The sequence below is a fragment of the Roseateles sp. P2_H4 genome, from assembly GCF_056403315.1.
Map to the genome: position 1 here is coordinate 1 of NZ_JBFUFR010000009.1, position 57671 is coordinate 57671.

Annotated in this window: 40 protein-coding genes (1 of these 40 running past the window's edge); 37 read left to right on the forward strand and 3 right to left on the reverse strand. The window is 67.8% G+C overall.

Features of this window, described 5'->3' with window-relative positions; translation table 11 throughout:
- Together yicI and AC1DW3_RS08955 are read right to left on the reverse strand one after the other, a co-directional pair.
- Positions 1-1429: alpha-xylosidase (gene yicI, locus AC1DW3_RS08950; RefSeq protein WP_477930606.1), on the reverse strand; the 1429-nt coding region annotated here is incomplete at its 3' end.
- Between the two features lie 24 nt (positions 1430-1453).
- Positions 1454-2980 carry a tryptophan halogenase family protein gene (locus AC1DW3_RS08955; RefSeq protein WP_477930608.1) on the reverse strand — a complete coding sequence of 509 codons (1527 nt, stop codon included), beginning with the start codon at positions 2978-2980 and terminating at the stop codon, positions 1454-1456.
- A 171-nt stretch (positions 2981-3151) separates the two neighbouring features.
- Between AC1DW3_RS08955 and AC1DW3_RS08960 the strand changes: the two genes are divergently transcribed.
- The 21 genes from AC1DW3_RS08960 (at position 3152) to AC1DW3_RS09060 (ending at position 28170) form a co-directional block, all read left to right on the forward strand.
- Positions 3152-4384: an ROK family protein gene (locus AC1DW3_RS08960; RefSeq protein WP_477930610.1), complete on the forward strand. Its 1233-nt coding sequence runs from the start codon at positions 3152-3154 to the stop codon at positions 4382-4384.
- Entirely contained in the window at positions 4384-5832 is a 1449-nt protein-coding gene (xylB, locus tag AC1DW3_RS08965; protein WP_477930612.1) for a xylulokinase, read from the forward strand. The genes AC1DW3_RS08960 and xylB overlap by 1 nt, the downstream gene beginning before the upstream one ends.
- A gap of 9 nt (positions 5833-5841) precedes the next feature.
- Entirely contained in the window at positions 5842-7158 is a 1317-nt protein-coding gene (gene xylA, locus AC1DW3_RS08970) for a xylose isomerase (RefSeq protein ID WP_477930614.1), read from the forward strand.
- Positions 7159-7168: 10 nt separating this feature from the next.
- The gene (locus AC1DW3_RS08975; RefSeq protein WP_477930616.1) at positions 7169-8593 is read left to right on the forward strand and encodes a GH1 family beta-glucosidase; all 1425 of its coding nucleotides are present in this window, start codon (positions 7169-7171) and stop codon (positions 8591-8593) included.
- Entirely contained in the window at positions 8590-10029 is a 1440-nt protein-coding gene (locus AC1DW3_RS08980) for an MFS transporter (RefSeq protein WP_477930618.1), read from the forward strand. The genes AC1DW3_RS08975 and AC1DW3_RS08980 overlap by 4 nt, the downstream gene beginning before the upstream one ends.
- On the forward strand, positions 10026-11147 hold the full coding sequence (locus AC1DW3_RS08985) for a glycoside hydrolase family 62 protein (RefSeq protein ID WP_477930620.1): 1122 nt from the start codon (positions 10026-10028) through the stop codon (positions 11145-11147). The genes AC1DW3_RS08980 and AC1DW3_RS08985 overlap by 4 nt, the downstream gene beginning before the upstream one ends.
- 79 nt (positions 11148-11226) lie before the next feature.
- Positions 11227-12819 (forward strand): GH39 family glycosyl hydrolase, encoded by a 1593-nt coding sequence (locus AC1DW3_RS08990; protein ID WP_477930621.1) that lies wholly within the window; start codon positions 11227-11229, stop codon positions 12817-12819.
- Entirely contained in the window at positions 12816-13763 is a 948-nt protein-coding gene (locus tag AC1DW3_RS08995; protein WP_477930623.1) for an alpha/beta hydrolase, read from the forward strand. Before AC1DW3_RS08990 ends, AC1DW3_RS08995 begins: the two co-directional genes overlap by 4 nt.
- Before the next feature lie 36 nt (positions 13764-13799).
- The gene (gene chvE, locus AC1DW3_RS09000) at positions 13800-14861 is read left to right on the forward strand and encodes a multiple monosaccharide ABC transporter substrate-binding protein (RefSeq protein WP_477903873.1); all 1062 of its coding nucleotides are present in this window, start codon (positions 13800-13802) and stop codon (positions 14859-14861) included.
- Positions 14862-15065: 204 nt separating this feature from the next.
- Positions 15066-16571, forward strand: a complete 1506-nt coding sequence (locus AC1DW3_RS09005; RefSeq protein WP_477930823.1) for an ATP-binding cassette domain-containing protein — start codon at positions 15066-15068, stop codon at positions 16569-16571.
- 11 nt (positions 16572-16582) lie between these two features.
- Positions 16583-17752, forward strand: coding sequence for a multiple monosaccharide ABC transporter permease (gene mmsB, locus AC1DW3_RS09010; RefSeq protein ID WP_477930625.1), 1170 nt, complete (start codon positions 16583-16585; stop codon positions 17750-17752).
- Between the two features lie 22 nt (positions 17753-17774).
- Complete coding sequence (locus AC1DW3_RS09015; RefSeq protein ID WP_477930627.1) at positions 17775-18542, forward strand: substrate-binding periplasmic protein; 768 nt, start codon at positions 17775-17777, stop codon at positions 18540-18542.
- A gap of 198 nt (positions 18543-18740) precedes the next feature.
- Positions 18741-20303, forward strand: coding sequence for a sugar ABC transporter ATP-binding protein (locus tag AC1DW3_RS09020; protein WP_477930629.1), 1563 nt, complete (start codon positions 18741-18743; stop codon positions 20301-20303).
- On the forward strand, positions 20300-21283 hold the full coding sequence (locus AC1DW3_RS09025) for an ABC transporter permease (RefSeq protein ID WP_477930630.1): 984 nt from the start codon (positions 20300-20302) through the stop codon (positions 21281-21283). Before AC1DW3_RS09020 ends, AC1DW3_RS09025 begins: the two co-directional genes overlap by 4 nt.
- 29 nt (positions 21284-21312) lie before the next feature.
- On the forward strand, positions 21313-22254 hold the full coding sequence (locus AC1DW3_RS09030; protein ID WP_477903883.1) for a substrate-binding domain-containing protein: 942 nt from the start codon (positions 21313-21315) through the stop codon (positions 22252-22254).
- Between the two features lie 31 nt (positions 22255-22285).
- Entirely contained in the window at positions 22286-23308 is a 1023-nt protein-coding gene (locus tag AC1DW3_RS09035; protein WP_477930632.1) for an aldo/keto reductase, read from the forward strand.
- Entirely contained in the window at positions 23308-24156 is an 849-nt protein-coding gene (locus tag AC1DW3_RS09040) for an amidohydrolase family protein (protein ID WP_477930634.1), read from the forward strand. The genes AC1DW3_RS09035 and AC1DW3_RS09040 overlap by 1 nt, the downstream gene beginning before the upstream one ends.
- A 4-nt stretch (positions 24157-24160) precedes the next feature.
- A complete protein-coding gene (locus AC1DW3_RS09045) occupies positions 24161-25171 on the forward strand; it encodes a zinc-binding alcohol dehydrogenase family protein (RefSeq protein WP_477903889.1) in 1011 nt (336 codons plus the stop codon).
- Complete coding sequence (locus AC1DW3_RS09050) at positions 25165-26310, forward strand: mannitol dehydrogenase family protein (protein WP_477930636.1); 1146 nt, start codon at positions 25165-25167, stop codon at positions 26308-26310. Before AC1DW3_RS09045 ends, AC1DW3_RS09050 begins: the two co-directional genes overlap by 7 nt.
- A gap of 14 nt (positions 26311-26324) precedes the next feature.
- Positions 26325-26654, forward strand: a complete 330-nt coding sequence (locus AC1DW3_RS09055; RefSeq protein WP_477903893.1) for an L-rhamnose mutarotase — start codon at positions 26325-26327, stop codon at positions 26652-26654.
- The gene (locus AC1DW3_RS09060) at positions 26644-28170 is read left to right on the forward strand and encodes a UxaA family hydrolase (RefSeq protein WP_477930638.1); all 1527 of its coding nucleotides are present in this window, start codon (positions 26644-26646) and stop codon (positions 28168-28170) included. The genes AC1DW3_RS09055 and AC1DW3_RS09060 overlap by 11 nt, the downstream gene beginning before the upstream one ends.
- 91 nt (positions 28171-28261) lie before the next feature.
- Here the strand turns inward: AC1DW3_RS09060 and AC1DW3_RS09065 are convergent, their stop codons facing one another.
- Complete coding sequence (locus AC1DW3_RS09065) at positions 28262-28969, reverse strand: FadR/GntR family transcriptional regulator (protein ID WP_477930640.1); 708 nt, start codon at positions 28967-28969, stop codon at positions 28262-28264.
- A gap of 428 nt (positions 28970-29397) precedes the next feature.
- On the opposite strand from AC1DW3_RS09065, the gene AC1DW3_RS09070 reads away from it, so the two are divergent.
- The 16 genes from AC1DW3_RS09070 to AC1DW3_RS09145 form a co-directional block, all read left to right on the forward strand.
- Positions 29398-29577 (forward strand): hypothetical protein, encoded by a 180-nt coding sequence (locus AC1DW3_RS09070; protein ID WP_477930642.1) that lies wholly within the window; start codon positions 29398-29400, stop codon positions 29575-29577.
- The gene (locus AC1DW3_RS09075; protein WP_477930644.1) at positions 29574-30896 is read left to right on the forward strand and encodes a GDSL-type esterase/lipase family protein; all 1323 of its coding nucleotides are present in this window, start codon (positions 29574-29576) and stop codon (positions 30894-30896) included. Before AC1DW3_RS09070 ends, AC1DW3_RS09075 begins: the two co-directional genes overlap by 4 nt.
- A 4-nt stretch (positions 30897-30900) precedes the next feature.
- Complete coding sequence (locus tag AC1DW3_RS09080; RefSeq protein WP_477930646.1) at positions 30901-33381, forward strand: glycoside hydrolase family 95 protein; 2481 nt, start codon at positions 30901-30903, stop codon at positions 33379-33381.
- 2 nt (positions 33382-33383) lie between these two features.
- The gene (locus tag AC1DW3_RS09085; protein WP_477930648.1) at positions 33384-34901 is read left to right on the forward strand and encodes a family 43 glycosylhydrolase; all 1518 of its coding nucleotides are present in this window, start codon (positions 33384-33386) and stop codon (positions 34899-34901) included.
- A gap of 135 nt (positions 34902-35036) precedes the next feature.
- Positions 35037-37832, forward strand: coding sequence for a WD40/YVTN/BNR-like repeat-containing protein (locus AC1DW3_RS09090; protein WP_477930650.1), 2796 nt, complete (start codon positions 35037-35039; stop codon positions 37830-37832).
- A 161-nt stretch (positions 37833-37993) separates the two neighbouring features.
- Entirely contained in the window at positions 37994-39652 is a 1659-nt protein-coding gene (locus tag AC1DW3_RS09095) for a glycoside hydrolase family 5 protein (protein ID WP_477930651.1), read from the forward strand.
- Positions 39653-39730: 78 nt separating this feature from the next.
- Positions 39731-41941, forward strand: coding sequence for an exo-alpha-sialidase (locus AC1DW3_RS09100; protein ID WP_477930653.1), 2211 nt, complete (start codon positions 39731-39733; stop codon positions 41939-41941).
- 5 nt (positions 41942-41946) lie between these two features.
- Entirely contained in the window at positions 41947-43587 is a 1641-nt protein-coding gene (locus AC1DW3_RS09105; protein WP_477930655.1) for an alpha-L-fucosidase, read from the forward strand.
- Positions 43588-43616: 29 nt separating this feature from the next.
- Positions 43617-45257, forward strand: a complete 1641-nt coding sequence (locus AC1DW3_RS09110; protein WP_477930657.1) for an alpha-L-fucosidase — start codon at positions 43617-43619, stop codon at positions 45255-45257.
- Positions 45258-45286: 29 nt separating this feature from the next.
- Positions 45287-46930, forward strand: a complete 1644-nt coding sequence (locus tag AC1DW3_RS09115; protein ID WP_477930658.1) for an alpha-L-fucosidase — start codon at positions 45287-45289, stop codon at positions 46928-46930.
- Positions 46927-49650 (forward strand): glycoside hydrolase family 31 protein, encoded by a 2724-nt coding sequence (locus tag AC1DW3_RS09120; RefSeq protein ID WP_477930660.1) that lies wholly within the window; start codon positions 46927-46929, stop codon positions 49648-49650. The genes AC1DW3_RS09115 and AC1DW3_RS09120 overlap by 4 nt, the downstream gene beginning before the upstream one ends.
- A 49-nt stretch (positions 49651-49699) precedes the next feature.
- Positions 49700-51610: a glycoside hydrolase family 97 protein gene (locus tag AC1DW3_RS09125; RefSeq protein WP_477930662.1), complete on the forward strand. Its 1911-nt coding sequence runs from the start codon at positions 49700-49702 to the stop codon at positions 51608-51610.
- A gap of 49 nt (positions 51611-51659) precedes the next feature.
- On the forward strand, positions 51660-52763 hold the full coding sequence (locus AC1DW3_RS09130) for a glycoside hydrolase family 62 protein (protein ID WP_477930664.1): 1104 nt from the start codon (positions 51660-51662) through the stop codon (positions 52761-52763).
- 69 nt (positions 52764-52832) lie between these two features.
- Complete coding sequence (locus AC1DW3_RS09135; RefSeq protein WP_477930666.1) at positions 52833-55238, forward strand: dockerin; 2406 nt, start codon at positions 52833-52835, stop codon at positions 55236-55238.
- Positions 55239-55274: 36 nt separating this feature from the next.
- Entirely contained in the window at positions 55275-56687 is a 1413-nt protein-coding gene (locus tag AC1DW3_RS09140; protein ID WP_477930668.1) for a hypothetical protein, read from the forward strand.
- A gap of 20 nt (positions 56688-56707) precedes the next feature.
- Positions 56708-57671, forward strand: the 5' end (the start) of a protein-coding gene (locus AC1DW3_RS09145; protein WP_477930670.1) for a glycoside hydrolase family 31 protein. Its footprint extends 1997 nt past the window's final position; 964 of the gene's 2961 nt are visible here — the first part of the coding sequence; it begins with the start codon at positions 56708-56710; its stop codon lies beyond the right edge, outside the window.

The following is a 57671-nucleotide window of genomic DNA, read 5'->3' on the forward strand; positions in this document are numbered from 1 at the left end:
GCACCGGGAAGCGCTGGCCCGAGGCATAGGTCGAGCGGGCAAAGACGATGGCATCGCTGCCCTGCACTTCCTGCAGCAGCTCAAACACCGCCTGGTTGTACTGCAGCGCGTAGAGGTTGTGCATCTCGACGGGGTCGGAGCCGTCGAAATAGGTCACGCCCTCGCTCGGGATGCGCTCGCCGAAGTCGGTCTTGAAGCAGTCGGCGCCGGTGGCCAGCAGGCGGCGCAGATGGCCCTGGTACCAGGCCTTGGCGGCCGGGTTCGTGAAGTCCACGATGGCCATGCCGGGCTGCCATTGGTCGGTCTGGAAGGTCAGGCCGTTGCTTCTCTTGATGAAGTAGCCGTGCTTCACGCCTTCGGCAAACAGCGGCGACTTCTGCGCGACGTAGGGGTTGATCCACAAGCTGATCTTCAGGCCCTTGGCGTGCAGGCGCTCCAGCATCGCCTCGGGCTCGGGGAAGCCGCGACGGTCCCACTCGAAGTCGCACCACTGGAATTCGCGCATCCAGAAGCAGTCGAAGTGGAAGACCGACAGCGGCAGCTCGCGCCGCTTCATCTCGTCGATGAAATGCGTGGCCGTCGCCTCGTCGTACTGGGTCGTGAACGAGGTCGTCAACCACAGGCCGAAGCTCCAGGCCGGGGGCAGCGGGGCGCGGCCTGTCAGCGCTGTCAATCGGCCAAGAACCTGCTTGGGTGTGGGGCCGGCGATGACGCAGTAGTCCAGGCTCTCGCCCTCGCGGCTGAACTGCACGCGCGCGACCTTCTCCGAGCCGACCTCGAAGGACACCGGGCCGGCCTCGTTGACAAGCACGCCGTAGCCGCGGTTGGTCAGGTAGAAGGGCACGTTCTTGTAGGCCTGCTCGCAGGCCGTGCCGCCATCCTTGTTGGTGTTCTCGACGATCTGGCCGTTCTTGACCCAGGGCGTGAAGCGCTCGCCCAGGCCGTAGACGTTCTCGCCGACGGCCAGGCTCAGCTGCTCGTGCACATGGTTGCCCTTGGGGTCCCACTGGACATAGCCCAGGCCGCGCCAGTCGCTCTTCGTGAGGATGCGCTCGCCTTCGCGGAAGGTCAGGCTCCAGCCCTCGCCCTTCTTCACGTCGACCGAGATCGGGCCGGATGTGAGCGTGGCCTTTGTCTCGCCATCGACGATCTGCACGGCGGGCTTGCCGGCACCGACCATGGGGATGTGCAGGCGCGGCGTGCTGGACGCCGCGAAGTGCTCGAYGCTGACGCGGATGACGCCTTCGAGCGGCGAGCTCAGCGTGACGGTCAGCGTGGGGCCTTGCAGCGTGTCGCCACGGTGCTTGATGGGGCGCGTCGTGGCGAGCACGACGAGGCGGTCTTCGTGGACTTCAATGGCGTAGGCCTCGGCCGCGTAGTGCGCGGCGACGCCTGGCTGAAGCATCCACTGTCCGTCAGTGAACTTCATGGTGGTCGGGGTCTTTGCTGGGGGTCAGGGGTGGGAAGGCGCCTGCACGTGGCGGCGGATGTAGTCAGCGTGGTCCGGCATGCCGGACGCGGTCTGGGCGATGGCCTGGCGCAGGCGCGCGAAGTGCTGCAGCAGGGCCTGGGGTTCGATGTGGTCGACGAAGGGGTCGTAGCTTTCCGGCTGCAGTCCCAGGCCGAGGAAGAGGGACACCCAGGACGGCTCAGAGAAGCCGTCGGGGTCGTAGATGGCGACGCGGGCGGCGCTGCGGAAGAGCTCGATCTGGTGGGCCAACGAGTCCGGGATGGGCATGGCGGCGCAGTAGCGCCACAGCTCCGAGTCGCGGCGCTCCGTCAGCTTGTAGTGCAGAGCGATGAAGTCGCGGATGGACTCGTACTGGCGTGCCATCAGGCGATTGAACTCGGCGGCCAGATGCGGCTTGAACTGCTTGTCCGGGAAGAACTGGATGAGGCGGCCAACGCCGTCCATGATGAGCTGGATGCTGGTGGACTCCAGCGGCTCCAGGAAGCCCGAGGCCAGGCCGATGGCGACGACGTTCTTCACCCAGCCCTCTTTGCGCCGGCCGGTCGTGAAGCGCAACTGGCGCGGCGTGTCCAGGGCCTTGCTGTCCAGGCCGGCGAGCAGCGTGCTGGCGGCTTCGTCGTCGCTGATGAAGTGGCTGCAGTAGACATGGCCATTGCCGGTGCGGTGCTGCAGCGGGATACGCCATTGCCAGCCGGCCGCCTTGGCCGTCGACGTCGTGTAGGGCGTCAGCGGCTCGACGCGCTCGCTGGGCACGGCCTGGGCGCTGTTGCAGGGCAGGAGCGCGCTCCAGTCCTCGAAGGGCGACTGCATGGCGCCGCCGATGAGCAGGGCGCGGAAACCCGAGCAGTCGATGAAAAGGTCGCCGTCAATGCGGCGGCCGTCGGCCAGCTTGACGGCCGCGACGAAGCCGTCCTCAGGCCGCAGCTCCACATCGACGATCAGCCCTTCGACGCGCTGGGTGCCGCGCGCCATCGCGTACTCACGCAGGTAGGCGGCGTAGAGGCCGGCATCGAAGTGATAGGCGAAGGAATAGGCATTGGCCGCCGACGCCGCGCCGCCTTCGGGTGGCGTGAAGCGGTTTTGCCGCGCCATAACGGTGGACGTCGACCAGTCCTCGTAGCCGGGCAGCCCGTCGGTGATGCGGGACAGGCGCAGCCAGTGCTGCCAGGCCGAGCGGTTCTCGATGGCCGGGCCGAAGTCGCCGAAGCCATGGAAGAAGCGGTGGCCGACGCAGCCCCAGTCGCGGAACTCGATGCCAAGCTTGAAGCTGCCCTGGGTCTTCTTGACGAAGTCGGCACCGTCCAGGCCCAACGTGCGGTTGTAGGCGCGAATGGGCGGCAGCGTGGCCTCACCGACGCCGATGGTGCCGATGTCGGGCGACTCCACCAGAGCTATCTCGCACGCACCCCGGCCGGCCTGCGCAAAGCGCTGGGCCAGCGGCGCGGCGGCCATCCAGCCGGCGGTGCCGCCGCCGACGATGACGATCTTGCGGATGGGGGAATCAGGCATTGGCTGTCTCGGGCCAGTTTTTATGGAGCCTCACCGCGCAACCGGTGGGCGGCGCGATCTTCGGCGAGGTGGGACCGATCGCGATAGGGGTCAACACCGTATTTACTTCGTTCGATGGCCGAACTAATATGGCCTCAAGCCCGTCAAAGCATGGGTATCTCTAGGAGACAAATGCAGGCCGAAGCCGCAGGCAGCCAACAGCTGCTCAAGGTCATCAATCGCATGGCGCTGGTCAGGCACCTCTGTGCCCACCCGGGGCTGTCGCGCGCCGACCTGGCCGGGGCCGTCGGCCTGACCAAGTCCACCGTCAGCATGCTGGCGCGCGAGCTGATCAGTGAGGGCTGGTTCATCGAACGCGAGGTCGTCGCCACCGGCGACCTGGGCCGCCGCCCCACGCCCCTCTTCATCGACCCGACCCGCCTGCTGCTGCTCGGCGCCGAGGTCGGCATCGAATCCGTGCGCGTCGTCGCCACCTCGCTGACCGGCGACGTGCAAGCCTGGACGGTGGCCAACTACGGTGCCAGCCGCACGGCCAAGGCCTGCATCACCAGCCTCGCCACGGCCCTGCTCAAGCTGCGCAGGCAGCTCGATGCCAGACAGCAGATCCTGGGCATAGGCGTCGGCCTGCCGGGCGGCGTCAACGAGGCCCGCGGCGTGCTGCACTTCGCCCCCAACCTCGGCTGGCGCGATATCCCCTTCGGCGCCCTGCTCGGCGAAAAGCTGCAAGACACTTCGCTCGCCGGCGTGCCCCTCTTCATACAGAACGAAGCCGATGTGGCGGCCCTGGGCGAGATGGAGTTCAACCCCGCGCCCGCGTCGGATCCGCTGCTCTACGTCTCCATCAACCAGGGCCTGGGCGCCGGCGTCATCGTCGGCGACCGCCTGCTGACCGGCAACCGCGGCTTCGCCGGCGAGGTCGGCCACATGGTGCTGCAGCTCAACGGCCCGCGCTGTTCCTGCGGCCGCCGTGGTTGCGCCGAAGCACTGATTGCGACGCGCGCCATGCTGCACGGCAGTGGCGACGAGGCGGCCCTGCGGTCGCTGGCCGAGGTGCGCGCCCATCTCGTCGACGCAGACGCCGAGACGATGAAGGCCGTCCACTCGGCCGGCCGCTATCTCGGCGTGCTGCTGCAGAACCTGGCCACCGCCTACGACCCCGCCTGCATCGTGCTGGGCGGCAGCGTCGTCGAGCTGGGCGAGCCCTTCCTGAAGCCGGCGCTGGACACGCTGCTGGACTACGCCGCGGCGGCCAGCCTGCCGCCGCCGACGGTGCGCACGTCGATGTTCGGCGCCAATGCCGTCGCCGTCGGTGCTGCGGCGCTGGCGCGCTACCGCCTGACCCGCCCCGCCCTGCCGCTGTCCGACAGCGGCGCGGTGATGGCGGACGCCGAGGAGGCCATCTGATGTTCCTCGGCATCGATCTCGGCACCTCCGAAGTCAAGCTGCTGCTGCTTGACGACAGCGGCCACATCGTCGGCACGGCGGGCAGCGCGCTGACCTTGTCTTCGCCCGAGCCGCTGTGGTCCGAACAAGACCCGACCGCCTGGTGGCAGGCGACGGAGGCCGCAGTCGCCAAGCTGCGCGCGGCACATCCCGCCGAGTTTGCCGCCGTGCGCGGCATCGGCCTTTCCGGCCAGATGCATGGCGCAGTCCTGCTCGACGAGGCCGACGCCGTGCTGCGCCCCGCCATCCTCTGGAATGACGGCCGCAGCCATGCCGAGTGCGAGGAGCTGACGGCCGCCGCGCCGCGCCTGCACGACATCGCCGGCAACCTCGCCATGCCCGGCTTCACGGCGCCCAAATTGCTGTGGGTGCGCAAGCACGAGCCCGAGGTGTTCGCCCGCGTGAAGAGCGTGCTGCTGCCCAAGGATTGGCTGCGCCTGCAGCTCAGCGGCGACAAGGTGTCCGACCCGTCCGACGCGGCCGGCACGTTGTGGCTGGACGTGGCGCGGCGCGACTGGTCCGACGAGCTGCTGGCCGCCTGCGGCCTGACGCGCGCGCAGATGCCGCGCCTGGTCGAAAGCAATCAGGCGAGCGGCGTGCTCAAGCCCGAACTGACCAAGGCCTGGGGCCTCGGCCCCGAGGTCGTCATCGCCGGGGGTGCGGGTGACAACGCCGCCAGCGCCATCGGCATTGGCGCCACGCGGCCGGGCGACGGCTTCATCTCCCTCGGCACCTCGGGCGTGCTCTTCGTCGTCAACGACCGCTACCGTCCCAACCCGGCGTCAGCTGTGCACGCCTTCTGCCATGCCCTGCCCGAGCGCTGGCACCAGATGAGCGTGATGCTGTCGGCGGCGAGCTGCCTGCGCTGGTTCTGCCAACTCGTCGGCGCCGACGAGGCCACATTGCTGGCCGAACTTTCGCAAAATGACAGCGCAGTCAATGCGCCCATCTTCCTGCCCTATCTGGCTGGCGAGCGCACACCTCACAACGACCCGTTTGCCCCTGGCGTCTTCCACGGCCTGAAGGCGCAGACCACGCGCGCCGACTGCAGCTATGCCGTGCTGGAAGGCGTGGCCTTCGGCCTGGCCGACGGACTGGCCGCGCTGCGCGAGGCGGGCACGGAGGTGCACCAGCTGTCTCTCGTTGGCGGTGGCTCGCGCAGCTTCTTCTGGGCCCAGCTGATCGCCGACGCCCTTCAGGTCGACATCGTGCTGCATACCGGCAGCGAAGCCGGCGGCGCCCTCGGCGCGGCGCGCCTGGGCTGGCTCTCGGCAGGCGGCGACGTCAACGCCGTCTGCACCCGGCCGCCCGTTGCGGCCCTCTTCTCTCCCGACCCCCAACGCCATGCCCGCCTGGCTCCTCGCCTGGCGCGCTTCCGTGACCTCTACCGCCGCCTGCGCGGTGCCTGACTTCTGACCATGACGAGCTATTTCCACGACATCGCCCCCATCCGCTACGAGGGCGCCGACAGCCAGAGCGACCTGTCCTTCAAGCACTACGACAAGGACCGCATCGTGCTGGGCAAGCGCATGGAAGAGCAGCTGCGCTTCGCCGCCTGCTACTGGCACAACTTCGTCTGGACCGGCCTCGATCCTTTCGGCGGCGCGACCTTCGAGCGCCCCTGGTTCCAAGGCGGCAGCCCGATGGAGCTGGCCAAGCTGAAGGCCGACGCGGCCTTCGAGTTCTTCGCCAAACTCGGTGTTCCCTACTACTGCTTCCACGACCGCGACGTCGCCCCCGAAGGCGCAACGCCGCGCGAGAGCCACGACAACTTCCTGCGCATGGTCGACGTGCTCGGCGAGAAGCAGCAGGCCACCGGCTTGAAGCTGCTGTGGGGCACGGCCAACCTGTTCAGCCACCGCCGCTTCATGAGCGGTGCGGCCAGCAACCCCAACCCTGAGCTGTTCGCCATGGCCGCCCTGCAGGTGCGCGACGCGATGGACGCSACSMWMAAGCTCGGCGGCGARAACTACGTGCTGTGGGGCGGCCGCGAAGGGTACGAAACGCTGCTGAACACGCGCCTGGGCCAGGAGATGGATCAGCTCGGCCGCTTCCTGAACATGGTGGTTGAGTACAAGCACAAGATCGGCTTCAAGGGCGCCATCCTCATCGAGCCCAAGCCGCGCGAGCCGTCCAAGCACCAGTACGACTTCGACACCGCCACCGTCTACGGCTTCCTGGTGCGCTATGGCCTGGAGAAAGAGGTCAAGGTCAACATCGAGGCCAACCACGCCACGCTGTCGGGCCACAGCTTCGAGCATGAGATCGCCACCGCCGGCTCTCTCGGCATCCTCGGCAGCCTGGACATGAACCGCGGCGATCCGCAGCTGGGCTGGGACACCGACCAGTTCCCCAACAACGTGCCCGAGACGGCCGTGGCCCTATACCACGTGCTGCAGGCTGGTGGCCTCGGCAGCGGAGGCCTCAACTTCGACGCCAAGGTGCGCCGCCAGTCCATCGATGCGGCCGACCTCTTCCACGGCCACATCGGCGGCATGGACGTCTGCGCCCAGGCCCTGCTGATCGCCGAGAAGATGATCAACGACGGCCGCCTGAAGGCCGCCGTCGACAGCCGCTACGCCGGCTGGGACACGAGCGCCGGCCAGGACATCCTGCAAGGCCGCCGCACGCTCACCGACCTGGCCGAGCAGGTGCTCATTGCGAACACGGATGCCGCGCCGGTCTCCGGCCGCCAGGAAGTCTTCGAGAACCTCGTCAATCGCTTCTGCGGCTGAAGCCTCTGTGATGAAAGCCGATGTACCGCTCTTTCGATTGAGCCAGTGCGACACAGCCGCCCTGCCCCAGGACGCCATGACCGCACTGACCTACTCCAGCCCCTTCCCCGCCGACTTCATCTTCGGCGTGGCCGCCGCAGCGCCCCAGATCGAGGGCGCCGCCTTCACCGACGGCAAGGGCGAATCCATCTGGGACCGCTTCTGCCGCGAGCCCGGCAAGGTCCACGACGGCGACACGCTGGACGTCGCCTGCGACCACTACAACCGCTTCGACGAGGACTTCGCGCTGATGGCCTCGCTGGGGCTGAAGTACTACCGCCTGTCGCTCGCCTGGCCGCGCATCTACCCCAACGGCGACGGCGAGCTGAACCAGGCAGGCCTGGACTTCTATCACCGCCTCTTCGCCAGCATGAAGAAGCACGGCATCGAGCCCTGGGTGACGCTGTTCCACTGGGACCTGCCTCAATCGCTGGAGGACCGCGGTGGCTGGACCTCGCGCGTGACGGTCGACGCCTTCGGCCGCTATGCCGACACCGTCGTCAAGGCCTTCGCCGGTGAAGTGAAGCACTGGATCACGATGAACGAGATCCGCTGCTTCACGCAGCTGGCCTATGGCTTCGGCACCAAGGCGCCGGGTCGCAAGGAGAGCGCGGCCGTCGTCAACCAGACCTTCCACCACGCGCTGCTGTGCCACGGCCACGGCGTGCGTGCGGTGCGCGAGTTCGGCGGTGCCGGTGCGGTCGTCGGCCTGACCGACAACCTGGACGTCTGCATCCCTGTCACCGAGACGCCCGCGGACATCGCCGCCGCCAAGGCCTGGTTCCTGGAGATGAATGCTCATGTGCTGGGCGCGATGCATGCGGGCCAGTACCCGGCCGAGTACCTGGCCCGCGCGGGCGCCGACGCCCCCAAGGTCGAGCCCGGCGACTTCGACCTCATCAGCCTGCCCACCGACCACCTCGGCCTGAACATCTACACGGGCACCTATGTGCGCGCCAGCAAGACCGGCGCGGCCTACGAGGCCCTGCCGCCCCCGATCAACTACCCCCGCGCCGACAGCCCCTGGCTGCGCCTGGTGCCGCAGTCCATCTACTGGGCCACGCGCTTCGCCGCCGAGTGCTACGGTCACCAGTCGCTCTACATCACCGAGAACGGCTGCGGCTACAACGATGAGCCGGTGGTGAACGGCGAGGTGCTGGACCTGCACCGCCGCGACTTCCTGCGCAACCACCTGCGCGAAGCTCATCGCGCCATCGGCGACGGCGTGCCGCTGCACGGCTACTTCCTGTGGAGCTTCATCGACAACTACGAGTGGGAAGACGGCTACCAGCGGCGCTTCGGCATCGTGCACTGCGATTACGAGACCCAGGTGCGCACCGCAAAACTGTCGGCGCTCTATTACGCCGAAGTCATCAAGGCCAGAAAGATCCTGTGAACGCCAGCACCCTTCACCTCGACCGCGTCGTGCCACCGTCGGTCGACCGCCTGCCGATGCGCCAGAAGATCGGCTTCGGTCTGGGCGCCTTCCTCGACATGTGGGGCCACTGGCTCTACCCGTCGCTGGCCTTCCAGGTCTTCAACATCTTCCTCGGTGTCGCACCCGGCCTGATCTCCACGGTGCAGATGATCAAGATCTTCATCGACGCGGGGTCGGACGCGGTCTTTGGCTGGATCTCGGACAACACGCGCACGCGCTACGGCCGCCGGCGGCCTTTCATCCTCGTCGGCGGCGTGCTCGCTGGCATCGGCCTGCCGCTGATGTTCGCGGTGGGCAGGGGCTGGACGGACACGCAGTACTTCATCTTCATGCTGGTCAGCACGGTGATCTACGTGCCCATCATGAGTTGCTTCAACATGCCCTGGAACAGCCTGGGCGCGGAGATGACGCCGGACTACCACGAGCGCACGTCCGTGATGGCTGTCCGCGCCGTCATCCAGAAGGTGCCCGAGCTGGGGATGTTCTATGCCGCGCAGTTCACGACGCTGGCGATCTTCAACGGCGCCAACGGCAAGCCCGACATCCTGCGCGGCGCGCAGACCTACAGCGCCATCCTCGGCGCCGTCATGGTGGCGGTGTCCATTGCCATCTTCCTGATGGTGCGCGAGCGCTACTACGAGAAGCTGGTCTCGCGCACGCAGACCCACATCCCGTTTGCCGACACGCTGTGGCGCACGCTGCGCTGCAAACCCTTCCGCCGCGTTCTCGGCATGATGCTGGCCTATGGCATCGGCACGGCCATGGTGTCGACGCTCGGGTACTACACCACGGCCTACTACGTCTGCCAGGGCGACATCGCGCTGGGCGCGAAGTGGAACACCGCCATGGGCGTGTCAGGCACGGTCTTCGGCTTCGCGGGCATTCCGTTCTTCGCGATGCTCGCGCGTCGCAAGGGCAAGCATGTGGCGATGGCCACTGCGCTGAGCCTGGCCATCTGCGCCTTCATCGGCGATTGGTGGCTGTACGACCCAGCGCGGCCCTACCTGCAGCTCTTCGCCTGCGGCCTGGTCGCCTTCACCGGCGCGGGCTTCTGGATGATCTATGGCTCCACGCTGGGCGACATCGTCGACTATGACGAACTGCAAACGGGCCAGCGCCGCGAGGGCTCGTTCTCGGCCTGCCAGTCGTGGATCTCCAAGTTCGGCATCGCCCTGGGCGTGGGCGCCTCGGGCTGGATCCTGCAGTTCACCGGTTTCGATGCCAAGCAGGCGGTGCAGGACCCACAGGCGATCTTCACGATGCGCCTTCTTCTGTCGGGCGTTCCGGTCATCGGCCTGGTGCTGGCGCTGATCTCGCTCGCCCGCTTTGAGTTGACCGAGCGACGCATGCTGCAGATCCGCGGCGAGCTCGAAGCCACCCGGGGGCAGGTATGACGCTGTCACGCACCGATTCCCCTGAAACATCCATCGCAGAAATCATGCGCCACCCCAAGTCTTCCTTTGACGGTTTCAACGCACTCTGGTTTGCATCCTGCCTGACATTGAGCACCCTCGCTCATGCTGCAGAACCCGCGAAGCCGGCCCAGCCTTTCGAATGGAAATCCAGCGAGCCGCTGATCAGGCCGCCCGCCGACGCGAAGAACATCTTTGGCGTCAAGGATCCGACCATCGTCTACCACGACGCCCGCTATCACGTCTTCATGACCACGGCCGGGAAGAACGGCTGGGGCATGGCCTACACGAGCTTTGCGAACTGGGAGGAGGCCCCCAACGCCCCTCAGTTCATGCTCGAAAAGTCCCCCATCGGGCCCGGCTATCGCGCAGCACCCCAGGTCTTTTACTTCGCGCCGCAGAAGCTTTGGTATCTGATCTACCAGGGCGGCGACCCGCTGTATTCCACGACCAGCAACATCGCCGATCCCCTGTCGTGGACAGCACCGAAGCCCTTCTACCCGACCATCCCGGCAAGCGTCAAAGACGCCAAGGGCAATGCGTCCTGGCTGGACTTCTGGAACATCTGCGACGACAAGAAGTGCTATCTCTTCTTCACTGGCGACAACGGCAGCTTTTACCGCGGCGAGACGACGATGGAGCGCTTCCCTCAGGGCTTCTCCGAGCCCGTCGTCGTCATGGAAGAGAAGCGCGATGACATGTTCGAAGCGAGCAACACCTACAAGATTGCTGGCACGAACCAGTACTTGACGTTGATCGAGGCGATGGGGTCCAAGGGCAGGTATTTCCGGGCCTGGACAGCCGATCGCCTGGACGGGAAGTGGCAACCCGTTCCCGGCGCCCCGATGAACATGTTTGCCGGCACAGAGAACGTCAAGTTCAACGGCCGGATCTGGTCCGAAGGCGTGTCCCATGGCGAACTGATCCGCGATGGGGTCGACCAAACGCTGAGCATCGACCCCTGCCAGCCGCTGAAATTCCTGTACCAAGGCCTGGACATGGAAAAGAACAAGAAGTACGAATACATCGAGCTGCCCTATCGGCTGGGCCTGATCACCGCCACCGCGCCGAACGCCATCAGCGAGTTGTGCAAAAAATGAAGGCCGCTGCCAGGCCGGCAAGCGCCGCGCCGATGCCGGCGACGTGCGCCCGCAACTTTGTCTACAGAGGACTCACGACGTGACTTCGCTCCGCTCCCTGCGCCGCCGCCAGATGCTGGCTGCTGCTGCCCTGCCGCTCATGACCACCGCATCATTCGCTGCGCCGCAGCAGCGCCGCATCGTGCTCGACCTGGCCGAAGCGAAGCAGCCGCTGGACCGCTTTTTCGACCACTGCGTCGGCGCTGACTACCCCGGCACGACCTACCGCGAAGACGCACTCGCACAGCTGAAGACAACCGTCGACGAGCTGGGTTTCCGCTACCTGCGCTTCCACGCCATCTTCCACGACGTCTTCAAGACGGTGACGCGCGATGCCGCAGGCAACCTCGTCTTCGACTTCACCAACATCGACAAGCTCTACGACGCGATGCTGGCGCGCCGCATCAAGCCCTTCGTCGAGCTGGGCTTCACGCCGCTGGCGTTGAAGACGTCGGACTTGAAGGTCTTCTACTGGGCCGGCAACACCTCCCACCCCGAGCCCACCGGTTGGGTCGCGCTGATCGACGCCTTCACGCGCCACCTGCTGCAGCGCTATGGCGAGAAGGAGGTGCGCAGCTGGTACTTCGAAGTCTGGAACGAACCCAATCTCGATGGCTTCTGGGAGAAGGCCGACAGGCAAGCCTACTTCGACCTCTACACCCGCACGGCCAAGACCATGAAGGGCATCGACGCGCAATTGCGCGTGGGTGGACCGGCCACCGCCGGCGCCTGGTGGGTGCCCGAGTTCCTCGCGCATGCGAAGGCGACCGGCACGCCGGTGGACTTCGTCACGACGCACACCTACGGCGTGGATGAAGGCTACCTGGACGAGTTCGGCAAGGAGGACCGCGTGCTGTCCAAGTCGCCCGACGCCATCGTGGGCGACGTGCGGCGCGTGCGCAAGGAGATCGAGGCCTCGCACCTGCCGGGCCTGCCGCTGTTCTTCACCGAATGGAGCAGCAGCTACAACCCACGCGACCTCGTGCACGACAGCTACATGAGCGCGCCCTATGTGCTCACCAAGCTCAAGCAGACGCAAGGCCTGGCCCAGCACATGAGCTATTGGGTCTACAGCGACTTGTTCGAGGAACCCGGCCCGCCGGACGCGCCCTTCCACGGCGGCTTCGGCATGATGACGCGCGAAGGCGTGAGGAAGCCCGTGTGGTTCGCCTACAAATACCTCGCCGCCCTGGCCCGGCTGGATGGCAAGGAGATCCCCAGCAGCGACGAATTCAGCTGGGCCGCGACGAATGGCGAGCAGGTCCAGGCCCTGGTGTGGAACTGGCGACTCCCGGACCAGAAGGCCAGCAACCGCAGCTTCTTCAGCAAGCCGCAGCCGGCCAGGGACGCGGGCACCACCACCATCGAGTTGCGCCATTTGCCGCCCGGCCGCTACACGCTCACACAGCGCCGCACCGGCTACGAGATCAACGACGCCCACACCGCCTATCTGAAGATGGGCTCGCCCAAGAACCTGGATGCCAAGCAGCTCGCCACGCTGCAAGGCCTGACGACGGACAAGCCCGAGCTGCAACGCGAGCTGGTGGTCGGCGCAGCCGGCACAGTCACGCTGAACGTGAAGCTGCGCAGCCATGACGTCGTGCTGTTGAGCCTGAAAAAGGTGGGCGCTTGACAGCGCCCCACGTTGCCGCCGCGCGTCAGTGCTTCGCCAGGCTGGTGGCCTCCGTCTGCCTGGCAATCGTTGCAGCCACCGTCAATGCGCAGGGCGAGCCGGCCGCGGGCACGAAGGAAGCCCGCGCCAACCTCAACCGGGCCGTGGTGCTGGCGTCTGACGACGTGCCGGCGTTCGCCGCACCGCCGAAGGGTTTCGCAGACGAGAGCCCGGACATCCGCCATGGCCAGACGCAGGAATTCAGCTACGAGTCGGCCGTCACGCAGACCCGGCGCAAGGCGGTGGTCTACCTGCCGGCCGGCTATGCCTCGGATCGTCGCTATCCCGTCCTCTACCTGTTGCACGGCATCGGCGGCAACCAGCACGAGTGGAGCGGCTACGTTCGCGCCACCGTCGTCCTCGACAAGCTGATCGCATCGGGCGCGGCCGAGCCCATGATCGTCGTCATGCCCAACGGCCGGGCCCGCGCCGATGACGGTCCGCCGCCGCCGGACCAGACGTTCACGCCCGGGCACATCGCCGCCTTCTCAAGCTTCGAGGCCGATCTGCTGCGCTCGCTGATCCCTGCAGTCGATGGCAGGTATTCAACGCTCGCTGATGCACCACACCGCGCCATTGCGGGCCTTTCCATGGGCGGCGGCCAGGCCTTGAACATCGGACTGATCCACCTCGACACCTTTGGCTGGGTCGGTGGCTTCTCGTCCGCACCGAACACGAAACCCGCCGCCGAACTGCTGCCCGACGCGGACAGCGCGCGCCGCCAGCTGAAGCTGCTGTACCTGTCCTGCGGTCGCCAGGACGGGCTGATCAGCGTCTCGCAGGCGCTGCACCGCGCACTGCGTGACGGCGGCATCCCGCACATCTGGCACGTCGATGCCCATGCGCACGACCGCGAGAGCTGGGCAGAAAACCTCCATCACTTCGCGCAGCGAATCTTTCGCTGAGCAGACCGTCGCACCCAAACACAACACGGAGACAACATGCGCCGCATCACCTTTCTCGGACTGAGCGTCTTGCTGACGCTCGCACCCTGTGCCGCCGCGCTGGCACAAGGCAAGGGCACCATCGGCATCGCGATGCCCACCAAGAGCTCCCAGCGCTGGATCGCCGACGGCGACAACATGGTCAAGAGCCTCAAGGCGCTGGGCTACCAGGTCGACCTGCAGTACGCCGATGACGAGATCCCGAACCAGCTCGCGCAGCTGGAGAACATGGTCACCAAGGGTTCCAAGGCCCTGGTGATCGCGTCCATCGACGGCACCACGCTGTCCGGCGTGTTGCAGAAGGCCGCCGAGAAGGGCATCAAGGTCGTCGCCTACGACCGGCTGATCCGCGGCTCGAAGAACGTCGACTACTACGCCACGTTCGACAACTTCCAGGTCGGCGTGCTGCAGGCCGAGTCCATCGTCAACCGGCTCGGGCTGAAGCAGGGCAAGGGGCCCTTCAACCTGGAGGTGTTCGCCGGCTCGCCCGATGACAACAATTCGGGCTTCTTCTACGACGGCGCCATGAGCGTGCTGAAGCCCTATCTGGATGGCGGCAAGCTCGTCGTGCGCAGCAAGCAGCTGGGCGCCATGAAGGTGGGCATCCTGCGCTGGGACACCGCCACCGCCCAGGCGCGCATGGACAACCTGATGTCGGCCTTCTACGGCAAGGACAAGCTGCACGCGGTCCTGTCGCCTGCAGACATCCTGTCGATCGGCATCATCTCTTCGCTGAAGGGCGTGGGCTACGGGACGCCGAGCCAGCCGATGCCGGTCATCACGGGACAGGACGCCGACCTGCCGTCGGTCAAGGCCATCCTGCGCGGCGACCAGGCCTCCACCGTCTTCAAGGACACCCGCCAGTTGGCCAAGGTCACGGCCGACCTCGTCGATGCGGTGCTCAGCGGTCGCACACCGCAGGTGAACGACACCAAGACCTACAACAACGGCGTCAAGGTGGTGCCCTCGTATCTGCTCAAGCCCGTGGCGGTCGACGCGACGAATTGGAAGCCGGTGCTCGTCGACAGCGGCTACTACAAGGAAGGGCAGCTGAAGTGAAACTGCCCCTCGCCCAACCTCGCGTCGCTGAACGCGAGCGAGTCTGGTCGGTCCCCCGCGGGGACGGCGATGCTTGCGGCGTCGAACCGCAAGCACATCGCCAGTGCGGGCCGGCTTGGGAGCGGCCCGGCGCTCGGCCCGCCCAGCCCTCAAGGGGCAGCTGACGTGGCAACCTTAGACAATCAGCCCGCCCCGCTGCTGGAGATGCGCGGGATCGGCAAGAAGTTCCATGGCCTGGTCGCCCTCCGGCACGTCGACCTGGTTGTCCAGCATGGGCAGATCCACGCGGTGGTCGGCGAGAACGGCGCCGGCAAGTCCACGTTGATGAAGATCCTCTCGGGGGTCTATCCGCACCCGGACTACGAAGGCGAGATCCGGTTCGCCGGGGAGCCGCAGCACTTCTCCGGCATACGGCAGAGCGAGGCGCTCGGCATCGTCATCATCCACCAGGAGCTGGCGTTGATTCCGCAACTCTCCATCGCCGAGAACCTCTTCCTCGGGCACGAACGCGCCCGGCGCGGCGTGATCGATTGGGCTCGCACCCACGACCAGGCCGTCGAGCTGCTGCATCGGGTCGGCCTTCAAGAGTCTCCGAATACGCTGGTGAAGGACATCGGCGTCGGCAAGCAGCAGCTCGTGGAGATTGCCAAGGCGCTCGCCAAGGACGTGAAGCTGCTGATCCTCGACGAGCCCACGGCCAGCCTCAACGAGGACGACAGCGCCGCCCTGCTCGACCTGCTGAAACGGCTGCGCGGCAACGGCGTCAGTTGCGTGCTGATCTCCCACAAGCTCAACGAGATCGCGGAAGTGGCCGATGCCATCACCGTGCTGCGCGACGGCTCGACCACCGCCACGATGGACTGCAGCGAAGCACCGCCGGAGGAAGCCGCCATCGTTCGCGCCATGGTCGGGCGGGACATGCAGGATCGCTATCCCAAGCGGCAGCCCAATCCTGGCGAGATCCTGTTCGAGTTGCGCGACTGGTGGGTCGAGCACCCGCTTCACGTCGGCCGCGAAGCCATCAAGGGCGTCAACCTGAACGTGCGCCGCGGCGAGATCGTCGGCATCGCCGGCCTGATGGGCGCCGGGCGGACGGAGCTGGCGATGAGCGTGTTCGGCCGCTCCTGGGGGCGGCGCATCCGCGGCTCCGCCTGGATGGGCGGTCAGCAGGTCGACGTCTCGACCGTCCGGCGGGCCATCAAGTCCGGCCTGGCCTATGTCACCGAGGACCGCAAGGCCCTGGGGCTGGTGCTGCGGGAGAGCATTGCCCGCAACACCAGCCTGTGCCGGCTCGAAGGCATCTCCCGCTTTGGCGTCATCGACGAGGCCCGGGACAATGCGGTGGCGAATGACTTCCGGCAGCGCCTGGCCACCCGCTGCGCGAGCGTCCAGCAGCCCGTCGGCGACCTTTCGGGCGGGAACCAGCAGAAGGTCGTCCTGGCCAAGTGGCTGTTCACCGACCCTCAACTGCTCATCCTGGATGAGCCCACCCGCGGCATCGACGTCGGCGCCAAGTTCGAGATCTACAGCCTGATCGCCAGCCTGGCCGCCCAGGGGCGCTCGATCCTGATGATTTCGTCCGAGCTGCCCGAACTGCTGGGCATGTGCGACCGCCTCTACCTGATGAACGAGGGTGAGCTGGTGGCCGAGATGCCGGCCGCCGGCGCCACCCAGGAAACCGTCATGCACGCCCTCGTGGGCACCCATTGAAAACCATCGCCATGCCTTCTTCGTCCCTGCGCAACTTCCTCGCATCGCATCTGCGCGACTACGGCATGCTGCTGTCGCTGGTCTGCATCATGGGGTTCTTCCAGGTGCTCACCGACGGCACCCTGCTGCAGCCGCTGAACCTGACCAACCTGTTCCTGCAGAACAGCTACATCGTGGTCATGGCCCTCGGCATGCTGCTCGTCATCGTCGCCGGCCACATCGACCTGTCGGTGGGTTCCATCTGTGGCTTCATCGGCGCCCTGGCGGCCATCCTGATGGTCGAGCGGGGTTGGCCGGTGCTGCCATCCGCCGCCGTTTGCCTGGTCGCCGGCGCGCTCATCGGCGCTCTGCAAGGCTGGTTCGTCGCCTATTTGAAGATCCCCTCGTTCATCGTCACCCTGGCCGGCATGCTGGTGTTCAAGGGCCTGGCGCTGGCACTGCTGGGCGGCCAGTCCGTAGGCCCCTTCCCGGACACCTTCCAGCTCCTCAGCAGCGGCTTCCTGCCCGACTGGCCAGGGGGCGAGGAGCACCACCTCAGCGCGCTCGTCATCGGCTTCGGCCTGGTGGCCTGGCTGGCCTGGCGGGAGCTGGCCGCGCGCGGCAAGTCCGAAGCGCGCGGCGCGGCACCGGAGCCGGCGGCGCTGTTCAGCCTGCGGCTGCTGGCCCAGTCGTTCGCCCTGGCTGCGCTGGTGTGGCTGCTGGCTTCGTACAAGGGCCTGCCCAACGTGTTGCTGCTGATGGGTGCCCTGATCGGCGCCTACGTCTTCCTGACCCAGCGCACGACGCTCGGCCGGCGCGTCTACGCCCTCGGCGGCAACGAACGCGCCGCGCGGCTGTCCGGCGTGCCGACGGAGAAGCTGACGCTGCTGTGCTTCGCCAACATGGGCGTCATGGCGGCGCTCGCCGGCCTGGTCTTCGCGGCCCGCCTCAACACGGCCACGCCCAAGGCGGGCCTGGGCTTCGAACTCGACGTGATTGCCGCCTGCTTCATCGGCGGGGCCTCGGCGTCGGGCGGCGTCGGCAAGGTGCTCGGCGCGGTCATCGGCGCCTTCATCATGGGCGTGATGAACAACGGCATGTCCATCCTCGGCGTGGGCATCGAATGGCAACAGGTCATCAAGGGCGTCGTGCTGCTGGCCGCCGTGGTCTTCGACGTCTACAACCGCCGCAAGGGCGGCTGACGCCGGCCAGCCCGGTGATGCCATGACGCAGCAAGCCGCTCTCCACGTCGACGCGCCGAAGCGGCGATGGCAGCGGTGGACGCTGATCCTGGCACTGCTGGCAGCGCACCCGGCCGCGCAGGCCGCCGAGCCGCAGTCGCTGCGCATCGTCGCGCCGACCAGCCAATCCATGCCCATGCTCAGGATGGCAGAGGACAAGCCTGTCGACGGCGTGCTCAAGGAACTCGGCGAACTGCTGGCGCAGCGCCTGGGCCTCAAGCCGGTGTTCGTGCCGCTGCCCAGCAAGCGCGCAGGCCCCGCCGTGGCGTCAGGGGCCGCCGATCTCCTGTGCTACGTCAAACCCGAGTGGCTCGAGGGCACGCTGCTCTGGACGCGTCTTTTCCTGTCGGGCACGGGGATCATCGCGGCGGGCGCGAACGCCCCCGCCGTGGCGCAGCTCCAGACGCTGGCGGACGAGCCGCTGGGTACGGTCCTGGGCTACCACTATCCCGCCCTCGTCTCGGCATTCCGGCAGCAGATCCGGCGGGAAGACGTTGCCGATGCCGAGACCAACCTGCGCCGGCTGGCTTTCGGCCGTGTGCGCTACGCGGTCACGGATCGCGCCGCGCTGGCCTACTACGTCAGGCTCAACCCGGAGGCCGGACTGCGTGAGATCCTCGAAGTCGAGCACTACCAGTTGGGCTGCGCGCTGACACCCGGCAAGCCGGCGCTGCTGCAGCCGCTGAACAAGGCCATCGACCGGATGATGGTGGACGGCTCGCTGGCGTCAGTGCTGAACCGATACCGCTGAAAATCGGGCGTTCAGGCATCCATGCTGGACGCGGGTTTTTTCGCCGGAACGAAGTTTTGGTAAGACCAAACAGCACCAAAGAGACGATCCTTCCCCAGCGTCACGACCACGGGTAAGCACTGGTCTGACCAAATAACAAACTTATGGCAAAGTGGCAAGACCGCAAACTTTGCCATTCCAACGCGCCCTCCCGCCGCGATGCCCGCGCTCTCCGCTTCCTCGCCGCCCTCGCCCCTGCTCAGCATGCAGGGCGTCTGCAAACGCTTCGACAACGTCACCGCCCTGTCGGGCGTGGCGCTGGACGTGCGCGGCGGTGAAGTGCATGCGATCTGCGGCGAGAACGGCGCCGGCAAGTCGACGCTGATGAAGATCCTCAGCGGCGTCTACACCCCCGACGAAGGCGAGATCCACATCGATGGCGAGCCTGTGCGCATTCAGGGGCTGCACCATGCGCAGGCCCTGGGCATCGTCATGATTCACCAGGAGCTCAACCTGGTGCCCCACCTGACGGTGGCCGAAAACATCTGGCTCGGCCGCGAGCCGCGCCGCGGCTGGTTCGTCGATAGCGCCCGGCAGCGCGAAGGGGCTCGCACCTGCCTGCAGCGCCTGGGCGTGGATATCGATCCCGACGCCGAGGTTTCGACCCTGTCCATCGCCCAGCAGCAGATGGTCGAAATCGCCAAGGCCCTGTCGATGCAGGCGCGGCTGCTCATCATGGACGAGCCCACCTCCTCGCTGGGCGAGGCCGACGCGACGCGCTTGCTCAACGTCGTGCAAGACCTCAAGCGCGAAGGCGTGGGCATCGTCTACATCTCGCACCGGCTCGACGAGCTGGATGTGATCGTCGACCGGGTCACCGTGCTGCGCGACGGCCACTACATCGCGACGCGCCTCTGGGCCGAGACCTCCATCGACGAGATCGTCAGCTTGATGGTGGGCCGCGAGTTGAACCAGCAATTCCCGCCGGCGACGCGGCAGCCTTCCTCCGAAGTGCTGCTGTGTGTGCGCGGCCTGCGGCGCGAGGGCGTCTTCGGGCCACTGAACTTCGATTTGCGGCGCGGCGAGATCCTCGGCTTCGCCGGCCTGGTGGGCGCCGGCCGCACCGAGGTTGCGCGCGCGCTGTTCGGCGCCGATGCGGTCGACGGTGGCGAGGTTGAACTGGCCGGCGAGCGGCTGGACATCCGCTCGCCGCGCGATGCCATCGCCGCAGGCATCGCCTATGTCTCGGAAGACCGCAAGGCCCACGGGCTGGCGGTGAAGATGAGCGTGGCCCACAACATCACGCTGGCCAACCTGGGCGCGCTGGCCAGTGGCCTGGGCTTCATCGACGCGGCCGGCGAACGCAGCACCGCCGAGCGCTACATCGCCGAGCTGGCCATCCGCACACCGTCGCCGGACCAGATCGCCCGGCTGCTGTCGGGCGGCAACCAGCAGAAGGTGGTCATCGCCAAATGGCTGTTCCGCCAGGCCCGGGTCATCCTCTTCGACGAACCGACGCGCGGCATCGACGTGGGCGCCAAGTACGCCATCTACGCGCTGATGGACCGGTTGGCGGCCGAGGGCGTCGGCGTCGTGCTGATCAGCTCGGAGCTGCCCGAAGTCCTCGGCATGAGCGACCGCGTCGCCGTGTTCCGCCAGGGCCAGCTCGCGAGCATGCTGGAGACCCGCCAGTGCAGCCAGCACGACGTCATTCACCATGCCTCGGTCGGCTCCTCCGAGCCGGCCATGCGCAGTGCGGCCCTCCTTGAACCGACTACATGAACGACCGCCGAAAAGACCTGATCCAGAAATTCGCCGCGCTGGCGGGCCTCCTCATCCTGATGCTCGTCTTCTCGCTGACGAGCGACGCCTTCTTCTCGGTCGGCAACGCGATGACGGTGTCGCTGCAGGTGACCACCATCGTCTACCTGGGCATCGGCGCGACGCTGGTGATCCTGACCGGTGGCATCGACCTGTCCGTCGGCTCGGTGCTGGCCCTGTCGGGCGTGGTGGCGGGCATGCTGGTCAAGAGCGGCATGCCGGTGGCGCCCGCCATGGTCCTGGGCGTCGTCGTCGGCGCGCTGTGCGGTGCCATCAACGGCCTGTGCGTGACGCGGCTGCGGCTGCCACCCTTCATCGCCACGCTGGGCATGATGCTGGTGGCGCGCGGTGTCGCGCTGCAGCTCACTGACGCGCGAGCCATCTCGGGCCTGGGCGAGGCCTTCGGCGCGCTCGGCAACGGCGCGCTGTGGCGCATCGAGAAGATCGACGAACAGGGCTTCCCCGACGTCGTCTTTCCCGGCATCCCCTATCCCGTGCTGCTGATGATCGCGCTGGCCATCGCCGCCGGCATCCTGCTCCGGCGCACCACGCTCGGGCGGCATTTGCACGCGGTGGGTTCCAACAGCGAGGCGGCGCGGCTGTCGGGTGTGAATGTCGGGCGCGTCGCGATGTTCGCCTACGTGGCTTCGGGCGCGCTGGCAGGCCTGTGCGGCTGCGTGCTGATGTCCCGCCTCGTCACCGCGCAACCCAACGAGGGCGTCATGTACGAGCTTGACGCCATCGCGGCGGCCGTCATCGGCGGCACTTCGCTGCTCGGCGGCGTCGGCACGATCTCCGGCACGCTCATCGGCGCGTTCGTCATCGGCATCCTGCGCAACGGGCTGAACATGAACGGCGTCTCGTCCTTCACGCAGCAAATCATCATCGGCCTGGTCATCCTCGTCACCGTCTGGATCGACCAACTCCGCAACCGGCGTTGAAGACCGGTTCCATCCCCAGGAAACATTCCATGCCCCGCCATTTGATCCACGCGCTCATGAGCGCCTGCCTGGCCCTGCTCGGTGCCGCAGCCCAGGCCGGCGAGATCGCCGTCATCGTCAAGACGACCAACTCGACCTACTGGCAAAACGTCAACAAGGGATCCGAGACCGCCATCAAGGAAATTCCAGGCCACACGCTGACCTTCTCCGGGCCGGCCAGCGAATCGGCAATAGCCGACCAGGTCAACCTCGTCGAGAACGCGATCAACCGGCGTGTCGCCGGCATCGTGCTGGCCCCCTCGGACCCCGACGCGCTGGTACCGGTCATCAAGAAGGCCTGGGAAGCGCGCATCCCGGTCGTGCTGATCGACTCCCATGTGTCCGAGGCCGGCAAACCCTACTACCAATCCTTCCTGACAACGGACAACCGCGCCGCTGGCGAACTCTGTGCCAAGCAGCTGATCGACAAGATCGGCACCACCGGCAAGGTGGCCGTCATGTCTTTCGTGGCGGGCGCAGGCTCCGAGGTCGGCCGCGTGGGCGCCTTCACGAGCTATCTGAAGGCGAACTCCAAGCTCGAGATCGTCGGGCCCTTCTATTCCCAGTCGCAGATGGCGACCGCCATGAACCAGACCACCGACGTGCTGGCTGCCCATCGCGACCTCAAGGCCATCTTCGGCGCCAACGAGCCCACTGCCGTCGGCATGGGCCGCGCCCTGGTGCAGAGCGGCCGCGCGGGCAAGCTGGTCGCGATCGGTTTCGACGGCAACCAGGACCTGCAGAAATTCGTCCAGGACGGCACGCTCGCGGGCATCGCGGTGCAGAGCTCCTTCCAGATGGGCTACCTCGGCGTGAAGACCGTGTCCGACGTGCTGCAGAAGAAGCCCGTGTCCAAGTTCCGCGACACCGGTGTCGTGTGGGTCAGCAAGGCCAACCTGCAGTCGCCCGAGGCCAAGGCCGTCCTGTACTGAAGTGAACCTGCGACGACTTTCACTGCAACACATGAACCGCCTTCCCAGTCGCTCCCTTCCTGGCGCCGGTCTGCCGCTGACCACGCTGGGCCTGGGCGCCGCCGCGCTGGCCGGCCTGTACGAAGCCGTGGACACCGCCACGGCCACCGCGACGCTGCAGGCCGCCTGGAGCGCCGGCATCCGCTATTTCGACACAGCCCCGTTCTATGGCTACACGCGCAGCGAGCGCCGCGTGGGCGAGTTCCTGTCACGCCACCCGCGCGACAGCTTTGTGCTGTCCACCAAGGTCGGGCGCGTCATGCATGCCGACCCGACGGTGGCGGCCGGCAGTGACGACTGGGCCGACCCGCTGCCCTACCGCCCGGTGTACGACTACAGCTACGGCGGCGTGCTGCGCTCCTTCGAGGACAGCCTGCAGCGCCTGGGGCTGGCACGCATCGACATGCTGTTGGTGCACGACATCGGCCGCCTGACCCACGGCGACGGGCACGACGTTCATTGGCACGCGTTGACCACGGGCGGCGGCTTTCGCGCCCTGGAGGAGCTGCGCAGCCAGGGCGTCGTGAAGGCCATCGGCCTGGGTGTGAATGAATGGGAAGTGGCGCAGCAGGCACTGGCCACCGCAGCGCTGGACTGCGTGCTGCTGGCCGGCCGCTACACCCTGCTTGAGCAGGGCAGCCTCGGTTTCCTGGACCATTGCGCGGCGACCGGCGTCGGCGTGGTTATCGGCGGTCCCTTCAACTCGGGCCTGCTGGCCGGACAGGCCAAGTACAACTACGGCAGCGTGCCACCGGAGGTGATGCGCCGGGCCCGGGCCCTGGACGCCACCTGCGCGGAGTTCGGGGTGCCGCTGCAGGCGGCGGCCCTGCAGTTCCCGCTCGCGCATCCGGCCGTCACCAGCGTGCTCGCGGGCATGCGCTCGCCCGAGCAGGTGGCGGCCAACGCCGCCTGGATGGCTCGCGCCATCCCGCGCGAGCTCTGGCACCGACTGCGTGGCCGCGGCCTCATCGCCGGCAACGCGCCCCTGCCCGACAGCGGCCCGCAGGACGACTGATGAGGGTCGACGCACATCAACACTTCTGGCGCCTGGTCGACCGCGAGGGCCAGTGGCCGCCGGCTTCGCTGCAGGCCATCCACCGTGACTTCGGCCCCGACGACCTGGCACCCCAATTGCAGGCAGCCGGCGTCGATGCCACCGTGCTCGTGCAATCGCTGCCCAGCGTGGCTGACACGCATTGGATGTTGTCGGTGGCCGAGCGCACGCCGTGGGTGAAGGGTGTCGTCGGCTGGGTCGACTTCAAGGCGGCGGATGCGGCCGCGCAGATTGACGCGCTGGCCCGCCACCCACTGCTCAAGGGCCTGCGCCCCATGCTGCAGGACTTGCCGGACGACGACTGGATCGCCGACCCCGCCTGTGACCCGGCCGCCGAGGCCATGCAGCGCCACGGCCTGGTGTTCGACGCGCTCGTGCTGCCGCGCCAATTGCCCGGGCTGCGCCGCTTCGCCGAGCGCCATCGAGGCTTGAGCATCGTCATCGACCATGCCGCCAAGCCGTTCATCGCACGCGGCGAGATCGAGCCCTGGCAAACCCACATGGCCCCGCTGGCCGCCCTCCCCCAGGTCCATTGCAAGCTCTCGGGCCTGCTGACAGAGGCCGGTGAGCGCCGCGACGCCGCAGCGCTTCACCCCTACACCCAGGCACTGTGGACGCTGTTCGGCCCCCAGCGCCTGCTGTGGGGCAGCGACTGGCCGGTGCTGCGCCTGGCCGCCGACTACGCCGACTGGTGGCAGCTCGCCCACCAGCTGGCTCGCCAGTTTCAACCCATTCCCCAGCCTGACGACCTACGTGCGCTCTTCGGGGGTAATGCCAATCGCATCTACCGCCTTGCCTTGACTGACTAGCACCATGCTGACTGTTTCCTGCGAATCCCCCGGCATCCTCGTCGCCCACGACCGCCCGCGCCCGGAGCGCGGCCCCGCCGAGGTGCTGTTGCGCGTCAAACGTGTGGGCGTGTGCGGCACCGACCTGCACATCTTCACGGGCCACCAGCCCTATCTGAACTACCCCCGCGTCATGGGGCACGAGCTGTCCGGCATCGTGGAGGAAGCCGACGCGGACAGCGGCCTGAAGCCAGGCGACGCGGCCTACGTGATGCCCTATCTGTCCTGTGGCCACTGCATCGCCTGCCGCCAGGGCAAGACCAACTGCTGCGTGCGCATCCAGGTGCTGGGCGTGCATCGCGACGGCGCCTTCGCCGAATATGTCAGCGTGCCGCAGCGCTTCGTTGGCAAGGCAGGCGACATCACGCTGGACCAGGCCGCCATGCTGGAATTCCTCGCCATCGGTGCGCATGCCGTGCGGCGCGGCGAAGTCGCCGCCGGCCAGCGCGTGCTGGTGGTGGGTGCAGGCCCGATCGGCATTGGCGCAATGATCTTTGCCGGTCTGCGCGGCGCGGTCGTCACGGCCCTGGATGGCCGCCAAGACCGGCTCGATTTCGCGCTGAAGCATGTCGGCGTGGCTGCGGCCGTGCCGCTCGGCGAGGGCGACGAGGCGCAGCTGTCGGCACTCACCGATGGCGAGTTCTACGACGTGGTGTTCGATGCCACCGGCAACCCCGGGGCCATGGAACGGGGCTTTCGCTTCATCGCCCACGGCGGGCGCTACGTGCTGGTATCCATCGTGCAGGGTGACATCCGCTTCTCCGACCCCGAATTCCACAAGCGCGAGGCCACGCTGCTCAGCAGCCGAAACGCCACGACGGAAGACTTCGAGACGGTCATGAAGGCGATGCGGGAGGGCCTGGTGCCCGACGCGGCGCTCGCCACTCACCGCATGACGCTGGCTGAAGTACCTGTCGGCTTCCCGCGCCTGCTTGACCCAGCGGAAGGCGTCATCAAGGCCATCGTCGAATGCTGAATCCGGCAACGAGGGAAGGCCAGCCGATCCTGCAGTTCGGCACCAGCCGTTTCCTGCAGGCGCATGTTGACCTGTTCGTCAGCGAAGCGGCCGAGCGCGGCGAGGCACTGGGCGGCATCACGGTCGTGCAGAGCACCGGCAACCCGGCCAGCACGATGCGCACGCAGGCGCTGGCGCGCACCGAAGGTTTCGACATCATCGTGCGCGGACTGTCTGGCGGGCAGGCCGTGGAGACCCGCAAGACCTGCAGGTCCGTGCGTGAAGCCTTCCATGCCGCCGACGACTGGACGGCCGTGCGCGCACGAGCCCGCGGGCCGGTGCAGGTGATCGTCTCCAACACCGGCGACGGTGGCTGGGCACTGGCGCCGGAAGACGCCGCGGGCCTGCTGGCCGACGGCGCCATGGCGCCCGCCTCTTTCCCCGCCAAGCTGCTTGTGCTGCTTCACGACCGCTGGCAGGCTCGGCCGGGCGCCGAGTTGACGCTGCTGCCCTGCGAACTGGTGTCGCGCAACGGCGATGCCCTGCGCGAGCTGGTCGTGGCGCTGGCGCGGGCATGGCAATGCGCGCCCGCCTTCGTCGACTGGGTGCAGACACAGCCGGTCTGGGGCAATTCGCTGGTGGACCGCATCGTCTCGGAAGCCCTGGAGCCCGTGGGCGCCGTGGCCGAGCCGTATGCACTGTGGGCCGTCGAGGCCCAGCCGCGGTTGCAGCTGCCCTGCCGCCATCCCGACATCATCCTTACCGATGACCTCGCCCGCTACGAGCGGCTCAAGTTGTTCCTGCTCAACCTCGGCCACACCCTGCTTGCCGAGTGGTGGCTGACGGCCCGCCTCGCCGCCGACATGACCGTGCGTCAAGCCATGCATGAACCCACCCTGCGCAACCCGCTCGAGCAGGCATGGGAGCAGGAGGTGCTGCCGGTGTTCGAAGCGCTCGGACAAGGCGAAGAGGCGCGCGACTACCTCGCCGTGCTGCGCGACCGGTTGCTCAACCCCTTCCTGGCCCACCGCCTGGCCGACATCGCCCAGAACCACGTCCTCAAGAAGGCACGGCGCCTGCAACCGGTCGTCGACCTCGCACGCGAGCACGTGCCCGGGCTGCCTCAGCCGCGCCTGCGGGCCGCGCTCGCCGCCCACTGAACAAGGAACACGCAATGCAACGCATGGGCATGGTCATCGGCATCGAGCCGGGCCGCATCGCCGAGTACAAGCGCCTGCACGCCGCCGTCTGGCCCGCCGTGCTGGCCCGCCTGGCCCTCGCCAACATTCGCAACTACAGCATCTTCCTGCGCGAGCCGGAGAACCTGCTGTTCGGCTACTGGGAGTACCACGGCAGCGACTACGAGGCCGACATGGCGGCCATCGCCGCCGACGTCGAAACCCGCCGCTGGTGGACCTTCTGCAGCCCCTGCCAACTTCCGTTGGAAAGCCGCGCCGCCGGCGAGCATTGGGCGGCCATGGAATGCGTCTTCCATGTCGACTGAATTGCTGCCAGCAGACGCGCTGATCGTGCTGCATGCCCGCGACAACGTCGCGGTGGCACGCGTTCCCCTGTCCCCGGGAACCGACGTCGCTCGCCCCGATGGGATAGCGCTGAACGTCACGGACCCGATCGACGCCGGCCACAAGGTGGCCTTGCGGGCCATCCAGGCCGGCGAGCCGGTGCTGAAGTACGGCCAGCCCATCGGCGTGGCCAGCGCCCCGATCGCGGCCGGCGAGCACGTCCACGCCCACAACCTCGGCATGGCCGCAGCGCTGCCGTCATCGCCAGCTGAAGGCCGCGCGGCTCCGGCCCTCGGCCTGCACGAGGCCGCCAGCTTTGAAGGTTATGTGCGGGCCGACGGCCGCGTCGGCACCCGCAACTACATCGGCGTGATATCCAGCGTCAATTGTTCGGCCAGCGTCTGCAAGGGGATCGCCCGCGCCTTCGAAGGCGGCTCGGCGCTGCCCGGTGTCGACGGCGTCGTCGCCATCACGCATGGCAGCGGCTGCGGCATGAGCGCGGGTGAAGGCCTGGAGCTGCTGCGGCGCACCTTGCGCGGCTATGCCATCCACCCGAACTTCGCCGCGGTGGTGGTGGTCGGACTCGGCTGCGAAGTCAATCAGGTCGGCGCGCTGCTCGATGGCATCGGCGACGCGGCGCGCGTGCGCAGCCTGACCATCCAGCAGCAAGGCGGCACCCGGGAGGCGATCGAGCGCGGCCAGGCGCTGGTGCGCGAACTGGCTGCCGAAGCCGGCCTGGCGCGCCGCCAGACCGTGGCTGCCTCCCGGCTGGTCGTGGGGCTGCAATGTGGCGGCTCCGACGGCTATTCAGGCATCAGCGCCAATCCGGCGCTCGGTGCGGCGGTCGATCTGCTGGTGCGCCACGGCGGTACGGCCATCCTGTCGGAGACGCCTGAGATCTACGGCGCCGAACATCTGCTGACCGCCCGTGCCGCATCACCCGACGTGGCGCAGCGACTGCTGGACCGCCTGCGCTGGTGGGAGGACTACGCAGCCCGCAACGGCGCCGAGCTGGACAACAACCCCTCGCCCGGCAACAAGGCCGGCGGCATCACCACCATCCTCGAGAAATCGCTGGGGGCGGTTGCCAAGGGCGGCAGCAGCACGCTGATGGACGTGATCGGCTATGCGCAGCCCGTGCAGACCGCCGGCCTCGTCTTCATGGACACGCCGGGCTATGACCCCGTGTCGGCCACGGGCCAGGTGGCCGGTGGCGCCAACCTGATCTGCTTCACGACCGGCCGGGGGTCGACCTATGGCTGCAAGCCCACGCCGTCGCTGAAGCTGGCGACGAACACGCCGCTGTTCGAACGCATGCGCATGGACATGGACTTCAACGCCGGCGGCATCGTGGACGGCACCCAGAGCGTCGCCGAAGCCGGCGAGGCGCTCTTTCGCCTGATGCTGGACACCGCCTCGGGCCGCGCGACGCTCAGCGAAACACACGACCTGGGCGACAACGAGTTCGTGCCCTGGCAGCTCGGCGCCGTGATGTGATGCGCGACCATGCAGGCCGACTCTTCGGCGAAGATCGATAGCGCCCCCGCCGATGGGCAGAAGCCCCCAACTGCCTTGCAGCAGCGAGGCTTCAGACGGCCCCGTTGCTCTCGCCGACCCAGCGGCCCAGCGAGGCCTGCAAATGGTTGCACATGGCGGCGGCCGCGGCCTGAGGATTGCGAGCCTCCAGCGCACGGTAGATCGCCTCGTGCTCGGAAAGAGCGGCCTGCCAGGTGTGAGTGCTCTCGGTCCGCCCGCTCATGCGTGACGCGATGGGGGTGTGCCGGCCATCGAAGAGCGTTCCCACCATGCCGACCAATACCGAGTTGCCGGCCATCTCGGCAATGCTCTGATGAAAGCGGCGGTCCGACTCGACGGGCTTGCGGCCATTCGCATGGTCTTCCCGCATCGCGTTCAACGCGTCCTCGACCCGGTGCAGGGACGCCTTCGTGACCCGCGCCGCTGCGAGCGTGATGATGGCGCTCTCCACCACGACGCGCGCCTGCGCCAGCTCCGCTGGGCTTTCGCCGAGGGCCGACGTCGCCAGTTCACCATCCGGTGGCGGTGTGCAGACATACACACCCGAACCGCCACGGATCTCCACGCGGCCGTCGATCTCCAGCGCGATCAGCGCCTCGCGCAGCGATGGCCGCGAAACGCCGAGTTGGAGCGCCAGTTCACGCTCTGCCGGGAGGCGGGACCCCGTGGTGATTCCCTCCTCTTCGATCAGCGCACGGACCCTGTCGGCGACCAGCTGATATTGCCGACGCACTTCGCCGGCGCGGTGGGGGTTTGGCATTTGGATGTTGCTTCGCTGACAAAGTGGACAGACCAAATGTTATCGCAAACAGTTGATTTCGATCCGCAGGGCGTCAATGCCGGAGGACGACAGCTATTCGGGTATGCACCGGTAAGACCGATTTTCGGCTGTGGCAAAGTGGCAAGACCAAATTGGTTTGACCACTGCTGCCGATACCCAAGCGCGAACCGTACAGCTTTTGACAACGCTGTCGCCCCGCGCGCACTTCGGCAGCGGGTTGAGCCGTCAGGAAGGCAAGCCCATAGAGCGCTCGGTACAGGCGCGCCACAGGAGACGCAGGTGAACAACCACCGCCGCATTGCAGTTTCAGCAGTGGCCGCAGGGGCGGCCATCTTCGGCATGCGTACGGCCCTCTTTCCGCACGCGCGCCTCTCTGGCTGTAGCCACGGTCATTCCCGAAAACAGCCATGCTGAAGATTTCCCTTGCCAGCCAGCGCGTCGCCAGCGTCACCGCCTTCTGCCTGTTTGCCTCTTCCGCATCCCTCGCTACCGAACCGCCCCGCCTCGTCCAACGCGACGACGACTGGGGCCTGAACTTCGTCGCCAACCCACGCGTGCTGAAGGTCAAGATGGGGCGCTACAAGTGAGCAGCGTTCGCACGGCCATCCTTGGCGCGCTGCTGACCACGTCGGTCTTCGGCGCCCTGGCGCAGACGGCGCCGGACATCACCATCCTGCCGGCCCCGCCAAGCGCCTGGCGCACCGTCGTCGGCCATTGGGAGGCCCAGGCCGAGCTGAGTGGCGACAGCGTCGTCGTACCCGCTCCCACGGCCGAGTACGCCCGCGCCAGCACAGTGGGCGCCAGCACGCTCAGCAGCGCCGGCAAACGCGAGGCCGTGCTGCTGGACTGGAAGAATCTCTGGTCCGCCACGCTGCGGTTCGAGTCGCGCCAGCCGCTGGACCTGCGGCCCTACCTCGGCGGCACGCTGGAGTTCGACCTCGACGTCGGCGAGCTGGCTCAGGGCGGCGTGCGCGCCAAGGTGGCCTGCGGCGACGGCTGCGAGCGCAGCGTCAACCTCATCGCACCCGCACGCGCCGCCGCCGGCAAGGGCTGGCAGCACATCGCCCTGCCCATGAGCTGCTTCACGCGCGAGGGCGCCGACTTCTCCAAGATCAGGCTGCCGTTTGCGCTCGACAGCACCGGCAGCGGGCGCGTCAGCGTGGCCAACGTGCGCATCATGCAGGCAGCCAAGCCAGGCCTTGCCTGCCCCGACTACCGCACGGAGTCCGTCACGCCGGCGATGCTCGACGAGTCCTGGGCCGTCGACTGGTGGCTGCCGCGCCACAAGGAGAAGCTCGAAGAGAAGCGCAAGCTCGTCGAAGCCGGCACGGCGCCCCAGATCGTCTTCATCGGCGACTCCATCACCCAGGGCTGGGAGAAGGAGGGCCGCGAGGTCTGGCAGCGCCACTACGCCGGGCTCAACGGCCTGGCGCTGGGCTTTGGCGGCGATCGCACGGAGAACGTGCTGTGGCGGCTGCAGCATGGCGAGATCGACCGCATTGCGCCCAAGGTGGCCGTGCTGATGATCGGCACCAACAACACCGGCCACCGCGCCGAGAGCCCGGCCACCACGGCGGCCGGCATCAAGCGCCTGGTCGACGAGATCCGCCAGCGCCTGCCCGGCACCCAGGTGCTGCTGCTGGCCATCTTCCCGCGCGGCGAGAAGCCCGACGACTTCCTGCGCGGCATCAACGAGCGTGTCAACAAGCTCGTCGCCGGCTATGCCGACGGCCGCAACGTCCACTTCCTCGACATCAATGCCGCGCTGCTGACTGCCGACGGCACGCTGGGCAAGGACGTCATGCCCGACCTGTTGCACCCCAACGAGAAGGGCTACGGTCTCTGGCAGCGCGCGATGGCCCCGACGCTGCAGAAGCTCCTCAAGGAGGGTCCGTTGCGGCCCTGATCCCATGGACATCACCCCCACCACCCGCCGCGGCTTCGTCGCCACCTCCACCCTGGCGCCCGCCCTCACCTCCCTCCTGGCAGCCTTGCCGCAGTGGGTGCAGGCCGGCGCCGCCGGCGTGAGCGCCGATGCGTTGAGCCTCTGGTACGACCAGCCCGCCGGCCCATGGATCGAGGCGCTGCCGCTCGGCAACGGCCGCCTGGGCACGATGGTCTTCGGCCGCCCCGCGCAGGAGCGGCTGCAATTCAACATCGACACGCTCTACGGCGGCGGCCCCTACGTGCCGGACAACCCGAAGTTCCGTGAGGCGCTGCCCCAGGTGCGCAGCCTCATCGAGCAGGAACGCTGGAAGGAGGCCAACGAGCTCGTCTCCGAGGCGCTGATGGGCAAGCCGATCAAGCAGATGCCCTTCTGCGGCGCCGGCGACCTGCTGCTCGACTTCCCTGGCGTGAAAGCCGCTGCGCGCTATCGCCGCAGCCTGGACCTCGACAGCGCCACCACCCTGACCACTTTCATCGACGGCGGCGGCCGCCACCGGCGCGAGACCTTCTGCAGCGTGCCGGACCAGGTGACGGTGATCCGGCTGGAGATCGAGGGCGATGGCACGATCGACCTCGACCTCGGCTACCGCCACGCCGACTACCAGCCCTATGGCGGCTTCGGCGACACCAGGTACGACGCCGATGGCGTCGTCTTCGTCGGCGCGCCCTGGGACCACCGTGAATCGCTCAACGCCGAGAAGCGGCCAGGGTCGCTGGCGGTCCGCGCCGACGGCAGCGACGCCTTGCTGGTCGAGGGCCGCAATGTCCAGGCGTTCGGCATCCCCGGTCAGCTGCGCTTTGCGCTGCGCGTGCAGGCCGTGGGCGACGGCCACATCGAGGCCAGCGGCGACCGGCTGCGCGTTCGCGGCGCGCGCCGGTTGACGCTGGTCGTCTCCGGCGAGACCAGCTATGTGAACTGGCAGGACACCAGCGGCGACCCGGTGGCCGCCGTGCGCCAGCGCACCACCGCCGCCGCGCGCAAGCCCTTCGCCCGGCTGCGCGACGACCATCTCAAGGCCCACCGCGCGCTGTTCCGCCGCCTGCACATCGATCTCGGCGGCCACGAGGCGGGTGCCCGCACCACCGACGCCCGCATCAAGGGCGTGCCCCGGCAGCCAGACGCTGCGCTGGCGGCGATGTACGTGCAGTACGCGCGCTACCTGCTGCTGTCGTCCTCGCGGCCGGGCAGCCAGCCAGCCAATCTGCAAGGGGTGTGGAACGAGGTGCTGCACCCACCGTGGGAAGGCAAGTACACGATCAACATCAACACGGAGATGAACTACTGGCCCGCCGGGCCGGCGAACCTGGACGAGTGCGTCGAGCCGCTGCTGAAGATGGTGGAGGACCTCGCCGTCACCGGCGCGCGTACGGCGCGCAACAGCTATGGCGCGCGCGGCTGGGTCGCGCACCACAACACCGACCTGTGGCGTGCCACCGCGCCCATCGATGGCCCGTTGTGGGGCATGTGGCCCACGGGCGGCGCCTGGCTGTGCACGACGCTGTGGCAGCACTACCAGTACAACCCGAGCCCGGCCATGCTGCGCCGACTCGTGCCGCTGTTCAAGGGTGCCTCGCTGTTCTTCCTCGACACGCTGGTCGAAGACCGCAAGGGGCGCGGCCTCGTCACCTCCCCGTCGCAGTCGCCGGAGAACAACCACCACGCCGACATCGCACTGTGCGCCGGGCCGGCAATGGACCGCCAGATCCTGCGCGACCTGTTCGACGCGGCCATTGCGGCGCAGGCCCAGCTTGGCGAGGACGACCCGGCATTCACCGCTGCCGTGCGCAAGGCGCGAGCCCGCCTGCCGGCCGATCGCATCGGCGCGCAGGGCCAACTGCAGGAATGGCTGGAGGACTGGGATGCGTCGGCCACCGACCAGCAGCACCGCCATGTCTCGCACCTCTACGCCGTCTACCCCAGCGAGCAGATCAACGTGCGCGACACACCCGCACTGGCCCAGGCCGCCCGCAAGACGCTGAACACCCGAGGCGACGAAAGCACCGGCTGGGCCACCGCCTGGCGGCTGGCACTGTGGACGCGCCTGGGCGACGGCGAGCGGGCTTACAAGGTCCTGCAAGGCCTGCTGGGGCCGGCGCGCACCTACCCCAACATGTTCGACGCCCACCCGCCCTTCCAGATCGACGGCAACTTCGGCGGTGCCGCCGCCATCCTGGAAATGATCGTGCAGTCCTGGGGCGGCGAGGTGCATCTGCTGGCCGCCCTGCCCAAGGCCTGGCCCGAGGGCCGACTGCACGGCGTGCGGGCGCATGGCGGGCTGGAGCTGGATGTCGACTGGAAGGCTGGCCGACTGACGCGGGTGCGCCTGCGCGGGCCGGCCAAGGCGAGCGTCGCGCTGCGCTACCTCGGCCAGCGCGTCACGGCGAAGCTGGATGAACGCGGCCATGCCCATCTGGGCGCCGCCGATTTCACGCCTGGCGCATGACCATGATTGAGCTCGTCACACCTTCGGTCGCGTCGCACGCTGCAAGCGCCCATGCGCAGCGTCGACCGGACCTGGGTGACGGAACCTTCCTCAATCCCGTCCTGCCCGGTGACCACCCCGATCCCTGCATCCTGAAAGACGGCGCCGACTACTACCTGGCCTGTTCGTCGCTGCAGTTCACACCCGGCCCCGTGATCTGGCATTCGCGGGACCTCGTGAATTGGTCACCGGTCGGTATTGCGCTGACCCGCCCCATCGGCACGGTGGGGGCCGTGGACCTGGTCAAGCACGACGGGCGCTATTTCCTTTACCTGGCCGCGTTGCAGGCCGGTCGCGCGGCCATCCATGTCGTGCAGGCCGATGACATTGCCGGCCCCTGGAGCGACCCGATCGATCTCGGACTGGTGGATTGCTTCGGCGCCAGCCACGTCGTCGCCGAGGACGGCAGCCGCCACCTGTTCGTGAATGGCGTACGCCGCATCCAGCTGACCGGCGACGGCCTCGCGACGGTGGGCGGACCTGTCCACGCTCACACGCCAGCACTCACCGAGCATGACGCCGGGCAGGCAGTGTTCACGTCATCCGGCCCGCGGCTGATCCAGCGCGAAGGGCACTTCTATCTGCTGCGTGCATCCGCAGGCGCGGGCGCTCAGACAGGCGAGCACGTCCTTACGGTTGCCAGATCGTCCTCCCTCTTCGGGCCCTGGGAGGACTGTCCGTTCAACCCGCTCAAGAATGCCGACGCGACCTGGTCCATCAGTGGCAATGCCAGCCTGGTGGAGGGGCTGAATGGAGACTGGTGGCTGGCCTGCCACGGCCACGAACAAGGGCACCGCACCCTTGGACGCCAGCCACTGCTGCAGCCCATCGAATGGGGTCGCGACGGCTGGTTCCGTACCCGCGGCAGCGCGCTCGGTCGGCCCCAGCGCAAGCCTCGCTGGGCCCAACCCTGCCCGGGCGTGCCGGCGCTGTCGGACGATTTCAGCGGCCAGCGCATCGGCCACCAATGGAGCTTCTTCGACGCCGGGCCGGACGAGCTGCAGCGCGCACGCCATGGCGACCGAGGCCTTCTGCTCGCCGGCAAGGGCAGCAGCCTGGCCGACTGCTCACCGCTGACTTGCGTCGTGGGTGACCACGCCTACGAGGCCGAACTCGAGTTCGAGATCAGCGGCGACGCGCAGGGCGGCCTCGCCCTCTTTCACGACGCACGCGGCTTCGTCGGCATCGGCATCGACGGCGACGGCATGCACACCTACAGCTACGGCCAGGCGCATCGCTGGATGCAGCAACCGGTGCAGGGCCGCCATCACCGCCTGAGGCTCACGCATCGCCGCCATCTGGTCAGCTTCCATCACGCCACCAGCGACGGCTGCTGGATGCCCAACCCCTGGCTGCAGCAGGTCTCCGTCATGCACCAGAACACCTTCGACAGCCTCCACAGCCTGCGGCTGGCCTTGTTTGCCGCCGGCGCCGGTGAGGTGCGCATGAAACGCTTCACCTACCGCCGCCTGGATGCTTGATCCATTGATCCCTTGCCGCCACCCAAATCCATCGTCGTTGTCGGGATGTAGCTCCACGCATTGAACTACGCCCCGCCATAACGCTCGTGTCCGGTGGAGACAACCCGGCCGAGCTCCTTCACTGAAAGGTAGAACATGAGAACCTTGATACCAGCCCTGCTGCTCGCCTTCGGCGCGACCGCAGGTTCGCTCGCCCAGGCGCAAAGCTGCGGCAGCGGCGGCGGCGCCACCGTCTGCCTCACGGCCACCGGCACGGCCAGCAACGTCCAGCTGGGCTGGACCGTCAGTGGCGCCGTCACGTCGCTGGAGATCTTCCGCGACACCGACGCCGACCCCAACGGCCGAATCCGCATCGCCGTGCCGGGCAGCAGCGCCAGGAGCTACAGCGACGCCTCGGGCAACACCGGCACGCGCTACTGGTACTGGGTCAAGTTCACGACCAACGCGGGCAGCTACAACTCCGGCTCGGCCAACGCGACGCTTGGCGCCAACTGCACGCCGACGGCCATCACGCCCTACATCAACGCCAACGGTGCGTGGACGCAAACGGCATCGGCCACCATCAAGACCGGCGCGTCGGCCATCCTCGGCCCGCAGCCGACATCCGGCGGCATGTGGAGCTGGAGCGGCTGCGGCACCGCAGGCGCAGCTCGCGAGCAGACCATCCAGCCGCCCGCAGCCTGCACGGCCACCGCCACCTACACCAACAGCTGTGGCGCCAAGACCCAGCAGACGTTCTCCATCAAGGTGGGTACCTGGACGAGCACGAAGTTCGGCGGCGGCGGCTATGTCAGCGGCCTCGTCTTCCACCCGACGACTCCCAACCTGCTGTACGCGCGCACCGACATCGGTGGCGCCTACCGCTGGAACCAGCCGACGTCGTCCTGGCTGCCCATCACCGACGGCCTGGGCTTCGGTGGCGGCGAGGCCAGTTTCCACGGCGTCGAAAGCATGGCCGTCGATCCGAACAACGACCAGCGCGTCTACATGGGCGCCGGCATGTACACGTTCGGGGGCAACGGCCGCCTGTACATCTCCAGCAACCGCGGTGACCAGTGGAGCTATGTCGCCCTGCCCTTTCCCCTGGGCGGCAACAACCCCGGCCGGGCCATCGGCGAGCGCCTGATGGTGGACCCCAACAAGCCGTCGACGCTGTTCTACGCCACGCGCACAGCCGGCCTGTGGAAGAGCGCCGACTCCGGCCTCACCTGGGAGCAGGTGACGTCGCTGTCGAGCGCCAAGCTGACCCAGGACCAGGTCAATGCCTTGGGTATCAACAGCGCAATGGGCGTCGAGACGGTCGTCTACGACACCAGCACCAAGGGCAGCGGCACGGCCACGCAGACGATCTACGTGCCCATCGCGCCGGACTACGTCCAGACAGCCGGCCTGGCCTCGAACCTGTACAAGTCCAGCAACGGCGGTGCCTCGTGGACCCCGGTCGCGGTGCCGATCTCCGGCTATCACATCCCGCACATGGTGCGCGCCGCTGACGGCATGTTCTATGTGGCCTTCACCAAGGAGACCGGCCCGGGCGCCGGCGGTCCCGCCCGCCTCTACAAGTTCGACGGCAGCAACTGGAGCTTGCTCAACAGCAATGACTCCGCCGGCTACGGTGGCTTGTCGGTCTCAGGCACCGGCGCGACCACGCGCATTGCGCTGGGCGTGACCAACACCTGGGGCAACTACAGCGGTCAGCAGATCATCCGGCTGTCCGACGACGCCGGCCGCAACTGGCGCGAGATCGCGGCCATGATGCCGCACACGCCGGCCGATGGCGGTTTCTGGGGCTGGCCCGACGATGTCGAGATCGATCCGCTCAACCGGGAGCGCGTGCTGCACGTCACTGGCGGCGGGGTCTGGGAAACCCGCAACGCGTCCTCGGCCACGCCGAGCTGGAACGAGTTGGTCGACGGCATCGAGGAGACGGCCGTCCTGGGCCTGGCCACGCCGCCGGCCGGTGCCACGTACACCGTGATCAACAGCACGGGTGACGTCGGCGCCTGGGTGCACACCAACCTCACGACCAAGCCGACGCTGACGCCGGCCACCAGCTGGAGCAATGCCTTCGCCGCCGACATGGCGTGGTCCGATCCGCAGTACATGGCCACCATTGGCGTCGTGCTGGGCAACAACACCGCCTACGGCATGTGGTCCGGCGACGGCGGCAAGACCTGGGCGAAGTTCGCCACCTACGCACCGGGCGCGGTGGAGAACACGGGTGGGGAAGCGAGCATCGCCGTCACGGCGCGCAACAAGGCGGTCTGGGCGCCCGGCTATTCGGTGCCGTCCTACACCACGGACAACGGCGCCACCTGGGTGCCGACCAATCTGCCGGCGATCAACAGCATCTACCCCCGCGCCTACCACCTGGTTGCCGATCGCAAGAACCCGAACAAGGTCTATGCCTACGATTCCGGTGGCAACTGGTGGGGCACGCCCGGCAAGGTCTACACGTCGACCGATGGGGGCCACACCTTCACGCTGAGCCAGGGTTCGGTGAACGCGGGGCTGGCACCGAACTATTTCGGGAACACCTCGCTGGCGGTCAACCCCAACGTCGAGGGCGACCTCTGGCTTGCCGATGGCAACACCGTGTACCACTCGACGGATTCGGGCACGACCTGGACCAAGCTGAGCAACTTCGCGTCGATCTTCGTCGGCAACCCATGGGCGCAGGTGCAGGGCGCCTCTGCGGTGGCACTGGGCAAAGCCAAGGCGGGCGCCCCGTACTCGGCTGCGGTCTACGTCGTGGGCGTCAGCAACGGCGTCTGGGGCGTGCATCGCTCCGACGACGGCGGCGCCACCTGGACGCGCTTCAACGACGACGCGAACCAGTTCGGCGGTATTGGCGTCATGGCGGCCGATCAAGGCATCTACGGCCGCATCTACATCAGTGGCACCGGTCGAGGAATGCTGTACAGCAATTGAATCGAGGGTTCGGCAGGCCGGCGTCCAAATCCAGACGCCGGGCCTGCCGTTCCATTCATCACTGTCGTCGAGGCCGTGCCCAGACCCTGGGCCGGCCTCCTACAACGCTCGCATCCGGAGGAGACAACCGGCCGAGCACTTTCAACCTTGAAAGGTAGAACATGAGAACCTTGATACCCGCACTGCTGCTCGCCTTCGGCGCGAGCGCAGGCACCCTCGCGCAGGCACAAAGCTGCGGCAGCGGCGGCGGCGCCACCGTCTGCCTGACCGCCAACGGCTCGRCCAACAACAACCAGCTCAACTGGACTGTCAGCGGCAACGTCTCGCGGCTGGAGGTCTACCGCGACACCGACGCCGACCCCAACGGCCGCAGCCGCATCGCGGTACCGGCCAGCAGCGCCAGGACCTACGCCGACGGCTCGGCCAACACCGGCACGCCCTACTGGTACTGGGTCAAGTTCACGACCAGCGCCGGCAGCTACAACTCCGGCTCGGCCAGCGCCACGCGCGGCACGGCCTGCACGCCGACGGCCATCACGCCCTATGTGAGCGTCAATGGCTCCTGGACGCAGACGTCGTCGGCCACCGTCACCGCAGGCAACTCGGCCATCCTCGGCCCGCAGCCTGTCACCGGCGGCTCGTGGGGCTGGAGCGGCTGCGGCACATCAGGCTCGGCACGCGAGCAGACCATCACGCCCGCCGCCAGCTGCACGGCCACCGCAACCTACACCAACAGCTGCGGCGCCAAGACCACGCAGGCGTTCGTGATCACCGTGCCCGGCTCCATGCGCGACCTGACGAGCGTGCAGCTGTCGCAGCTGATGTCGCCCGCCTGGAACGTGGGCAACTCGCTGGACGCCTCGCCCAACGAGACCAACTGGGGCAACCCGCTGATCAACCAGCAACTGATCAGCGCGGTGAAGGCGGCCGGCTTCAAGACCATACGCCTTCCCGTCAGCTGGAACCAGTACGCCGACGCCGACGGCAACATCAGCCCGACCTTCATGGCGCGCGTCACCGAGGTCGTGGGCTACGCCCGCAACGCCGGCCTCTACGTCGTGCTGAACACGCACCATGAAGGCAGCTGGCTGATCCCGACCTACGCCTACCAGGCGAGCGCTAACGCGCGCCTGGCCAAGCTGTGGACGCAGATCGCCAACAACTTCAAGAACTACGACGACTACCTGCTGTTCGCCGGCACCAACGAAGTCATGGTCGCAGGCGACTATGGCCCGCCGACGGCCGAGTACCAGGCCGTTCAGAACGGGTTCAACCAGGTGTTCGTCAACACGGTGCGGGCCACGGGCGGCAACAACGCCAAGCGCCATCTCGTGGTGCAGGGCTTCAACACCAACATCGACTCGACCTACAACGGCTTCATCAAGCCCAACGACTCCGCGACCAATCGGATGTTCCTGGAAGTGCACTTCTACGATCCGTACCACTTCGCCCTCGACGGCGGCAGCAACATCTGGCAGTGGGGCGCGACCGCGACCAACCCGGCCGTGACCGAGACCTGGGCCAATGAAGCCTACGTGGACGCTCAGTTCCAGAAGCTGAAGACCCGCTTCGTCGACGCCGGCATGCCGGTGCTGATGGGTGAGTACGGCGCGATCCTGAAGTCCGAGTACGACCCCGCCGGCACCTACCGCACCGCCTGGACCAAGTACGTGACCAAGTCGGCCTTCCAGCACGGCCTCGTCCCGACATGGTGGGACAACGGCTATGACGCCAACCACCAGTTCGGCCTGTTCAACCGCTACACCGGTGCGCAGTACTTCCCTGAACTGATCAAGGCCATCGTCGACAACGCCAAGTAATGTGACGACGTAGACCGGGTCGTGAGTTCACGACCCGGTGTTTCCTGCTTTAAGGCGCGCGTGATGGCGTCGACCCAGATGAAACTGATACGAACCAAGCCTTTCTGGCGTCCGCTGCTGGCAACGGCGTTGGCGCTTTTGGCCTCTCTGAGCCAGGCCGAGCCCTACCGCTGGGACAGCCTGGCGATTGGCGGGGGTGGCTACGTGGCCGCCATCGTGCCGAGCAAGACCGAGCGCGGCCTGATCTATGCCCGCACCGACGTCGGCGGCGCCTACCGTTGGGACGCCGCGCAAACGCGCTGGACCTCCCTGCTCGACGGCGTGTCCGAGGCCGACGTCGGCCTGTTCAGCGTGGATGCCCTGGCACTCGACCCCAAGGACAGCGCCGTCGTCTACCTGCTGGCCGGCGTGCCCTACTTCAGTGGCGGCAAGACCGCGGTCATGCGCTCCACCGACCGCGGCGCCACCTTCGGCCGCGTCACCGACGTGAGCCACCTCTTCCGCGCCAACGGCAACGGTCTGGGCCGCAGCAACGGCGAGAAGATGCAGGTCGACCCCGGCGACAGCAACGTCCTCTACGTTGGCTCGCGCACCAACGGCCTGTTCAAGAGCCTCGACGCCGGCGCCAGCTTCCAGCGCGTGGACGCTCTACCCGTTACCACCACGCCCAACGAGACCGGCATCAGCTTCGTGCTGCTGGACCCGACCAGCGTGGCGAGGGGCGTGGCGCAGCGCGTCTTCGTGGGCGTATCGCGCTTCGGCTCGGTCGGCCCCAACCTCTACCGCAGCGACGACGCCGGCGCCAGCTTCAAGCCGGTGGCCGATGCGCCCTCGGCCTACATCCCGCAGCGCGCAACGCTCGCCCGCGACGGCCATCTCTACATCAGCTATGGCGACGGCTCGGGTCCGCATGGCGATTGGAAGAAGCTGAACCCACCGGAGCCGCTGACGGCTGGCCAGGTCTGGAAGTACCAGGTCGCCAGCGGTGGCTGGACCAACGTCACGCCCAAGGGCGTCAAGCGCGCGTTCTCGGGCGTGTCAGTCGATCCCGCGAACGCGAAGCGGCTGGTCATCTCCACCATCAACACCTGGATGCCGCAGGGCGGCGCCAACGCCGGTGACCGCTTCTACGTGACCGACGACGGCGGCCTCAGCTGGACCGACGTGGTGGAGCGCGGCTTCGCCATGGACACCAGCGGCGTCAGCTGGATCTCCGCCTACGCCATCCACTGGACGGGCTCCATCGAGTTCGACCCCTTCGACACCCGCGCCGTCTGGGTCACCTCCGGCAACGGCGTGTTCCGCACCGCCGACATCGACGCCAAGCCGGCCACCTGGACCTTCACCGTCAAGGGGCTGGAGGAAACCGTGCCCAACGTCGCCGTCAGCGTGCCGGGCGGCCCGCTGCTGTCGGTGATCGCCGACTACGACGGTTTCCGCCATCAAAAGCTCGACGCTTTTGCGCCCATCCACGAACCCCGCCTGGGCTCGACCTCGGGCCTCGCGGTCGCCGGCAGCAACACCGCGGTCGTCGTGCGCGTGGGTGGCAAGAAGATGTACCGCTCAGCGGACACGGGCACCACGTGGACCGAGGTGGCCGGCATGCAGGGTGGCTACGGCACGCTGGCGCTGTCGGCCGACGGCGCCGCGCTGCTGCACAGCTTCCGCCAGGAAGACGGCAAGCACCTCACCTTCCGCTCCACCGACTTCATCAAAGTCAAGCCCGTCTGGACCGCAGTGCGCGGCCTGGAGGACGCGCCGGTGCGGCCGGTGGGCGACCCGGTCAACCCGGCCAAGTTCTACGCCTACGACCGCGGCACCGTGCGCGTGAGCACGGACGGTGGTGCCAGCTTTGCCGCCACCGCCACGCTTGCGCCCAAGGGCTCGTCGCTGGTGCGCGTGGCGCCGGGGCGCGAGGGTGACGTCTGGGTGGCGCTGAAGGAAGGCGGCCTGGCGCGCTCGACCGACTCAGGCCGCACGTTCACCACCTTCTCCAACATCGCCCACTGCGGTGCCGTGGGCTTCGGCAAGGCGATGGCCGGCGCGCCCTACCCGACCGTCTTCATCTGGGGCTCGCCGCAGGGCAAGCCGCTCGGCGTGTACCGCTCCACCGACGCTGGCGCCACCTGGCAGCGCATCAACGACGACGCGCATCAGTTCGGTGGCCCGGGCAACGGCGAGTTCGTCATGGGCGACATGAACATCGAAGGCCTGGTCTACATGAGCACCGTGGGCCGCGGCATCGTCTACGGCATGCCGGCCGACGCTCCCCATTCACTCAAACCCTGAGCACCATGAATCAGCAACTTTCCCGCCGCGCACTGCTCCAGTCCTCCGCTGCCGTCATGGGGGCCGCCGGCCTGCCTGCCGCCCACGCAGCGCCCGCCCCCTTCAAGCCGACCTGGGATTCCCTCGTCGGCGGCTACCGTACACCCGACTGGTTCCGCGACGCCAAGTTCGGCATCTGGGCGCACTGGAGCGCGCAATGCGTGCCCGAGATGGGCGACTGGTATGCCCGCAACATGTACCTGCAGGGCAACTGGCAGTACGACCATCACGTCAAGACCTACGGCCACCCGACGAAGGTCGGCTTCATGGAGATGCAGAACCGCTGGAAGGCCGAGGCCTGGGAGCCCGAGGCGCTGATGGACCTGTACGCCAAGGCCGGTGCCAAGTACTTCGTCTCGCTCGCCAACCACCACGACAACTTCGACGCCTACGACTCCAAGTACCACCCGTGGAACTCGGTGCGCGTCGGTCCCAAGAAGGACATCGTCGGCACCTGGGCCAAGGCAGCCCGCGCCAGAGGCATGCGCTTCGGCGTCAGCAACCACTCGGCGCATGCCTGGCACTGGCAGGCACCCGCCTATGGCTACGACCCCGAAGGCCCGCTGGCCGGCCAGCGCTACGACGCCTTCAACCTGACCAAGGCCGACGGCAAAGGCAAATGGTGGGAAGGCTTGGATCCGCAGGACCTCTACACGGGCCGCAACATGGTGATGCCCGACGGCATCAGCACCATGCGCACCGCCAACGAATGGCATGAGCACAACGACCGCGTGTGGGACGAGAAGGCGCCGCCGCACAACCCGGCGTTCACGCGCCAATGGTTCCTGCGTTGCCGCGACCTGATCGACAGCTACAAGCCCGACCTCGTCTATTTCGACAACTCGCGCCTGCCACTCGGCCAGACCGGCCTGGACATCGCGGCGCACTACTACAACGCCAGCATGGCCTGGCACGGCGGCAAGCTGGAGGCCGTTCTCAACGCCAAGGAGATCCCGCCCGAATGGCGCGCCGGCGTCGTCGAGGACGTCGAGCGTGGCCAGCGCGCCGGCATCGAGCCGCTGCCCTGGCAGACCGACACCTGCATCGGCGACTGGCACTACAACCGCGGCGTCTTCGACCGGCATGGCTACAAGTCGGCCACCAGCGTCATCCACCGCCTGGTGGACATCGTCTCGAAGAACGGCAACCTGCTGCTGTCCATCCCGCTGCGCGGCGACGGCAGCATCGATGCCGACGAGCGCAAGGTCCTCGAGGGCTTAAGCGAATGGATGGGCCGCAACGGCGAAGCCATCCATGGCACCCGGCCGTGGCGCAGCTTCGGCGAAGGGCCGACGCAGGTCGGGGGCGGCATGTTCAGCGAAGGGCAGATCAAGACCTTCACCGCCCAGGACATCCGCTTCACCACCAAGGCCGGTGCGCTCTATGCCATCGGGCTGGCCTGGCCGACGAATGGCGTCATGCGCATCACCGCGCTGGCGCAGGACTCGGGCCTGGCACCGGGCGTGATCGAGCGTGTCGAAGCCGTGGGCTCCACCGACAGCCTGCCGTTCAAGCGCACGCCACAGGGGCTGGAGGTGCGGCTGCCTGACGGGCTGGCCGGCACGCCCGCGATCGCGCTGAAGGTGCGCGGCCCGGGCCTCGCATGAGCGGCCGCGCTTTTCGCTGAGAGCCAGCCGTGACACAGAAGCTTTCCCGCCGCTCGCTGCTCCAAGCCACGGCCGCCACCATGGGCGCCGCCGGCCTGCCCGCTGCGCAGGCGGCGCCCACGCCCTTCAAGCCGACCTGGGATTCCCTCGTCGACGGCTACCGCACGCCCGACTGGTTCCGCGACGCCAAGTTCGGCATCTGGGCGCACTGGAGCGCGCAATGCGTGCCCGAGAGGGGCGACTGGTATGCCCGCAATATGTACATGCAGGGCAGCGGGCAGTACGACCACCACGTCAAGACCTACGGCCACCCGACGAAGGTCGGCTTCATGGAGATGCAGAACCGCTGGAAGGGGGAGAACTGGAACCCCGAAGCGCTGATGGACCTGTACGTGAAGGCGGGTGCGAAGTACTTTGTCTCGCTCGCCAACCACCACGACAACTTCGACGCCTACGACTCGAAGTACCACGCATGGAACTCGGTGCGCGTCGGGCCCAAGAAGGACATCGTCGGCACCTGGGCCAAGCTGGCCCGCGCCAAGGGGTTGCGCTTCGGCGTCAGCAACCACTCGTCGCGTGCCTGGCATTGGTTGGCGCCTGCCTATGGCTACGACCCCGAAGGCCCGTTGACTGGCCAGCGCTACGACGCGTTCAACCTGACCAAGGCCGACGGCAAGGGCAAATGGTGGGAAGGCCTGGACCCGCAGGACCTCTACACGGGCCCCAACAGGGTGATGCCCGACGGCATCAGCACCGTGGCCGCCGTCACCGAATGGCATAAGCGCAGTTACTACACCTGGAAAGACGTGGAGCCACCGAACAACCCGGCGTTCATTCGCCAGTGGTTCCTGCGCTGCCGGGACCTGATCGACAGCTACAAGCCCGACCTCGTCTACTTCGACAACTCTCACCTGCCGCTCGGCCAGGCCGGCCTGGACATCGCGGCGCACTATTACAACGCCAGCATGGCCTGGCACGGCGGCAAGGTGGAGGCTGTCATCAACGCCAAGGAGCTCCCACCCGAATGGCGTGGCGGCGTGGTGGAGGATCTCGAGCGGGGCCAGCGCGCCGGCATCGAGCCGCTGCCCTGGCAGACCTGCACCTGCATCGGCGACTGGCACTACAACCGCGGCATCTTCGACGCCCACGGCTACAAGTCAGCCGCCAGCGTCATCCACCGCCTGGTGGACATCGTCTCGAAGAACGGCAACCTGCTGCTGTCCATCCCGCTGCGCGGTGACGGCAGCATCGATGCCGACGAACGCAAGATCCTGGAAGACATCGCCGCCTGGATGGGCCGCAACGGCGAGGCCATCCATGGCACACGGCCGTGGCGCACCTTCGGCGAAGGGCCGACGAAGGTCGGGGGTGGCATGTTCAGCGAAGGCCAGGTCAAGAACTTCACCACCCAGGACATCCGCTTCACAGCCAAGGCCGCTGCGCTCTACGCCATCGGGCTGGCCTGGCCGACGGACGGCGTCATGCGCATTGCAGCGCTTGCGCAGGACTCGGCGCTGGCGCCAGGCGTGATCGAGCGCGTCGAAGCGGTGGGCTTCACCGACAGCCTGCCCTTCACGCGCACCCCGCAAGGGCTGGAGGTGCGGCTGCCCGAGGGCCTGGCCGGCACGCCCGCGATCGCGCTGAAGGTCCGCGGACCGGGCCTCGCATGAGCGGCCGCCCCTTTTACTGAAAGCAAGCCATGACACAAAAACTCTCCCGCCGCTCGCTGCTGCAAGCCACCGCCGCCACCATCGGCGCCGCCGGCCTGCCCGCCGCGCAGGCCGCGCCGACTCCCTTCAAGCCGAACTGGGACTCCCTCGTCGATGGCTACGAAACGCCCGACTGGTTCCGCGATGCGAAGTTCGGCATCTGGGCCCACTGGAGCGCGCAATGCGTGCCCGAGATGGGCGACTGGTATGCCCGGCGCATGTACATCCAGGGCAATTGGCAGTACGACCACCACATCAAGACCTACGGCCACCCGACGAAGTCCGGCTTCATGGAGATCCAGAACCGCTGGAAGGCCGAGAACTGGGAGCCCGAAGCGCTGATGGACCTGTACGTGAAGGCGGGCGCGAAGTACTTCGTCGCCCTGGCCAACCACCACGACAACCAGGACACGTTCAACTCCAAGTACCACGGCTGGAACACGATGCGCGTGGGCCCGAAGAAGGACATCGTCGGCACCTGGGAGAAGGCCGCCCGCGCACGCGGCCTGCGCTTCGGCGTCAGCAACCACGGTGCCCATGCCTGGCACTGGTACCAGTCGGCCTACGGCTATGACGCGGAAGGCCCCTACGCCGGCCAGCGCTACGACGCCTTCCACCTGACCAAGGCCGACGGCAAGGGCAAATGGTGGGAAGGCCTGGACCCGCAGGATCTCTACACGGGCCGCAACATCGTCATGCCCGACGGCTTCAAGACCATCCGCAGCGTCGAAGCCTGGCATGACCAGAACACCTACTACTGGGACGAGAAACCGCCGCTTCAGAACCTCGCCTTCACGCGCTCGTGGTACCTGCGCTGCCGCGACCTGATCGACAGCTACAAGCCCGACCTCATCTACATGGACAACCACGGCCTGCCGCTGGGCCAGGCGGGGCTGGACATCGCCGCCCACTACTACAACGCCAGCATGGCCTGGAACGGCGGCAAGCTGGAGGCGGTGCTCAACGCCAAGGTGATGCCCGCTGAATGGCGCGCCGGCGTCGTGGAGGACGTGGAGCGCGGCTTTCGCGATGGCATCGAGCCGCTGCCCTGGCAGACCGACACCTGCCTGGGCGACTGGCACTACGCCCGCTCCCTCTTCGACAACCACCAGTACAAGCCCGCCAGCACGGTCATCCATCGGCTGTGCGACATCGTCTCCAAGAACGGCAACCTGCTGCTGTCGGTGCCGCTGCGCGGCGACGGCACCATCGATGCCGACGAGCGCAAGATCCTGGAAGAGATCGCCACCTGGATGGCGCGCAACGGCGAGGCCATCTACGGCACGCGCCCCTGGCGCACCTTCGGCGAAGGCCCGACGAAGGTGGGCAGTGGCATGTTCAGCGAGGGCAACTCCAAGCCGCTGACGGCCGAAGACATCCGCTTCACGACCAAGGGCGGCGCCCTCTACGCCATCGCGTTGGGCTGGCCCAAGGACGGCGTGCTGCGCATCCAGACGCTGGCCCAGGACTCGAACGTGGCGCCAGGCGCCATCGACCGCATCGAGGCCGTGGGCTCCGGCGACAGCCTGCCCTTCAAGCGCACCCGCAAGGGGTTGGAGATCAAGCTGCCCGAGGGCCTGGCCGGCTCGCCGGCCGTGGTGGTGAAGATCCGCGGGAACGGCCTGACTGCATGAAAGACACCAAACCCACGATCTCGCGGCGCGAGGCATTGCAGGTGGCACTCGCCGCAGCCGCCACTCCACTGGACGCTGCGGCGGCAACGGCCGCGATGGCTTCCTCCTTCAGCGTGGCGAACGCCGCCGCCGGCGACCTGGCGCCTGGTAACGCCGCGGCGCGCCGCGCGCGGCCATCGCTGACCCCGGAATGGGTACTGACGACGACCCAGGGCACGCTGCGGATCAGCGCACTCTGCGACCGGGCACTGCGCGTGCGCTTCCTTCCGCCGCAGGCGGCAACGCAGGCGCCGCCGCCCAGCCTTGCTCTGTTGCCCGGCAGCACCAAGCCCCTGATGAAGCAGACGCCGGGCGCGGACGCGACCCGCCTGGAATTGCCGGCCATCCGCTGCGAGGTGGACAACAGCACCGGCGCGTTGCGCTTTTTCGACCGCAAAGGCGCCTTGCTGCTCAGTGAAGCACCCGGCACCCGACGGCTGACGCCGTCACGGCTGGGCGACGAGCCCGTGTTCATCGCCGAACAGGTGTTCGAGTCACCCGCCGACGAGCGGCTCTACGGCACCGGCTGCTTCCAGGACGGCGCCATGGACCTGCGCGGCTTCCCGCGCCGCCTGACGCAGGTGAACACGCAGATCAGCCTGCCGTTCATGCTGTCCAGCCGCGGCTACGGCCTGCTCTGGCACAACAACGGCATGGCCGAGCTGAACACGCCCGAGCAGTGGGTGGCGCTGAGTGGTGTCAACGTCGAGAACAAGGCCGAAGTCGTCGATGTGACGACGACCACGGGCAACGCGCAGGTCGTGCGAAACCTGACGCGCTTCGAAGGCACGTTCCGAACGGGCGTGGCTGGCCGTTTTGCCTTCCTCCTCGACGTCGGCCGCGCGATGGGTTCGCGCCACTCGGTCGAGATCGACGGCAAGTCCTGCGTCGAGATCGCGAACCACTGGCTGCCGCCGACGGTCGGCTTTGTCGTCGAGCTGCCCGCGGGCGAGCATCAGGTGCGCATCCACGCCGACAAGGATGACTCTCCCTCTCTGCGCTTCGGCACCGTGCGCGCCAGCACGACGTGGCGCTCACCGGTGGCCGATGCCATCGACTACATCGTCATCGCCGGCCCCAGCGCGGACGAGGTGTTCGAGGGCTACCGCGAGATCTCCGGCGCCACGCCGATGATGCCGCGCTGGGCCTATGGCTACATCCACTGCCGCGAACGCTTCCATTCGTCGGAAGAGATCGTCGACACGCTGCGCGAGTTCCGCCGCCGCAAGCTGCCCGTCGACGTGATGGTGCAGGACTGGCAGTACTGGGGCCGCCACGGCTGGAACGCGATGCGTTTCGACGAGGCCCACTACCCCGATCCCGCCGCGCTGGTGCGCGAGGTGCACGGCCTGAACGGGCGGCTCATGCTGTCGGTGTGGGCCAAGATCGGGCGCGACACCGAGCTCGGCCGCAGCACCGCAGCCGCCGGCCACTACATCGACCAGACCGACTGGGTCGACTTCTTCGACCCGAAGGCCGCCGCCTTCTACTGGAACAACCAGCGCGAGCGCCTGCTCAAGCTCGGCATCGACGCCTGGTGGCAGGACGCGACGGAGCCCGAGAACGACGACCTCGTGGGCCGGCGCACGGCCGCAGGCCGCGGTGAGCGCGTGCGCCTGGCCTACCCGTGGCACGTGACGCGCACCGTCTACGAAGGCCAGCGCCAGGCGGCGCCCGACCGGCGCGTGATGATCCTGACGCGCTCGGCCTTCCCCGGGCAGCAACGCCACGCGGCGGCCACCTGGTCGGGCGACATCGGCAACGACTGGGACACGCTCAAGCGGCAGATCCCCGCGGGCCTCAACATGGCCGCCGCCGGCTATGCCTACTGGACGGTCGACGCCGGTGGCTTCTTCCGCCCGGGCGACGGCCAGTACACCGACAAGGCCTACCACGAGCGCCTGATCCGCTGGTTCCAGTACGCGACCTTCCTGCCGCTGCAGCGCGTGCATGGCTACATGACCAACACCGAGTTCTGGCGCTATGGCGACAAGGTGGAGGCGGTAGCGCGCCAGTACCTGGAGCTGCGCTATCAGCTGCTGCCCTACCTCTACAGCCTGGCCCACGAGGTCCATGCGAAAGGCGCACCGATCATGCGGCCGCTCGTGTTCGATTTCCCGCAGGACCCCCAGGCCCTGGACCAGGCGCACAGCTATATGTTCGGCCGCGCCCTGCATGTGGCGCCCGTGCTGGCGCCCGAGGTGTCGAGCTGGCCGGTGTACCTGCCGCAGTCGACGGGCGGCTGGGTCGATTTCTGGACAGGAGAACGACGCGCCGGTGGCCGCACGCATGACGTGGCGTCGCCGCTGGAGCGCATGCCACTGCACCTGCGCGCAGGCAGCATCCTGCCGCTCGGGCCGGTGCTGCAGTCCACCGCCGAGGCCACCGGTGAGGTGCTCGACCTCTACGTCGTGCCCGGCGCCGACGGCGCCTTCGACCTCTATGAGGACGGCGGCCTGGACTATGCCTACGAGAAGGGCGGGTTCAGCGTGATCCGCATGACCTGGGACGACCGCCGCGGCGTGCTGCGCCTGGCGGCGCGCAGCGGGCGCTTCGCGGGCATGCGCACGACCAAACGCCTGCGCATCCACCGCATCGGCAACGACGGGCCGACGCTGCAATCCACACCGCTGCGCGAGGTGGTCTACACCGGCCGCGCCACCGAGGTGCGCCTTGGATGAACGCTCTCTTCACGGCGTGAAGACGAACACCCACACAACCCACACATCCATGAAGACCACCATCCACCTCGCCATCGCCGCGCTGGCCTTGGCCGCTTCCGGCGCCCAGGCGGCTGATGCCATCGTCACGTCGCCCAACGGCCACGTCACCATCCGCATCGCCGACGATGGCAGCCAGTTCAGCATCAGCCGCCGTGGCGAAGCCGTCATCGCTCTCTCGCCCCTGGGGCTGGAGCTGGATGGCCAGGCCCTCGGCGCGTTGACGCTGGAGTCGCGCCAGGACGTCGCCGAAGACCGCGTCATTCCTCTCGTCGCCACGAAGGCAGCCACCGCGCGCGACCACTACCGCGGTGCGACGCTCGCCTTCCGCGAGGCCGGCGGCGGCCGCCGTCTCTTCATCGATGCCCGCGCCTACGACGACGGCGTCGCCTTCCGCTACCGGCTGGACGGCACGGCGCCGGTCAGCCTGCGCGGCGAACGCACGGCCTTCGTGCCGGCCGGCGACCCGTCGTGCCTGGTCACGCCGGCCGACGGTTCGCACGAGCAGGCGTTCGAGCGCCTGAAGGTCTCGCAGCTGAAGCCCGGCGTCGCCTACGACGTGCCGGTGGTCTGCGCCACGCCGTCGGGCCGCACGCACTACGCCATCACGCAGGCCAATCTGCAGGGCTACACCGGCGCGTCACTGCGGCAGGAGGGCAACGCACTGCGCCTGCACCTGTCCGGCGTGCCGGGACGCGCCGGCCCCGCCTTCGTCTCGACCGCTGGCCTGACGACCGCCTGGCGCGCCGTCATGATGGCCGACCAGGCCGGCAAGCTGATCGAGTCGCACCTCGTCGGCAACCTCAACCCGCCACCGCAAGGCGACTTCAGCTGGGTCAAGCCCGGCAAGGCGGCATGGGACTGGTGGTCCGGCCCGCTGGTCGGCATGAAGCCCGACATGGGCGCCTACAAGCGCTTCATCGACTTCGCCGCCGAGTCCGGCTTCCCCTACTACCTCATCGACGCCAACTGGGCCTCGGGCCCGAGCGGCTGCTGCGATGCCAGCCCGGAGACCGACATCACGCGACCGGCCAAGGGCATCGACATGCCCGAACTCGCGCGCTACGCCGCAGCCAAGGGCGTCGGCCTGCTGCTGTGGGCCCACTGGGTACATGTGGACGCACGCATGGACGAAGTGCTGGACACCTATGTCCGCTGGGGCATCAAGGGCGTCAAGGTCGACTTCATGAACCGCGACGACCAGCAGGTGGTGGACTTCTACGAGCGCATCGCCGCCGCCACCGCCAAGCGCAAGCTGCTGCTGGACCTGCATGGCGCCTACGTGCCCGCCGGCCTGCAGCGCACCTTTCCCAACTACATCACGCAGGAAGGCGTGCTCGGCGCCGAGTGGAGCAAGATGACCACGCGCACCACCCCCAGCCACAACGTGACCCTGCCGTACACGCGCATGCTGGTCGGCCCGATGGACTACACGCCCGGGGGTTTCCGCAACGCGACACCGGCCACCTTCGAGGTCCGCGCCGAGATGCCGCTGGTGCAGAACACGCGCGGCCAGGCGCTGGCGATGTACGTCGTCTACGACAGCCCGCTGCAGATGGTGTCGGACGACCCCACGAACTACCGCGGCGAGCCGGGCTTCGACTTCATCAAGCGCGTGCCGACCGCCTGGGACGAGACCCGTTTCCTCTCCGGCGAGCCGGGACAGGGCATCGTGCTGGCGCGCCGCCAGGGCAAGACCTGGTACATCGGCGCGATGACGGGCGACCAGGCCCGCACGCAAAAGGTCTCGCTCGGCTTCCTGCCGGCCGGCAACTGGCGCGCCACGATCTGGCAGGACGGCGAGGTCGTGCGCGAGGTGCGCCGCACGGAGCGCAAGGTGACCCGCAAGGACGTGCTGAGCCTGTCGCTGGCTGCGGCTGGCGGCGCCGCCGTGGTGCTGGAGCCATTGCCTGCCAAGTGACCAGCGTCGCAGTGCCATGACATCGACGAACCAGCTCCGGTCTTCGCCCGTGAAGTTCAGCAAACGACTCGCCGTTCTCTCCATCGTCACCGCGACCGTGGTGGCTGGCTGTGGCGGTGGTGGCGCGACGCCGGCCCTGGCACCCGCACCCGCACCAGCACCAGCACCGGCACCGGCACCGGCCGTCGCTTTTGAATGGAAATCCAGCGAGCCCTTGATCAAGCCGTCGGCTGACCGGACGGACATCTTGGGCGTCAAAGACCCGACCATCGTCTATCACKACGGCCGCTATCACGTCTTCATGACCACGGCCGGGAAGAACGGCTGGGGCTTGGCCTACACGAGCTTTGCGAACTGGCAGGAGGCTCCCACTGCCCCTCAGTTCATGCTCGACAAGTCCCCCATGGGGCCCGGCTACCGCGCAGCACCCCAGGTCTTCTACTTCGCACCGCAGAAGCTCTGGTACCTGATCTACCAGGGCGGTGACCCGCTGTATTCCACGACCAGCAACATCGCCGACCCCCTGTCGTGGACGGCGCCCAAGCCCTTCTACGCAACCGTGCCGGCGAGCGTCAAGAACGCCGAGGGCAACGCGACCTGGCTGGACTTCTGGAACATCTGCGACGACCGGAAGTGCCACCTCTTCTTCACCGGCGACAACGGCAGCTTCTACCGCGGTGAGACGACGATCGAAAGCTTCCCTCAGGGCTTCGCCGAGCCGGTCGTGGTCATGAAGGAAAAACTCGAAGACATGTTCGAGGCGAGCAACACCTACAGGATCACCGGCACCAACCAGTACCTGACGCTTATCGAGGCGATGGGCCCCAAGGGCCGGTATTTCCGCGCCTGGACAGCGGACCGCCTGGACGGTGCCTGGCAACCCGTTCCCGGCTCGCCGATGAACCTGTTCGCGGGCACCGACAACGTCAAGTTCGACGGCCGGATCTGGTCCGAAGGCGTGTCCCACGGCGAAATGATCCGCGACGGCATCGACCAGACGCTGAGCATCGACCCCTGCCTGCCGCTGAGGTTCCTCTTCCAGGGCCTGGATCTGGAAAAAGGCAAGACGTATGAATACATCGAGCTGCCTTATCGGCTGGGCCTGATCACCGCCACCGCCCCCAACGCCATCAGCGTGTTGTGCAAGAAATGAACGCCTGCCCTGCCTCGTGATCAGCGCCACCGCGCCATCCCCGTCAACGAACCACACGCCTTTTTCGCCATGAAGTACAGCAAACAACTCTCCGTTTTCTCCATCGTCACCGCGACCCTGATGGCGGGTTGTGGCGGCGGTGGTGGCGACGCGCCAGCACCCGCGCCCACACCTGCCCCTGCCCCGGCCCCTGCCCCTGCCCCGGCCCCGGCTCCGGCTCCGGCTCCGGCTCCGGCTCCTGCACCCGCTCCTGCACCCGCTCCTGCTCCGGCCGACGGCACCACCTGGGCGAGCGTGAAGTGGGGCGGTGGCGGCTATGTCACCGGCCTCGTCTTCCATCCGACCACCGCCAACCTGCTGTACGCGCGCACCGACATCGGCGGCGCCTACCGCTGGAACCAGGCCGCTGCGTCCTGGGTGCCCATCACTGATGGCCCGGGCTTCGGTGCAGCCGAAGCCCGGTACCACGGCGTCGAAAGCATGGCCGTCGATCCGAACAACGACCAGCTCGTCTACATGGCCGCCGGCATGTACGTGTCCGAAGGCAATGGCCGCCTGTACATCTCCAGCGACCGCGGTGACCACTGGACCTACGTCGCCCTGCCCTTCCCGCTGGGTGGCAACAATCCCGGCCGGGCCATCGGCGAACGCCTGATGGTCGACCCCAACAAACCGTCGACGCTGTTCTACGGCTCGCRCACGGCCGGCCTGTGGAAGAGCATCGACTCGGGCCTCACCTGGGCGCAGGTCACGTCGCTGTCGACCCTCAAGATGACCGCGGACCAGCTCAACGCCAACGGCGGCACGGCGATGGGCGTCGAGACGCTCGTCTACGACACCGGCAGCAAGGGCAGCGGCTCGGCCACGCAGACGATCTACGCGCCCATCGCCCCGGACTACGTCAAGGCAGCGGGCCTGAGCTCGAACCTGTACAAGTCGACCAATGGCGGCACGTCGTGGACCGCGATCTCGACGCCGGTCTCCGGCTATCACATCCCGCACATGGTGCGCGCTGCGGATGGCATGTTCTATGTCGTGTTCACCCAGGACTCCGGGCCAGGCGCCGGCGGCCCCGCGCGGCTCTACAAGTTCGACGGCAACAACTGGACCCTGCTGAAAGACCCGAACAGCGGCGGGACCGGAACGGGCCTTGGCCTCGGCGGACTGTCCGTCTCCGGCACCGGCTCGACCACCCGCATTGCGCTGGGTGTGACCAACACCTGGGGCAACTACAGCGGTCAGCAGGCCATTCAGTGGTCAAGCGACGCCGGCAAGACCTGGCGCGAGATCGCGGCCACCATGCCGCGCACGCCGGCCGACGGTTCCTTCTGGGGCTGGCCCGACGACGTCGAGATCGATCCGTCCAACCCCGACCGCGTGCTGCACGTCCATGGCGGCGGCATCTGGGAAACGCGCAACGCTTCCTCGGCCACGCCGAGCTGGAACGAGGCGATCGACGGTCTGGAGGAGACTGCCGTTCTCGGCCTGGCCACGCCGCCGGCCGGCGCCACGTACACCTTGATCAACAGTTCGGGCGACGTCGGCCCCTGGGTACACACCAATCTGGCGACGAAGCCGACCTTGACGCCGGGTACCAGCTGGAGCAACGGCTTCGCCGCCGACATGGCGTGGGCCGACCCGCAATACATCGCCTCCATCGGCGTTGTCCTCGGCACCAGCACCGGCTTCGGCTACTCGTCCGGCGACGGCGGCAAGACCTGGGCGAAGTTCGCCACCTACCCGACGGGCGTCGCGGACAACAAGGGTGGAGAAGCGAGCATCGCCGTCACGGCACGCAACCGGGTGGTCTGGGCGCCCGGCTACTCGGTGCCGTCCTACACCACGGACAACGGCGCCACCTGGGTGCCGACCAATCTGCCGGCGATCAACAGCATCTACCCCCGTGCCTACCGCCTGGCCGCAGATCGCAAGAACCCGAACAAGGTCTATGCCTACGATTCCGGTGGTCACTGGTGGGGCACGCCGGGCAAGGTCTACGTCTCGACGGATGGCGGCCACACGTTCACGCTGAGCCCCGGCTCGGTGGCCGCGGGGCTGGCCCCCAACTATTTCGGGAACACCTCGCTGGCGGTCAACCCCAATGCCGAGGGCGACCTCTGGCTGGCCGACGGCAACGCCGTCTACCACTCGAGCGATTCGGGCGCGACCTGGGCCAAGCTCAGCAACTTCGCGTCGATCTTTGTCGGCAACCCATGGGCCGACGTGCAGGGCGCCTCGGCGGTGGCCCTGGGCAAGGCCAAGCCTGGCGCCACGTACTCGGCGGCGGTCTATGTGGTGGGCGTGGTGGGTGGCGTCTGGGGCGTCTACCGCTCCGACGACGGCGGCGCCACCTGGTCGCGCTTCAACGACGACGCCCACCAGTTCGGCGGCATCGGCGCGCTGGCGGCCGACCAGAACGTCTATGGCCGCATCTATTTCAGCGGCACCGGCCGGGGCCTGCTGTACAGCAACTGAACCTCCGTCTCCTTCATCTCCTTTCTTCAATCGCCCATGAACAAGACAACGTCGACGGGCACCGTGCCCGATGAACCCGGCCGCCGCAGCTTCGTGCGCACCGTCGCAGGCGCCGGTCTGGCTGCCGTGGCCGGCGGGTCGGCGGCTGCTGCCCCCGCGCCTGCCGCCAACACCTCCGCCGTGGGCGCCCCAGAGCCCGGCCTGCCCTTCCACGCCTGGGCGCCCGCGCCGCCCATGGGTTGGAACAGCTGGGACGCCTTCGGCGCCAGCGTCACCGAAGCCGAGTACCTGGACAACGCACGCATCCTGGCCGAGCGCTTCCTGCCCTTCGGCTACGACACCGCCACCGTCGACATCCAGTGGTACGAGGCAGGCGCCACGTCGGGGTGGTACCGGAACTTCGCGCCGCTGGTGCTGGACGGCAACGGCCGCCCGCAACCCGCGCCCAATCGCTTCCCCAGCGCCGCCGGCGGCCGTGGCTTCGCGCCGCTCGCCGCCCAGGTGCACGCCATGGGCCTGCGCTTCGGCGTGCACATCATGCGTGGCATTCCGCGCCAGGCGGTCGGGCTGGAGCTGCCCATCGCCGGCAGCAAGTACCGCTGCAACGAGGTGGCCAACGCCGGCTCGACCTGCGCCTGGAACACCGACATGTGCGGCGTCAAGCCCGAGCACCCCGGCGCCTTCGACTGGTACCGCGCCTGGTTTGCCCAGCTGGCCGAATGGGGCGTGGACTTTGTCAAGGTGGACGACATCGCCGCCCCGAACTACCAGGCGAAGGAAGTGGAGCTGATCCGCCGCGCCATCGACGCCACCGGCCGGCCCATGGTGCTGAGCCTGTCGCCCGGCCCGTCGCAGCTGGAGCACGCGGCGCACCTGCAGGCGCATGCCAACCAATGGCGCGTGTGCAACGATTTCTGGGACACCTGGCCCCAGCTGCGCGACAACCTCGTGAACCTGGTGAAGTGGGCGCCGCACGCCCGCGCGGGCGCCTGGCCCGATGCGGACATGCTGCCCGTCGGCAAGATCGGCCTGCGCAACTACGACGAGCAAGGCCGCGGCGAGCGCGAAACCGGTTTCACGCGTGACGAGCAACTGATGATGCTCACGGCCTGGACCTGCGCGCGCAGCCCGCTCATCCTCGGCAACGATCTGCGCAAGCTCGACGACTGGACGCTGCGCCTGGTGACCAACCCCGAGGTGCTGGCGCTGCTGCGCGTGCCCGGGGCACGCGAGTGGCACTCGGTGGCACGGGGCCATCGCTTCGTTTGCACCGGCCCGCAAGGCACCTGGGCGGCGTGGCTGAACACCGGCGAAGCGCCATGGCAGGTGCCACTGCCGGCATGGCTGCCCGACGCCAGCCGCGACTGCTGGGCGCGTGCGGACCTGCCCGCAGGCACCCGCCAGCTCACCATCCCACCCCATGGCGCGCGGCTCGTGCGTTGCGCTTGAACACCTGACTGCGAGTTGCCATGAAACGTCGAGACCTCTTCGGCCTGATGGTCTGCACTGCGGCGGGTGCGCAGGCGGCCCCCACCGGCAAGGCCGTCTCCCATCCTTCGGCGCTCGATGCCGCTGGGCAGCTGCGCGCCCTGCCCATGGACGGGCCACCTGACGGCTTCGGCTGGCGGCGCGTCGCCGAGGGCCTGCAGTTCCGCTCTAGCGGGCTGACCAAGAGCGTGCTCTTCTACGGCCCGGGCCTGGTACGCGTCGCCGCCCACCTCGGCCAGGCCCACACTACCCAGCCGAGCCTCGTCGTCGTGGCGCGGCCGCAAGCCGTTGCTTTCGACGTGAAGGAGACCGGCGACCAGCTCGCGCTCACCGGCGCAGGTCTGCGCATCACGGTGGACAAGCGCAGCGGGGCGCTGGCCTTCTTCGCCGCCGACGGCCGGCTGCTGACGCGCGAGCGCGAGCAGGCACCCATCGAACTCAAGCAAGTCGAGATCGCCGGCAGCCCCAGCTACACGCTGACGCAGACCTTCACACTGACGCCCGACGAGGCCCTCTACGGCCTGGGCCAGTACGACGAGCCCTACATGGACTACCGCGGTCGCGACGTGCTGATGGTGCAGACCAACATCGGCATCGTCGTGCCCTTCCTGGTCTCCACGCGGCGCTGGGGCCTGCTGCTGGACGTCTATTCCAAGATGACGTTCCGCGACCGGCCCGAGGGCATGAGCTTCACGGTCGAGAGCGCGCCGGCCGGCGCCGACTACTACCTCACGGCCGGCCCCGACATGGACGCCGTCATCCGCGGCTACCGCCACCTGACCGGAAGCGCGCCGATGTTCCCCAAGGCCGCCCTGGGGCTGTTCATGAGCAAGGAGCGCTACCAGACCCAGCAGCAACTGCTGGACGTCGTCAAGCGCTTCCGCGCCGACCACTTCCCGCTCGACTACATCGTGCAGGACTGGCAATACTGGGGTGGCGAGAAGA

Coding starts and splice junctions, on each gene's coding strand:
- AC1DW3_RS08955 (WP_477930608.1), bottom strand. CDS start 2,980: ATGCCTGATTCCCCCATCCGCAAGATCGTCATCGTCGGCGGCGGCACC.
- AC1DW3_RS08960 (WP_477930610.1), top strand. CDS start 3,152: ATGCAGGCCGAAGCCGCAGGCAGCCAACAGCTGCTCAAGGTCATCAAT.
- xylB (WP_477930612.1), top strand. CDS start 4,384: ATGTTCCTCGGCATCGATCTCGGCACCTCCGAAGTCAAGCTGCTGCTG.
- AC1DW3_RS08975 (WP_477930616.1), top strand. CDS start 7,169: ATGAAAGCCGATGTACCGCTCTTTCGATTGAGCCAGTGCGACACAGCC.
- AC1DW3_RS08985 (WP_477930620.1), top strand. CDS start 10,026: ATGACGCTGTCACGCACCGATTCCCCTGAAACATCCATCGCAGAAATC.
- chvE (WP_477903873.1), top strand. CDS start 13,800: ATGCGCCGCATCACCTTTCTCGGACTGAGCGTCTTGCTGACGCTCGCA.
- AC1DW3_RS09005 (WP_477930823.1), top strand. CDS start 15,066: ATGCGCGGGATCGGCAAGAAGTTCCATGGCCTGGTCGCCCTCCGGCAC.
- mmsB (WP_477930625.1), top strand. CDS start 16,583: ATGCCTTCTTCGTCCCTGCGCAACTTCCTCGCATCGCATCTGCGCGAC.
- AC1DW3_RS09015 (WP_477930627.1), top strand. CDS start 17,775: ATGACGCAGCAAGCCGCTCTCCACGTCGACGCGCCGAAGCGGCGATGG.
- AC1DW3_RS09020 (WP_477930629.1), top strand. CDS start 18,741: ATGCCCGCGCTCTCCGCTTCCTCGCCGCCCTCGCCCCTGCTCAGCATG.
- AC1DW3_RS09025 (WP_477930630.1), top strand. CDS start 20,300: ATGAACGACCGCCGAAAAGACCTGATCCAGAAATTCGCCGCGCTGGCG.
- AC1DW3_RS09030 (WP_477903883.1), top strand. CDS start 21,313: ATGCCCCGCCATTTGATCCACGCGCTCATGAGCGCCTGCCTGGCCCTG.
- AC1DW3_RS09035 (WP_477930632.1), top strand. CDS start 22,286: ATGAACCGCCTTCCCAGTCGCTCCCTTCCTGGCGCCGGTCTGCCGCTG.
- AC1DW3_RS09040 (WP_477930634.1), top strand. CDS start 23,308: ATGAGGGTCGACGCACATCAACACTTCTGGCGCCTGGTCGACCGCGAG.
- AC1DW3_RS09045 (WP_477903889.1), top strand. CDS start 24,161: ATGCTGACTGTTTCCTGCGAATCCCCCGGCATCCTCGTCGCCCACGAC.
- AC1DW3_RS09050 (WP_477930636.1), top strand. CDS start 25,165: ATGCTGAATCCGGCAACGAGGGAAGGCCAGCCGATCCTGCAGTTCGGC.
- AC1DW3_RS09055 (WP_477903893.1), top strand. CDS start 26,325: ATGCAACGCATGGGCATGGTCATCGGCATCGAGCCGGGCCGCATCGCC.
- AC1DW3_RS09060 (WP_477930638.1), top strand. CDS start 26,644: ATGTCGACTGAATTGCTGCCAGCAGACGCGCTGATCGTGCTGCATGCC.
- AC1DW3_RS09065 (WP_477930640.1), bottom strand. CDS start 28,969: ATGCCAAACCCCCACCGCGCCGGCGAAGTGCGTCGGCAATATCAGCTG.
- AC1DW3_RS09070 (WP_477930642.1), top strand. CDS start 29,398: ATGCTGAAGATTTCCCTTGCCAGCCAGCGCGTCGCCAGCGTCACCGCC.
- AC1DW3_RS09080 (WP_477930646.1), top strand. CDS start 30,901: ATGGACATCACCCCCACCACCCGCCGCGGCTTCGTCGCCACCTCCACC.
- AC1DW3_RS09085 (WP_477930648.1), top strand. CDS start 33,384: ATGATTGAGCTCGTCACACCTTCGGTCGCGTCGCACGCTGCAAGCGCC.
- AC1DW3_RS09090 (WP_477930650.1), top strand. CDS start 35,037: ATGAGAACCTTGATACCAGCCCTGCTGCTCGCCTTCGGCGCGACCGCA.
- AC1DW3_RS09100 (WP_477930653.1), top strand. CDS start 39,731: ATGAAACTGATACGAACCAAGCCTTTCTGGCGTCCGCTGCTGGCAACG.
- AC1DW3_RS09105 (WP_477930655.1), top strand. CDS start 41,947: ATGAATCAGCAACTTTCCCGCCGCGCACTGCTCCAGTCCTCCGCTGCC.
- AC1DW3_RS09115 (WP_477930658.1), top strand. CDS start 45,287: ATGACACAAAAACTCTCCCGCCGCTCGCTGCTGCAAGCCACCGCCGCC.
- AC1DW3_RS09120 (WP_477930660.1), top strand. CDS start 46,927: ATGAAAGACACCAAACCCACGATCTCGCGGCGCGAGGCATTGCAGGTG.
- AC1DW3_RS09125 (WP_477930662.1), top strand. CDS start 49,700: ATGAAGACCACCATCCACCTCGCCATCGCCGCGCTGGCCTTGGCCGCT.
- AC1DW3_RS09140 (WP_477930668.1), top strand. CDS start 55,275: ATGAACAAGACAACGTCGACGGGCACCGTGCCCGATGAACCCGGCCGC.